This window comes from Cryobacterium sp. PH31-L1 (assembly GCF_030063145.1).
Lineage (GTDB): Bacteria > Actinomycetota > Actinomycetes > Actinomycetales > Microbacteriaceae > Cryobacterium.
Genome location: NZ_JASISM010000004.1, coordinates 172130 through 229112, shown reverse-complemented (window position 1 = coordinate 229112; position 56983 = coordinate 172130). Strand labels below are relative to the sequence as shown.

Genomic DNA, 56983 nt, shown 5'->3' with positions numbered 1-56983 from the left:
GCTCGTCGTCGTCAGGGACTGACCGGTGAGAACCTCGTCGAGATCCTCGAGACCCGTCTCGACGCCCTCCTCGTGCGTTCGGCCATCGCCCGCACCACCGCTCAGGCTCGCCAGATGATCGTGCACCGTCACATCCTCGTCGACGGAGAGCTCGTTGACCGGCCCTCCTTCCGCGTGAAGCCGGGCCAGCTCATGCACGTCAAGGCTCGCAGTGAGGGCATGGAGCCCTTCCAGGTTGCAGCAGCCGGCGGCCACGTCGACCTGCTCCCCAAGCTCCCGCCGTACCTCGAGGTAGAGCTCGACAAGCTTCAGGCCCGCCTCGTGCGCGCCCCGAAGCGCATCGAGATCCCCGTGACCTGTGAAGTTCAGCTCGTCGTGGAGTACTACGCAGCTCGCTAGTCCCATCGCCGGTCTGTGACCGGTACGCTGAAGGGCGGATCACCTCAGGGTGATCCGCCCTTTTGTATACCCGGGCTCCGCAAGAGCCCATCGAGCTGAGTGGAGTCACCGTGTCAGGTGGAGATATTGCCGGCCTCATCGCCGCTGGCGTGTTCGCAATACTGGTCGCTGTCATCGCTATTCCGTTGGTCAAACTGGGCCGAGTGTTCGATGAGACCACCGCCGCCATCCATGAACTCAGCGAGGGAATCACCCCGATGCTGACCGAGACGACGGAGACCGTCCGTTCTACCAACCAGCAACTGGCCAGGGTGGACACCATCACGAGCAACGTAGCGGATGTCACCGGTAACGTCTCGGCGCTGGTCGCGTTGTTCGCGGCCACGGTCGGCGGGCCGCTGATCAAGCTCGCCGGTTTCTCGGCCGGCGTCCGGGCGGCCTTTCGCGCCGGACGGCCGCGGCCTCGGCGTAATCGGGGTTGACCGGCTACTCTGGACACGGCGTTGATATTTTCGCGCCGGACTTATCGACAGCTACGGCTAGACCAGATTCAGGGAGAAGTGCCATGAAGAACGTCATCTGGTTGGTCATCGGCGTGGCCGCGGGCTTCGTGGTGGCCCACGAGGTCAACAAGACCCAGCAGGGCAAGCAGTTCTTCACCGAACTTGACACCAAGGCCCGCGAGTTCGGCGAGGCCATCTCCGAGGGCTATCGCCAGCGCGAGGCCGAGCTGCACGCTGCGCTCGGCGACGTCGCCACTGCTGCCGCGGGTGACGCACCGGCGACCAGCGAGCCGTAAGCATCCGCTCAACTCAGGCAGACCTTTTCACCGCACCACCACATTCATGCACGACAAAAGCTACGGACACCATGCAGACTGCTGACATTCGCGGGCGCTGGCTCGACTTCTTCGCCGATCGTGGACACACCGTTGTGCCGTCCGCCTCATTGGTGAGCGACGACCCCACCCTTCTCTTCACCGTCGCCGGCATGGTGCCGTTCGTGCCGTACCTCACCGGGCTCGTTCCGGCGCCGTACCCGCGTGCGACGAGCGTGCAGAAATGCATCCGTACCAACGACATCGAAGAGGTCGGCAAGACCCCCAGGCATGGCACGTTCTTTCAGATGAACGGCAACTTCAGCTTCGGCGACTACTTCAAGGAAGAGGCCATCGGCTTCGCCTGGGAACTGCTGACCACGCCCGAGAACCAGGGCGGCTACGGCTTTCGCGAAAGCGACCTCTGGGTGACCATCTACCTCGACGACGACGAGGCCTACCGCTACTGGCGGGCCATTGGCGTGCCGGACAACCGCATCCAGCGCCTCGGCATGGAGTCCAACTACTGGTCCACCGGCCAGCCAGGACCGGCCGGCCCCTGCTCGGAGATTTTCTTCGACCGTGGTCCCGCCTACGGCGCCGACGGTGGCCCCGCCACTGACGACGATCGTTACGTCGAAATCTGGAACCTCGTCTTTATGCAGTACCTGCGCGGCGAAAGCACCGGCAAGAGCGATTTCAAGATTCTCGGCGACCTGCCGAAGAAGAACATTGACACCGGCATGGGCCTCGAACGCGTTGCGTTCCTCAAACAGGGCGTCGAGAACATGTACGAGATCGACCAGGTTCGCCCGGTTCTCGATCGTGCCGCAGCCCTGTCTGGCCGCCGCTACGGCGCCGATCACGACGACGACGTGCGCATGCGCATCGTCGCCGACCACGTACGCTCCTCCCTCATGCTGATGAGCGACGGCGTCATGCCGTCCAATGAGGGCCGCGGCTATATCCTCCGCCGCCTGCTGCGGCGCAGCGTGCGCGCCATGCGCCTGCTCGGCGTCGACACCGTCAGCCTGCCTGAACTGCTGCCTGCCTCCCGCGACGCGATGAGCGCAGCCTACCCCGAGGTCAAGAGCGACTTTGGGCGCATCAGCCAGGCCGCATTTGCCGAGGAAGAAACCTTCCTGCGCACCCTTGCCAGCGGAAGTACCGTGCTTGACCTGGCCGTGGCGAAGACCAAGAAGGCCAACAAGACTGAGCTGGCCGGCCCGACCGCGTTCCTGCTGCACGACACTTACGGGTTCCCGATCGAGATCACCCTCGAGATCGCCGAAGAGGCCGGCCTCAGCGTCAACCGGGACGCCTTCGACGTACTCATGACCAAGCAGCGCACCATGGCTAAGGCCGACGCGAAGTCCAAGAAGACGACTCTGGCCGACCTCGGTGTGTACAGCGCCTTCCGTGCCCTCGGTGAGACGGTTTTCACCGGGTATGACGACCTGCAGAATGAGTCGAGCGTGCTCGGCCTCATCGTGGACGGTGAGTCCGTCACGAGTGCGGTCGCCGGTGAAACCGCCGAAGTCATCCTTGCCGAGACGGCCCTCTGGGCTGAGTCCGGCGGTCAGGAAGCGGATGCTGGCCTCATCGTCGGTCCCGGCTACGAGCTCAAGGTGCTCGACGTGCAAAAGCCGGTCAAGGGTCTGATCAGCCACAAGGTGCTCGTGCAGTCCGGCGAGGTCGGTGTCGGCGACAGCGCCACGAGCGTGGTCGACGAGAGTTGGCGCCGCGGAGCCCGCCAGGCGCACTCCGGAACGCACATTCTGCATGCCGCCCTGCGCCAGGTACTCGGCCCGAACGCCCACCAGTCCGGCTCGTACAACAAAGCCGGGTTCTTTCGCCTCGACTTCTCCTGGAACCAGGCGCTGTCGCCGGCGACCCGCACCGAGATAGAAGAGATCTCCAACAACGCCATCCGCGACAACCTGCCGGTGACCACGCGGGAATTGCCCCTGGCCGAGGCGAAGGCACTGGGTGCCATGGCCCTCTTCGGCGAAAAGTACGGCGACGTCGTGCGCGTTGTCGACATCGGCGGCCCCTGGTCGCGCGAACTCTGCGCCGGCACCCACGTCACCAGCAGTGCCGAGATCGGCATGATCAACCTGATCAGCGAGGCCTCGGTCGGTTCGACGAACCGCCGCGTCGAATCCCTCGTCGGACTCGAAGCGTTCCGTGATCTCGCCGCCGAACGCACCCTCGTGTCGCAGCTCACCTCGAGCCTGAAGACGCCGCGCGACCAGCTGCCCGAGCGCATTAGCGACCTCGTGACGAGCCTCAAAGCGGCCGAGAAGAAGATCGCCGCCTTCGAAGCCCGCGCGCTAACCGACCGGGTGCCCGCACTCCTGGCAACGGCTCGCCGGGCCTGCGCAGTGACCGTCGTCGCCGAAGACCTCGGTGTGCTCGGTTCTCCGGACGACGTTCGGATGCTGGCCCTCGCCACGCGGGAACGTCTCGGTACCGACGCGGTCGTCGTGGCGCTCTCCGCGATCGCCGCCGACAAGCCCGTCGTGATCGTCGCCACCAACCAGGCCGCTCGCGATGCTGGCCACAAAGCCGGCGCCCTCGCCAAGACCGTGGCCGGTATCCTCGGCGGCGGAGGTGGCGGCAAGGACGACCTCGCCCAGGGCGGTGGCCCCAACGGCGACGCCATCCCGGCCGCCCTGCAGGCCGTCGTCGCCGCGATCAGTCGCTAACGATGCGCTCCGGAGTTCGGGTCGGCGTCGACGTCGGGAAGGTGCGTATCGGGCTCGCCCGCAGCGACAACCACGGCATGCTCGCGACACCGGTCGAAACGGTCGCCCGCGATCAGGCGGGCCTGACCGATCTCGCGCGCATTCGAGCCATTGTGATCGAGCTCGATGCCGTCGAGGTCATCGTCGGCCTGCCCCTGGCCCTGTCGGGAAATGTGACGGCATCAACCGACGACGCGATCGATTTCGCCGACCGGCTCGCCCGAACGTTCGAGGTTCCGGTGCGACTGGTCGACGAACGACTCTCTACGGTGTCGGCACAGTCGGCCCTGCGGGCATCCGGTCGCTCAGCGAAAACGCAACGACCAGTGATTGATCAGGTGGCCGCGACTATCATTCTGCAACACGCGCTCGACAGCGAGCGTGCCTCGGGGCGGCCGCCAGGGTCGCCCGTCGAACCGACCGAGAGGCCGTAACCGTGCCGAGTTCCACCCCGGAAGAGCCCCTGCCAAGCCGCCGTCAGCTACGCGCGCAACAGGCCGCCGCGGACGCAGCGGCCGAACAGGCAGCCGCGGGGGAGATTCAGCCCGTGCCGCCCCGTGCCGCCGGAGCCCCGGACGCGCCGCTACTCCCGCGACTTTCCCGCGAAGCAGCCGTGCCTACGACCACTGCCACTGACTTCCTGACGGCGAACGAGAGCGCTGATTCCGGCCGCGACCGTGCCAAGCGTCGTTCGCTGCTCGCCGACGAACCGCCGCGAGAAAAGCGTAGCCATAAGGGTGCCTGGGGCTGCCTGATCGTCTTCGTCGTGCTGGCAGCCCTCGTGGCCGCCGCCTACGTCTTTCTTCAGGGTCCGATCTCGCAAATCATCGCCGCCACGCAGGGGCCTGCCGATTTCACCGCCGAGGAAGCCGCCACCGGTGAGGACATTGTCGTGATGATCCACGACGGTGACGGCGGCTCGGAGATTACCAACACCCTCGTCGACCAGGGCGTCGTGAAAAGCTTCGACGCGTTCTATGCGATTCTGCTGCAGACGACCCCGGAGCCGGTTTTCCAGCCCGGCGCCTATCAGCTCAAAACGAAAATGGTCGCGGGTACTGCCCTCGATGCCCTTCTGAATGACGGCACGCGACTGAGTCAGACCGTGGTTGTTCCGGAGGGTACTGCGGCCGTCGACGTGCTGAAGTCGATCTCGGAGGGAACCGATATTCCCCGCGCCGACCTGAACGCTGCTGCGGCCAACGTGGGCTCGTTCGGGCTCCCGCCCGAGGCAACCACCCTCGAGGGATTCCTGTTTCCCGCGACGTACACGTTCTCCCCGGGCGACACCGCACAGGTGGCCCTTCAGGCCATGGTGAACCGGCAGTTCGAGGCCCTCGACACGGCCGGGGTCGCGGTCGCAGACCGTTGGTCGACCATCGTGTTCGCCTCACTCATTCAGCGAGAGGCGGGCCTGCGCGACGACTACTACAAGGTGTCGCGGGTCTTCCTCAACCGGCTGGACCCCGCCCAGTGGGAGAGCGGCTTGCTGCAGTCCGACGCGACCGTCGCCTATGGCACCGGAAACACCCATCTCGTCACTACGACCGACGCCGAACGCGCGGATGCCGGCAATCTCTACAACACGTACGTGCATCCCGGCATGGTCGTCGGCCCCATCTCGAACCCCGGCGACCTCGCCATCGACGCCGCCCTGCACCCGGTCGACGGCCCCTGGCTGTTCTTCGTGACCGTCAACCTCGATACCGGCGAGACCGTGTTCTCCACCACCGTGGCCGAGCACGACGCAGCGGTCGTCGTGTGGCAGAACTGGATGAGGGAGCACCCCGAATATGGATAGCCTCAGCTTGAACCGCCTCGCGGTGCTTGGCTCGCCGATCAAGCACTCACGTTCGCCGCTGCTGCACCGGGCCGCCTACCGTCAGTTGGGCCTCGATTGGTCATACGATGCGGTCGAGGTGAAGTCCGGCTCCCTGGCCATGTTCCTGAGCAAAGTCGGGCCGGAATGGCGCGGTCTGTCACTTACCATGCCGCTCAAGCAGGAGGTTCTGCCGTTCATCGACGACTGCGATCGGGTCGCCCAGCTGACCGGATCGGTCAACACCGTGCTGCTGCGCCGGGTCAAGGGACGCGGCACGCTGAGCGGCTACAACACGGACGTTGCGGGGCTGGTGCGTGCCCTCGCCGAGAGTGGAGTCACCCGGGCGGCGCACGTGACCCTGCTCGGAGCCGGCGCGACGGCGGCATCCGCTCTGATGGCGGCAGCCGAACTCGGCGCTGAATTCGTCACGGTACTCATGCGGGATGCGGTCAAGGCGCAGCCGCTGATCGAGCTCGGCCGAACACTCGGCGTGGTCGTAGACCTGCAGGATTTCGGCGGCGTCACCCGGGTCGACACCGACGTCGTGATCAGCACTCTGCCCGGGGGGACCGTGCTGCCGACGCCACTGCCGCTTGAACTGCGTCAACGGGCCGTCTTGTTCGACGTCGCGTATTCACCGTGGCCGAGCGGAGTCGCCTCGTCCTGGCATGCCGCTGGCGGCACGGTGCTGAACGGGCTCGGGATGCTGCTGCATCAGGCCCTCATTCAGGTGCGCGTGTTCGTCACCGCCGATCCGTTTGAACCGTTAGCCGACGAGCAGGCAGTGCTTGCGGCCATGCGCGGCGCGCTGAGCCGCGACCCTGGTCCCAGCGACGCCGGCCCTCACGTTGCTGTGGAAAGATAGGAAGCATGCTTCGTTGGCTCACTGCCGGAGAATCTCACGGCCCCGAACTCATCGCCATTGTCGAGGGTTTGCCCGCTGGAATCCCGGTCACCCTTGATTCGATCCGTCTCGATCTGGCGCGCCGCAAGCTCGGCTACGGCCGCGGCGCCCGCATGAAGTTTGAAGAGGACGAGCTCACCCTCTCGGGTGGAGTGCGACACGGCGTCACCCTCGGCGGCCCTGTCGCGCTGCGCATCGGCAACTCGGAATGGCCCAAATGGGTCGACGTGATGAGCGCCGCACCGGTAGACCCGGCCACGCTCGCCCGCGGCCGCGGCGCGCCCCTGACCCGGCCCCGGCCCGGACACGCCGACCTGGCGGGCATGCAGAAGTACGGTTTCGACGAAGCCCGCCCGGTACTGGAGCGCGCGAGCGCCCGCGAGACCGCCGCTCGGGTGGCGCTCGGCGCCGTCGCGCGGTCGTTTCTGAACGAGCTGGGAATCCAGCTGGTCAGCCACACCATCGCCATCGGCCCGGTGCTGGTGCCCGACGGCACGCCGCTGCCGCAGCCGGGCGACGTCGATGCCCTCGACGCCGACCCGCTGCGCTGTTTCGACGCCGCGACATCCGCTCTGATGGTGGCTGAAGTGGATGCCGCCCACCACGACGGCGACACCCTCGGCGGCGTCGTCGAGGTCCTCGCCTACAACCTTCCCCCCGGCCTCGGCTCCTTCGTGCACTGGGACCGACGCCTGGACTCCCAGCTCGCCGCCGCCCTCATGGGCATCCAGGCGATCAAGGGCGTCGAGGTCGGCGACGGCTTCGATACCACCCGCCGCCGCGGCTCGGCCGCCCACGACGAACTCGTGCAGGCAGATGGCGCCATCCAGCGCGTCAGCGATAAGGCCGGCGGTACAGAGGGCGGCATGAGCACCGGCACAGTGCTGCGCGTTCGCGCCGGTATGAAGCCGATCGCCACGATTCCGCGGGCACTGCGCACGGTCGACGTGGCCACGAGCGAGCCAGCACCGGCTCATCATCAACGCTCCGACGTCTGTGCGGTTCCGGCCGCCGGCGTCGTGGCCGAGGCCATGGTGGCGCTCGTGCTCGCGAACTCGGTTCTGGAGAAGTTCGGCGGTGACTCGATCGGCGAGACCCGGCGCAACCTCGAGTCCTACCTGGCCAACATTCCGGCCAACCTGCGCACGGGCGCGTCGAGCGACGCAACGCTGTGACGACTCTTCGGCTGTTTCGATGCTAAGCCTGCGCAACTCGTTGCTGCCGATCGTTTTCATCGGGCCGATGGCCGCCGGAAAAACCAAGATCGGTCGCCGGGTTGCCCGTGGCCTGAACGTGCCCTTCATCGACACCGATAAACGCATCGTGGAGAGCTACGGTCCGATTCCGGAAATTTTCGCCCGCGAGGGCGAAGAGTATTTTCGCATCATCGAGCGGGAAGCCGTGGACTGGGCCCTCGGCGAGCCGGCCATCGTGTCGCTCGGCGGGGGAGCGGTGCTGAACGTCGACACCCAGGCCGATCTCGAAGTCGCGACTGTCGTCTACCTGAGCGTTACCCGTGCTGCCGTGCAGGCGCGTCTGGGCGGCAGCCGAAGGCCACTCCTGGCCGGTGGTATCGCCGACTGGGAACGCATCTACAACCTGCGGCGCCCCACCTATGAGGCCCTCGCGACGATTCACCTGGACACCTCCAACCGACCGATCAGCGGCATCGCCGACGAAATCGTGAATTGGGTACAAGAAAGAAATGATGACTGAAATTTCAAGCACGACCGACCCGACGCCCGCAACCACCGTGATCACCGTGACCGGCGTCGACAGCTATCCGGTCAGCGTGGGGCGGGGACTCGTCACTACCGTCGCCGAGCAGCTCGGCAGCGGCGTCAACAAGGTGCTCATCGTGCACACCTCCACCGTTGGTGCCCGCGCTGTCGAGCTCCGCGACAACCTGCTCGAAACCTACTCCGAGGTGTTGCTCGCCGAGATTCCCGACGCCGAGGCCGCCAAGCGGGTCGAGGTCGCCGCGTTCTGCTGGGGGGTCATGGGGCAATCCGACTTCAGCCGCACCGATGCCGTCATCGGACTCGGCGGCGGAGCCGTCACCGACCTCGCCGGCTTCGTCGCGGCGACCTGGCTGCGCGGCGTGAAACTCATTCAGATTCCCACGAGCGTGCTCGGTATGGTCGACGCGGCCGTCGGGGGCAAGAACGGCATCAACACCGCCGAGGGCAAGAACCTCGTCGGCACCTTCTATGCGCCCGCCGCAGTGCTCTGCGACCTCGACCTGCTCGATGCCCTGCCAAAGAACGAGATCCTCGCTGGCTTCGCCGAGATCGTGAAGGCCGGGTTCATTCAGGTTCCCGAGATTCTCGACATCATCGAAGCGGATGTCGACCGCGCCACCGACCCGACGACCCCCGAATTTCGCCGCCTGATCGAACTCTCCATTGCCATGAAGGCGCGCATCGTGGGCGAGGACTTCAAGGAGGCCGGCCTCCGCGAGATCCTCAACTACGGCCACACCCTCGGCCACGCGGTCGAGCACGCGGAACGCTACGGCTGGCGCCACGGTGCTGCCGTAGCGGTCGGAATGATGTTCGCGGCAGAACTCGCCGCCCTCAGCGGCCGGCTCTCGGTCGAGGTCGTCGACCGGCACCGCAACATCCTTGAATCACTGACCCTGCCGACTGGCTACCCGGTGGGCCGCTGGCCTACCCTGCTCGCCACCATGCAGCGCGACAAGAAGACTCGCAGCGGCATGCTGCGCTTCGTCGTGCTCGACGATGTGGGCAAGCCCACCATCCTCGAGGGCCCCGACGCGTCGCTGCTGTTCAGCGCTTACCAGGCCATCGGGCAGTAGGTACCGCGTCTCTGCGGCTCACCAGGCGTGCGCCGAGCCGTGAGTTTCGTGCGCCGAGCCGTGAGTTTTGGCCCGCAAAAGGGCCTTGAAACGTTCAAAACTCACGGCTCGGCGAGCTGGGGGAGACTTCAGGCGGGGACAGGGGCCGCGGCGGGCGGGGCTGCGGCCTCCGCTTCGACCGTGTCAGCGCCGGCCGGAGCGGCGAAAGGGGTCATCGTGGTCATGAGTTCGGAGCGGATGAGAAAGCGCACACCGCGCGGAGCTTCGGCGCTGAAGCCGCTGCCACGGCCCGGCACGACGTCGACGGTGAGAAAGGTGTGGCTCCAGTAGTTGAACTGTTCGGCCGACATCCAGAAGTCGAGCGGCTGAGCGGCCCCGCCAGCCGGAGCTAGGTCGAACTGGCCGAGCCGCACGTCCTGGTCGCTGGTGATGAACTCGCCGGCCATGAACAGCATGGGTGAACTGCCGTCGCAGCATCCGCCGGACTGGTGGAACATGAGCGGGCCGTGCTCCTCCCACAGGCTGCGGAGCAGATCGACCGCGACCGGGGTGAGCTCAACGCGGGGGGCGGTTTCGCCGGCGATCGTGACCGACGCGGTAATCGTGGGTGTCGACATTGACGGACCTTTCTACAGAAGAATCGATGAAAAAGGGGCTGCCTACGACGTTACGTCGTCGACAGCCCCCGGGCCAGACCTACAGCGAACTCTCACCGTGTGGTGAACATCCGCTGGGTGCGGTTTAGAAGAAGCCCAGCTTGTTCTCCGAGTACGACACCAGCAGGTTCTTGGTCTGCTGGTAGTGCCCGAGCGCGAGCTTGTTGTTCTCGCGGCCGATGCCGGAGCTCTTATAGCCGCCAAACGCGGCGCCGGCGGGGTAGGCGTGGTAGTTGTTGACCCAGACACGGCCGGCCTGGATGTCACGACCCGCCCGGTAGGCGACGTTGCCGTTGCGCGACCAGACGCCGGCACCGAGACCATAGATGGTGTCATTGGCGATCGATATGGCGTCGTCGTAGTCGGTGAAGCTCGTCACGGCGAGCACCGGTCCGAAGATCTCCTCCTGGAACAGGCGCATCTTGTTGTGGCCCTCGAAGATGGTCGGCTGCACGTAGTAGCCGTCGGTGAGGTCGCCGCCAAGGTCGGCACGTTCGCCGCCGAGGGCGAGCTTGGCGCCCTCCTTGGTGCCGATGTCGATGTAGGAGAGGATCTTCTCGAGCTGGTCGTTGCTCGCCTGCGCGCCCATCTGGGTGTCGGTGTCGAGCGGGTTGCCCTGGATGATCTTCTTGGCGCGGGTGACGGCGTCGCCGAGGAAGCTGTCGTAGATGGGCTTCTGCAGCAGCGCCCGGCTCGGGGCCGTGCAAACCTCGCCCTGGTTGAAGGCGAAGAGCACGAAGCCTTCCTGCGCCTTGTCGTAGAACGCGTCCTTCTCCTGCGCGACGTCGCTGAAGAAGATGTTCGGGCTCTTGCCGCCGAGCTCAACGGTCGAGGGGATGATGTTGGCCGAGGCGTACTGCAAAATGAGCCGGCCGGTGGTGGTTTCACCGGTGAAGGCGATCTTGCGGATGCGGTTGCTCGAGGCGAGCGGCTTACCGGCTTCGAGGCCGAAGCCGTTGACGACGTTGACCACGCCCGGAGGGAGGATGTCGCCGATGAGTTCCATCAGCACCAGAATCGAGACCGGGGTCTGCTCGGCGGGCTTCAGCACGATGGCGTTGCCGGCGGCGAGGGCCGGGGCCAGCTTCCAGACGGCCATCAAAATGGGGAAGTTCCACGGAATAATTTGGCCGACGACGCCGAGCGGCTCGTGGAATTGGTACGAGACGGTGTCGCCGTCGAGCTGGGCGTGGTCGCCGTCCTGGGCGCGGATCGCCGAGGCGAAGTAGCGGAAGTGGTCAGCCGCGAGGGGAATGTCGGCGTTGATCGTCTCGCGCACGGCCTTGCCGTTGTCCCAGGTCTCGGCGACGGCGAGCATTTCGGTGTTGGCGTCGATCAGGTCGGCGATCTTGTTGAGCACAGCGGCACGTTCCGTGGGGCTGGTCTTGCCCCAGGCCGGTGCGGCCTTGTGGGCGGCGTTGAGGGCCAGTTCGATGTCTTCGGCGGTGCCGCGAGCGACTTCGGCGAACGGCTTGCCGGTGACGGGGGTGATGTCTTCGAAGTACTGGCCCTTGACCGGGGCGACCCATTCGCCGCCGATCCAGTTCTCGTACCGGGACTTGAAGGTAACTTTGGAGCCGGGTGTTCCTGGGACTGCGTAGACGGTCATATCACTCCTATTTCGACGACGATGTCGGTCCGCGTTCTGCGGTGTCCTCAGAGTAGGAGACCAAAGGTTGCAAAAGGTTGCGAGGCTCCGCCGGTCGCCGCCACGCGCGCAACGCGCGCAGCAGCGATCAGCGGATGCCCGGCATGCGCTCTAGAAGAAGCCCAGTGCGTTCTCGGAGTATGACACGAGCAGGTTCTTGGTCTGCTGGTAGTGGCCGAGGGCGAGCTTGTTGTTCTCGCGGCCGATGCCGGAGTTCTTGTACCCACCGAACGCGGCGCCGGCCGGATAGGTGTGGTAATTGTTCACCCAGACCCGGCCGGCTTCGAGATCGCGCCCGGCACGGTAGGCCACGTTGCCATTACGCGACCAGACGCCGGCCGCGAGACCGAACTCGGAGTCGTTGGCGATGGAGATGGCATCGGCGTAGTCCTCGAAGCTGGTCACGGCGAGCACCGGTCCGAAGATCTCTTCCTGGAAGATGCGCATCGAGTTGTCGCCCTCGAAGATGGTGGGCTCAATGTAGAACCCGCCGCTGAGGTCGCCGCCGAGGTCGATACCGCTGCCGCCAGTGAGCAGTGTCGCGCCCTCCTTCTTTCCGATCTCGATGTAGCCGAGTACCTTGTCGTATTGAGCCTTGCTGGCCTGCGCGCCCACCTGGGTCTCTGTGTCGAGCGGGTTGCCCTGCTTGATCAGCTTGGTGCGGGCGACGGCGTCGTCGACGAATCCGGCGTAAATCGACTTCTGCACGAGGGCACGGGTCGGCGCGGCGCAGATCTCGCCCTGGTTGAGCGCGAACAGCACGAAGCCTTCGAGCGCCTTGTCGTAGAAGGCGTCGTCGCGGGCCTGGGCCACATCGGCGAAGAAGATGTTCGGGCTCTTGCCGCCGAGCTCCACGGTGGAGGGAATGATGTTGTCGCTCGCGGCCTTGAGGATCGTGCGGCCAACCGGGGTGGAGCCGGTGAAGGCGATCTTGCTGATGCGCGGCGACGAGGCGAGGTGGGCACCGGCATCCGCACCGTAACCGTTGACGATATTGAGCACCCCATTCGGCAGAATGTCTCCGATGAGTTCGATCAGTACGAGGATCGAAACCGGGGTCTGCGAGGCCGGCTTGAGCACGATAGCGTTGCCGGCGGCGAGGGCCGGCGCAAGCTTCCACGAGGCCATCAGAATGGGAAAGTTCCAGGGTATGATCTGGCCGACGACGCCGAGCGGCTCGTGGAATTGGTAGGAGACGTTGTCGCCGTCGAGCTCAGCGTGGTCGCCGTCCTGCGCGCGAATGGCGGCGGCGAAGTAGCGGAAGTGGTCGGCGGCGAGGGGAATATCGGCGGCGAGGTTCTCGCGCACCGGCTTGCCGTTGTCCCAGGTCTCCGCGACGGCAAGAACTTCGAGGTTGGCGTCGATGACGTCGGCGATCTTGTTCAGCACGGCTGCGCGCTCGGCGGAGCTGGTCTTGCCCCAGGCCGGTGCGGCGCGGTGGGCGGCGTCGAGGGCGAGCTCGATGTCGGCCGGAGTTCCGAGGGCAACCTCGGTGAAGACCTTGCCGTTGACCGGAGAAATGTCGTCGAAATATTCGCCCGCAACGGGCGGCGTCCATGCTCCGCCGATCCAGTTCTCATAGCGAGGCTTGAAGGTGACGTGGCTTCCGGGTGTTCCGGGCACTGCGTAAATGGTCATGTGACTCCTTGGGCGATAGCTCTGGCGACTGCGTCGTCGACTGCTGTGCGACGACCGTGTCAGATGAGGCCGCGTGAGCACGTCAGAGTGACGGGCCGCGACTCGTACCTTCAACGCTAAACGCGCGCTCGTTGCGCTACCGTTGCGAACTATTGCGCCGGGCGCTCAGCTCGTCGTCGATGCGCTTCAACCGGGCGACCACCGTGGCGCGTTTGGGGGAGCGAGGCGGGAGCAACTCCAAGCAGGCCCGCCAGACCTCGGAATCGTAGGTCGCTTCCTCCGACCGGGCATATTCGAGGAGCAGGTCGACCGAGGCATCGGTCAGCATCGCCTCGCGCAGCCGGGCGCTGACCTCCGTGCGAATGTCAATGATTCCGGGGGAGAGCGAGTTGGGTAGGACCGGTCCGCGGTAGGCGGCGAGGGCCACCCGGTGGGCGCCGCGTTCCAGGAATGCCAACACCCGTTGGGCGTCGAGCTCCAGCGGGGACTGCAGTCGGTAGGGACGAGATCCGATCACGACCGGCGGACTGACCTGCTCCAAGACCTTGCGTACCCGAACCATCTCGGCGCGCAGGGTATCGACGCTGTTGTTCTGACCGTTGCCGGTTTGGTCGCTCAGCAGAAGGGCCAGTCGGTCGGCGGAGAGACCTTCGCGGTGCCAGGCGAGCAGGGTGAGAATTTCCGCGTGGCGCGGGCTTACATCGATGGCCATTCCACCGCACTCGAGGTGCCCGTAGTCGCTGCCCAGCACGCCGAACCCCACGGGCACCACGTTGCGGCCCGGGGCCGGGAGCAGGGCGATGCTGGAGCCTCGGGGGGCGCGGGCATCCGTTCGGTCTGACGCAATCGTGCGGTGGCCGTCGAGGCGTTGGATGCGTAGTTCCGCCTCCATGGCGGCAACGGCCGCTTCCACGAGGGGGAGCGTTTGGGGCGCGACGGCCTGGTCGCCGCCGGTGATGTCGATCACGCCGAGGATCTTGCCGGTGTCCGGATCGTGAATGGGTACCGCGGTGCAGCTCCACGGGTGGGCGAGGGCGTTGAAGTGTTCGGCCCGGCGAATCTGAATTCCCCGGTCGAGGGCGAGGGCGGTACCCGGCGCGCTCGTTCCGACCCGCTTCTCCGACCAGTCGGCCCCCTCGACGAACAGCATCTCCTCGACCTGGCGGCGCAGCACCCGGTCGCCGTCGATCCACAGCAGGCGACCCGACTCATCGCCGATAGCCACCAACAACTCGGCGTCGAAGGCGTGGCGAATCAGCAGATTGTGCACGACGGGCAACACCGCGGCAAGCGGATGCTGGTTGCGGAGGTCCCGTAATTCTGTGTCGGTCAGCGCCCGCTCGGGTGCCACGCTGCCGGGGTCGAGGCTGAGCGAGAGCGAACGTTGCCAGGAATCCTGCACGAACTTGCGCACGCCGGTCTGGAAGACCCGGTCTGTGACGGCGGATTCGTGTGCTCGTTCCAGCGCGACCAGGCTTTCCCGTGCGGTGCCGGAAGGCACCGACGACGTACTCTTCAAGCCGTGTCCCATCAAAGTGCCTTCCGATCAGCATTGGTCGGGCGACGGTGGCCGCGGCCAGGTCGGAGTTTCATTCTAGGGGCACCGCCCGGGCGATCGGCCAGAGTACGCGGCATCCCCGCACTATTCGCGGCGCCCAGGGGCGTCGCCGCCAACACCGCCGCCGCCGGAAGATATCCACAGCGGAGTGAGTTCAGGAAATTTCTGGGGATAACCTTTCACCCGGGCGACTCTGATTTATTCTGGGCACATGACACTGTCCATGAAAATTGAAGACTCCCCGCCCGTATTCACGCTGGAACAGGCGAGAAATCGGGTCTACGACCTGATCGGCCACGCGATCCAGCCGCAGATCTGGCTGATGGTGCTCGACGTCCACGGGCAGCAGCTCTCGCTACTGATCCCGATCGACGGAATACCGGTGCGTCCGGAACCGGGCTCCGTGCGGCCCTTCGCCGTGCGGATCAACGAGATCGTGGCACGGGACGCCCCCGGAGGCAGCCTGATCGTGACCTTGGAGCGGCCAGGCTCAGCGGCCCTCACCGCCCCCGACCAGGCCTGGGCGATCGAACTGACCGAGTCGTTCGGCAAGCTCATGCGCATCTCCGGCCTGTTCGTGGCACACGATGACGGCATCGCAGTTCTCGCTCCCTGAGCCTGCTGCCCGCTCGCATTAGCCCTACGCCCTAGGCTGAGTGGATGAGTACAGTGCTGGTTCTGAACGGTCCGAACCTCGGGCGCCTCGGCAGTCGCGAGCCCGACGTCTACGGGTCTGCGAACCTCGCCGACCTGCAGGAGCTGCTTGTCGCATCCGCTCGCGAAGGCGTGAGCATCGACCTGCGGCAGACCGACGATGAGGCAGAACTCATTCACTGGCTGTACGAAGCCGTCGACGAGCGGATGCCGGTGATCCTGAATCCGGCAGCGTTCACGCACTACAGCTATGCGCTGCGGGATGCTGCTGCCCTGGTAACCAAGGCCGGACTGATGCTGATCGAGGTGCACATCTCCAACCCGCACGCTCGTGAGACGTTTCGCCACACGAGCGTGGTGAGCGCCATCGCGACCGGTGTCATCGCCGGTCTCGGCTTCGATTCCTACCGGCTGGCACTGGACTTCGTCACGGCACCGTGACGCTCCGGCATCGGATTGCCTTTGGAGCCTGAGGCTGAGGCACGTAGACTCGAGAAGGTGCCATTTGCACCCGCGCACCTTATCAATTGAACGGAACACCCCTCCCATGGCTTCTACCGCTGATATCAGAAACGGCGTCGTACTCAACATGGATGGCCAGCTTTGGGCCGTCGTCGAGTTTCAGCACGTCAAGCCGGGCAAGGGTGGCGCCTTCGTTCGCACGAAGATGAAGAACGTCGTCTCCGGTAAAACCGTTGACCGCACCTTCAACGCCGGCGCCAAGATCGAGACCGAAAACGTCGATCGCCGCGACTTTCAGTACCTGTACAACGACGGCGACGCCTACGTCTTCATGGACGTCGCCGACTACGACCAGATCACCGTGTCCGCCGCTGTTGTCGGCGATGCGAGCAACTTCATGCTCGAAAACCAGGCGGTGACCGTGGCGCTGCACAACGGCAATCCACTGTATGTCGAGCTGCCGGCATCCGTCACCTTGGAAATCACCTACACCGAGCCGGGCCTGCAGGGCGACCGCTCGACCGGCGGCACCAAGCCCGCCACCGTCGAGACCGGCTACCAGATTCAGGTTCCGCTGTTCCTCGAACAGGGCACCAAGGTCAAGGTCGACACCCGCACCGGCGACTACCTCGGTCGCGTCAACGAATGAGCGCACGTACCAAGGCTCGCAAACGCGCCATCGACATTCTGTACGCCGCCGATGTGCGTCAGATCAGCATTCCGGAGTCGCTGGCAACCGAGGCCGAGCGCGCAGCGAGCGAGCCGGCTCGACTGGCCTCGTGGCTCTACGCCCGTGAGCTCGTTGACGGCGTCGTCGACCACCGGGAAGAGATCGACGAACTGATCGAGACCTACTCGCAGGGCTGGTCGCTTGCGCGCATGCCCAACATCGATCGTGCCATTCTGCGCATCGGCATCTGGGAGATTCTGTACAACGACGCCGTACCGCACGCCGTCGCCATCGATGAAGCCGTCGAAGCCGCCAAGATTCTCTCCACGGATGACTCGGCCGGCTTTGTGAACGGACTGCTCGGCAAGATCGCCCAGACCGCGCCGTCGGCCTGATCCCCGTCGGCCTGACGACCCGACAGACTCGGCTCCTACCGGGTTCGATTCGAAGCCACCGAAGGACACGCACATGGATAACACCGGACCAGACGCTCCCCGCGATCAGCAGCTTCCGCCGAATCCATATCAACCCGTACCCGGACCTGTGCCGCCGCCGGGCGGGCCAGCCGGGCCGTTCGTGCCCCCGCCGTTCGTGAGTGCACCGAAGACCAACACCCTGGCCATCGTGTCGTTCGTGTCGTCGTTCTTCATCGGCCTTGTGGCCATCATCACGGGACACATTGCGCTCGGGCAGATTCGCGCACGGGGAGAGCTGGGGCGTGGCTTCGCCCTGGCCGGTCTCATCATCGGATACTTCATGGTCGCCGTGACGAGCGTTCTGGTGGTGTTGCTGATCGTCTTCGCCTCCGCTATCGGGGCGTTTCTGGTCGCCATAGATTCCAATTCCAGCTCCTTGGACGGTGGCTCGCCCACGTCGTCGCCGTCGTCCGCGCCGACCCCGGAATCGACCGCGCCGCTGCCCACCGGGCAGCTCGGTGCCGCCGACTTCGATGGCGGCTATCTCGAATTCGGCACCGGCGCGGTCATCGTCGACGAGTACGTCGACCCGATGTGCCCATTCTGCGCCCAGTTCGAGACGACCAACGGCGAACTGCTGGCTGCCGGTGTGGAGAGCGGTGTCATCACCCTGCGAGTACATGCGCTCACCTTCCTCGACCGCCTGTCTGAAGGCACCAACTACTCCAGTCGTGCCTCCGCGGCGCTGACCTGCCAGGCCACCCTGAACCCCGATCACACGCTCGAATTTCTGTCGTCACTGTTCGCAAACCAGCCGTCTGAACAGACGGCCGGGCTCAGCAACGGCGCGCTTTCCGCCCTTGCGACCGGCGGCGCCAGCATCGCCGACTGTGTCGAATCCGGAGACTACGAGGGTTGGTCGCAGCAGAACACCGAGACTGCCCTCGCTGGGCCGATCGACGGGGCCGAGATCCCGGCGGTCTCCGGCACCCCGACCGTACTGGTCGACGGCGTGCTCTACACCGGCAGCCTCACCGACACGGCCGAATTCTCCGCCTTCGTCGCGGGCGCCTTCTAACCGAGCGCCCGCGACCAGCGCCGGTCAGGCCTGAATAAGCGGCCCGCGATCGGATTGGCTGACCGAGACGGTGCGCAGGCGTAACCCGAGGGTGACCATGCCAGCGGCATAGACCAGGCAGACGGCCGGCAGGGCGATCGCTTGGATCAGGTCCTGAAGCTCCGGCGTGAACACTCCGCTCACGGTCGAGATCACGAAGGCCGCGACAACGACAACGATGGTCAGGATCGGCCACACAGTGCCGAGCAGAATGCTCGGTGATCCGTTCCCCAGCGGGGTTGGCTTCGCCCGATTCAGGGTGATCGAAGTCGCCGCGAGAATCAGGCCCAGCCAGGCCGGCAGAAACCACGGGGCCAGCACTGTGCTGGCCACGGCGAGCACCATGAGGGCGGCCACAATGGTCGTGACCGAGTCGAAACTGCCGGCCAGCCGCACATTCACCGCCAGCAGGGTGAGCCCGGCTAGCAGACCGGCGAACGCGAGCATCACCACCATCGTGACGTAGGCCGTTTCTGTGACGCCGGGAAAGAGCGCTTCCTGCAGGAACGGAAAGCCGGCGGCCGCCAGAACCCACAGGGCGGCGGCGGCGAAGGCGAAGTAGCTCGCCCCGCGGTTGAAGAACGTATACATGGGAGAACCTTTCGGAGGGACAGCGGCAAGGAGCTGCGCCACGAGGGCGGGCTCGCCGAAATTACGAAGGGCCGTGCGCTGGGCCTCGACGCTGTCGAGTCCGCCGGCGCAGAGTCGATCTACAGCGGAGTGCAGGTGGTCGCTCAGCTCGTCGCGAAGATCGGCGGCGTCGGCTCTGCCCTGCACGCCGAGATCGATGGCGAGCAGATAGTCGCGAATCAGGGTGTATTCGGCCACGGCTTCCTCACCAGGACGGCGTTCATGCTGGATGCGAAGACCTGCCAGGTGGCGCGCTGCTGGTCGAGCTGCGCCGACCCGGAACGGGTCAGGACGTAGGAGCGGCGTCGCCGACCGGCGACCTCACTCCACTCGCTGGTGAGATGGCCGGCGAGTTCGAGGCGATGCAGAACCGGGTAGACGGTGCCCTCGGCCAAATCGAAGACGTCAAGGCTGCGGATGCGCAGCTGCTCGATCACGGCGTAGCCATGCAACGGTCCGTCGGCGAGCACGGACAAGACGAGCAGGTCGAGGTGGCCTTTGAGCGCTTCCCGGTTCATACTTCGGGATACTACGCCTAGCAGCACTAAGTGTCTAGGGCTGGTTTTGGGTTCTGGCGCGGGAATTTATGCCCCGGCCACCGGCTATGCTGGAACAATTCAGACATCCTTTAATGATCCGTCCTGTGAGACGGGGAAGGAGGTCGGCATTTGGCGCACATTGTGCTCACTCAGGCTGACATCACGCGCGCATTGACTCGAATTTCCCACGAGATTCTGGAGTCCAATCGGGGCCCGGACAACCTCGTCATTCTCGGAATTCCGACGCGCGGGGTCATCCTTGCCCGCCGTATCGCCGAGATCATCCAGAGCATCGAACCGGCGGCAACGGCCGTGCGGGTCGGATCGCTCGATGTCACGCTCTACCGCGACGACCTCGCCCACGGCCGCACCCGCACACCGTCCCGCACCGAAGTGCCCGGCAGCATCAACGATGCCACCGTCGTCCTCGTCGACGATGTGCTGTACTCGGGCCGCACCATCCGCAGCGCCCTCGACGCGATCGGCGATCACGGGCGCCCGACCATCGTGCGTCTGGCGGTTCTCGTCGATCGTGGCCACCGCGAGCTGCCGATTCGCGCCGACTTCGTGGGTCGCAACCTGCCGACGGCCACCGACGAGCGCATCAACGTGCACCTCGAAGAGATCGACGGCGACGAATTCGTCTCGATCGACGGCGGGAGCAACCGATGAGGCACCTGCTGTCTACCAAGGACCTTTCTCGGGTCGAAGCGATCAACCTGCTCGACATTGCCGAAGACATGGCGGATGTCGCCCAGCGGGAGGTTAAGAAACTCCCGACCCTGCGCGGCAAGACCGTCGTCAACCTGTTCTTCGAGGACTCCACTCGCACCCGCATCTCCTTTGAAGCCGCCGCCAAGCGCCTGAGCGCCGACGTGATCAACTTCAGCGCCAAGGGATCGAGCGTGTCGAAGGGCGAGAGCCTGAAAGACACCGCGCAGACCCTCGCCGCGATCGGCGCTGACGGAGTCGTCATCCGTCACCCGGCATCCGGCGCCCCGGCGGTACTGGCCGCGAGCGGCTGGATCGACGCCGGTATCATCAACGCCGGCGACGGCACCCACGAGCATCCCACCCAGGCCCTGCTCGACGCGTTCACCGTTCGACGCCGCATTCATGGCCCGGCCTCACGCGGAAAGGGCCTCGACGGGGTCACGGTCACCATCGTCGGCGACGTGCTGCACTCCCGGGTCGCCCGCTCCAACCTGTGGCTGCTGACCACCCTCGGCGCCGAGGTCACCTTCGTGGCCCCGCCCACCCTGCTGCCGAGCGACACCTCGCTCTGGCCGGCCCGGTTCAGCTTCGACCTCGACGACGCGATCGACGCCGGCCCCGACGTGGTCATGATGCTACGCATCCAGACCGAACGGATGAGCGCGGCCTTCTTTCCGAGCACCCGCGAGTATTCGAGGGTGTGGGGCCTCGACGACGCGCGATTCGGTCGGCTGGGTCCGGCTAGCATTGTTATGCACCCGGGCCCGATGAATCGTGGCCTGGAGATCTCCTCGGCCGCGGCCGACTCCGCTAACTCCACCGTGCTCGAACAGGTCACGAACGGTGTCTCCGTGCGAATGGCCGCACTCTACTTGCTCTTATCCGGTGACCGGAAGGAATCAAAGAATGTCGATTGACGGTTTGCAACAGCGCTGGCTGATTCGCGGGGCGGCCCTTCCGGACGGCACCCGCTCGGACATCCGTCTTGATGCTGCCCGCATCGTCGAGCTGGGGACCGACCTCTCCCCGAGCGGCGCGAGCGTGATCGACGCCAACGGGCTCATCGCCCTCCCCGGTCTGGTCGACCTGCACGCCCACCTGCGCGAACCCGGCTACGAGCACAGCGAGACCGTGCTGAGCGGCAGCCGTGCCGCCGCCCGCGGCGGCTTCACGAGTGTGTTCGCCATGGCCAACACCCTTCCGGCCCAGGACACAGCCGGGGTGGTCGAGCAGGTGCTCGCCCTCGGCGAAAGCGCCGGCTACGTCGACGTGCAGCCGATCGGCGCCGTCACCGTAGGCCTCGCCGGCAAACAACTGGCCGAACTCGGCGCCATGGCTTCAAGCCGTGCCCGGGTGCGGGTGTTCTCCGACGACGGCTTCTGCGTCTCTGACCCGCTACTCATGCGCCGCGCCCTTGAATACGTGAAGGCGTTCGACGGCGTCATCGCCCAACACTCGCAGGAACCGCGCCTCACCGAAAGAGCCCAGATGAACGAGGGCACCCTCTCCGGCGAACTCGGCCTGGTCGGGTGGCCGGCCGTCGCCGAAGAGTCGATCATCGCCCGTGACGTTCTGCTGGCCGAACACGTCGGGTCGCGCCTGCACGTCTGTCACGTCTCCACGGCCGGTTCGGTCGACGTGATCCGCTGGGCCAAGGCCCGCGGCATCAACGTGACGGCTGAGGTCACGCCGCACCACCTGTTGCTCACCGAGGACCTCGTGCGTGGCTACGACGCCCGCTTCAAGGTGAACCCTCCGCTGCGCAGCCGCGAAGACGTCGAAGCCCTGCGCTCCGGTCTCGCCGACGGCACCATCGATATCGTCGCCACGGACCACGCCCCGCACCCGGCAGAAAGCAAGGATTGCGAGTGGGACGCTGCTGCCAACGGCATGATTGGGCTGGAATCAGCGCTGTCGGTCGTGCACGCCGCGGTCGTCGCGACCGGGCTGCTCGACTGGGTCGATATCGAACGCGTGCTCTCCCGTGCGCCCGCTCACATCGGGCGCGTCACCGGTCAGGGCAACCCGATCGCGGTCGGTTCGCCGGCGGAACTGACCTTGTACGACCCTGCGGCCACCCGTGTGTTCGGCCGCGCCGATCTGGCCGGCACGAGCACGAACTCCCCATACCTGTCGATGGCCCTGCCGGGCGAGGTGCGCGCAACGTTCCACCGCGGCTACGCCACGGTGCTCGATGGAAAAGTGCGCAGCAGCCTGGAGATAGCCGGTCACGCCAGCGGAGTGCTCACTCATGGATAGGTCCATCCCCGCCATCATCACTGGCCTCGTTCTGCTCCTCGTTCTGGTGCTCATGTGGCGCAGTTGGCGCAAGCGCAGCAAACGGGATGCCGGGCTCAGCGCCGGCTACCCGATGCCGGGCAGCACCGCGGTCGAACTGGCCAGGGCCGAGGCCTACTACGTGGCGACCACGCCCCGCGACGCACCGCTCGAGCGCCTCGCCATCCGTGGCCTCGGCTTTCGCGCCCGCGCTGCCCTGACCGTGTCCGAGACCGGTGTCGTGCTGGATCTCGACGGCAACCAGCCGGTGTTCGTTCCCGCCGTCGCCATCGACGCGGTCGGCGCCGCCCGGGTCGCCATCGACCGTGTCGTCGAAACCGACGGACTCGTTCGCCTGAGCTGGCGCCTCAACTCGCCCGCCAGCACCGATGACCGCCGTGCCGTCGACAGCTTCTTTCGCATCATCGATCCGAACGATCGTGCTCGCCTCGTCGACTCGATCCGAACCCTTACCGCCGCGCGCACAGATCCGGCCCATCAAGACGAAAGTGAGGCCTGACGTGCCCGACTCCACCGCACCAGACCAGGCAGATTCCACAGAATCAGCAGAACAGGTAACCCCCGAGCAGTCGGTTTCGGGCCAGCCCGCAACATCCGTTCCGCTGAACTCCACCTTCTCCGTGACGGACAAGCCCGGCCCGGCCGTACTCGTACTCGAAGACGGTCGCCGCTTCGTCGGCCGCAGCTACGGCAGCGAGGGGCAAACCCTCGGCGAGATCGTCTTCGCGACCGGTATGACCGGCTACCAGGAGACCCTGACCGACCCCTCCTACGCCGGGCAGATCGTGCTCATGACCGCCCCGCACATCGGTAACACCGGCATGAACGATGAGGACATGGAGTCCCGTCAGATCTGGGTGGCCGGCTTCATCGTGCGGGAACCCGCGCGAATCGCCTCCAATTTTCGCGCCACCCGCACCCTCGACGATGATCTCGAAGAGCAAGGCGTAGTCGGGATCAGCGGTATCGACACCCGGGCGATCACGCGTCACATCCGCTCCGCCGGTGCCATGAAGAGTGGAATCTTCTCCGGTGATCTGTTCGGCCTGTCCGAGAGTGAACAGCTCGAACGGGTGCGGTCGGGCGCGGCCATGCGCGGCCGCAACCTGTCGCTCGAGGTCTCCACGGTCGAACCCTTCTCCGTTCCCGCCGTCGGAGACCGCATCGGCTCCGTCGCCGTGCTCGACCTCGGCGTGAAGACCAGCACGCTCACCTACCTGGCCGAGCGGGGCTTCGAAGTGCTCGTGCTGCCGCAGTCGGTCACCGCCGAGCACGTTTTGTCGCTGAAGCCCTCAGCCCTGTTCTTCTCGAACGGACCCGGCGACCCGGCCGCCTCTGACGCCCACGTCACCCTGCTGCAGGAGGTACTGCGCGCGGGCATCCCTTACTTCGGCATCTGCTTCGGCAACCAGCTGCTCGGCCGGGCGCTCGGTTTTCGCACCTACAAGCTGCCGTTCGGCCACCGGGGCATCAACCAGCCGGTGCTCGACAAGACCACCGGGCGGGTCGAGATCACCTCGCAGAACCACGGTTTCGCCGTCGACATGCCTATCGAGGGCATCCACGACTCGCGCGCCGGCTTCGGACGCGTCGAGGTGAGCCACTACAGCCTCAACGACCAGGTCGTGGAAGGCATCCGCTGCCTCGACATCAACGCCTTCTCGGTGCAGTACCACCCGGAGGCCGCCGCTGGCCCGCACGACGCCAACCACCTTTTCGATCGATTCAGAGACGTTGTGCTGGCTGCGCAGAGCGCCACTGCAGGAGAAACCAAATAATGCCTAAGCGCGACGATATCAACAGCGTTCTTGTCATCGGCAGCGGCCCGATCGTCATCGGCCAGGCCTGCGAGTTCGACTACTCCGGCACCCAGGCCTGCCGCGTTCTGCGCGAGGAGGGCGTACGCGTCATCCTGGTCAACTCGAACCCGGCCACCATCATGACCGACCCCGACTTCGCCGACGCCACTTACATCGAACCGATCACCGCCGAGATTCTTGAGACGATCATCGCCAAGGAACGACCGGATGCGATTCTGCCCACCCTGGGTGGGCAGACCGCCCTCAACGCGGCCATCCAGCTGCACGAGCGCGGAATCCTTGAGAAGTACAACGTGGAGCTGATCGGCGCGAGCTTCGACGCCATCAACAAGGGCGAAGACCGCATGATCTTCAAGCAGCTCGTGCTCGACGCCGGCGCCGACGTGGCCCGCTCGTACATCGCCCGCACCGTCGAAGAAGCGATCGGCTACGCCGACGACCTCGGCTACCCGCTCGTCGTACGCCCCTCCTTCACCATGGGCGGCCTCGGAAGCGGCTTCGCCTACACCGAGGTGGAACTGCGCCGCATCGTCACCGACGGCCTGCACCACAGCCCGACCACCGAGGTTCTGCTCGAAGAATCCATCCTCGGCTGGAAAGAATACGAGCTCGAAATGATGCGCGACACGGCCGACAACACCGTCGTCGTCTGCTCCATCGAAAATGTCGACCCGGTCGGAGTGCACACCGGCGACTCCATCACCGTGGCCCCGGCCCTGACCCTGACCGACCGCGAGTTCCAGCACCTGCGCGACATCTCGATCGACATCATCCGTGCCGTCGGCGTCGACACCGGTGGCTGCAACATCCAGTTCGCGATCAACCCGGTCGACGGCCGCGTCATCGTGATCGAGATGAACCCGAGGGTCTCGCGTTCGTCCGCCCTGGCCAGCAAGGCCACCGGCTTTCCGATCGCCAAGATCGCCGCGAAGCTTAGCCTCGGCTACCGCCTCGACGAGATCCCCAACGACATCACCGGGGTCACCCCGGCGAGCTTCGAGCCCACGCTCGACTACGTCGTGGTGAAGGTTCCGCGGTTCGCATTCGAGAAGTTCCCAGCCGCCGACCAGCGGCTGACGACGACCATGAAGTCGGTCGGTGAGGCGATGGCCATCGGTCGCAGCTTCGCGTCCGCTCTGCAGAAGGCCCTGCGCTCGCTCGAAAAGCGCGGCTCGAGCTTTCACTGGGGTGCGGAAGCCCGCTCTGTCGACGAACTGCTCGCCGCCGCCGAGATTCCCACTGACGGCCGCATCGTCACCGTGCAGCAGGCCCTGCGCCGCGGCGCGACAATCGACCAGGTCTTTGCCGCGACCAAGATCGACCCCTGGTTCATCGACCAGATCGTACTGATCAACGAGATCGCCGAGCAGGTCAAGGCCGCCGACCGACTTGACCGCGACGTCATGATCCTCGCCAAGGACCACGGCTTCTCCGACGCCCAGATCGGCGAACTGCGCGGCTTCGGCGAAGCGGATGTGCGCACCGTGCGGCACATTCTCGGTGTGCGCCCCGTGTTCAAGACCGTCGACACCTGCGCGGGGGAGTTCCCGGCACTCACGCCGTACCACTACTCGAGCTACGACACCGAGACCGAGGTCGTCGCCAGCGACCGCCGCAAGGTCGTCATCCTCGGCTCCGGACCGAACCGAATCGGCCAGGGCGTCGAATTCGACTACTCCTGCGTGCACGCCTCCTTCGCCCTCTCGGAGGCGGGCTACGAGACCATCATGATCAACTGCAACCCGGAAACGGTTTCCACCGACTACGACACGAGCGACCGGCTGTACTTCGAGCCGCTCACCCTCGAAGACGTGCTCGAGGTCATCCACGCCGAGAGCCAGAGCGGCGAACTCGTCGGCGTGGTCGTGCAGCTCGGCGGCCAGACCGCACTCAGCCTGGCCCGCGGCCTCGAAGCGGCCGGCATCCCCATTCTCGGCACCACCCCCGACGCGATCGACCTCGCCGAAGAGCGCGGCCTGTTCTCGAAGATCCTCGACGACGCCGGCCTGCTCGCCCCGCGCAACGGAACGGCAATCGACTTCGCCGGCGCCGTTGTGGTCGCCGAAGAGATCGGCTACCCCGTGCTCGTTCGCCCGAGCTATGTGCTCGGCGGACGCGGCATGGAGATTGTCTACGATTCCCCGTCGCTCGCGGACTACTTCCAACGCATGGCCGGGCAGGGAATCATCGGGGCGGGGCATCCGCTTCTGGTGGACCGTTTTCTCGACGACGCGATCGAGATCGACGTCGACGCCATCTACGATGGCCACGAACTGTACATCGGCGGCGTCATGGAGCACATCGAAGAGGCCGGCATCCACTCCGGCGACTCGAGCTGCACCCTGCCGCCGGTCACCCTCGGGCGCGCCGAAATCGACCGGGTGCGCGAAGCGACCCTCGGCATCGCCCGCGGGATCGGCGTGAAAGGCCTGCTCAACGTACAGTTCGCCATCGGAGCCGGAGTGCTCTACGTTCTCGAAGCCAACCCGCGCGCCTCACGCACGGTGCCGTTCGTCGCAAAGGCACTCGGCATCACCCTGGCCAAAGCAGCCGCGCTCATCATGGTCGGTACGACCATCGCCGAGCTGAAGGCGGAGGGCAAGCTGCCCCTCATCGACGGCTCCCGCGTGCCGATCGAAGCGCCGGTCGCCGTGAAGGAAGCCGTGCTCCCGTTCAACCGGTTCCGCACGCCCGAGGGCCTCGTGGTCGACTCGATCCTCGGCCCGGAGATGCGTTCCACCGGAGAGGTCATGGGCGTCGACCGCGACTTCCCTCGAGCCTTCGCCAAGAGCCAGCTCGCCGCCTACGGCGGAATCCCTCTCTCCGGCACCGTCTTCGTGTCGGTCTCCGACCGCGACAAGCGCGCGATCATTCTGCCGATGCTGCGCCTGCAGCAGCTCGGTTACACCATAACCGCAACCATCGGCACCGCCGAGGTTCTGCAGCGCAACGGCATTCACGCCCGCGTCGTGACCAAGTTCAGTGAGAAGGCGGGGGAGGACGATGTCTCCATCGTCGAGCTCATTCGCCGCGAAGAGATCCAAATCGTCATCAACACTCCCGGCGGCAGCACGGCCCGGGCCGACGGTTACGAGATTCGTGCCGCCGCAGTGGCCGGCGACCTGCCGCTGTTCACCACGATCGCCGAACTCAGCGCCGCAGTAGCCTCGATCGACTCGATTCGCGACGGGTTCGAGGTGACCTCGCTCCAGGAATACGCCACGGCCCGTACGGCACTGCTGTGAACGGCGGGACTGCCGTAGCCGGCGGCCCTGCCGCGCCGCCGGTCGCTTCCTTCGGCGACCGGCTTGCGCGCGTGTTCGCGAACCAAGGCCAGCTGTGCGTCGGCATCGATCCGCATTCCTGGTTGCTCGGCGAGTGGAACCTGCCCGACACTGCCGCCGGCGTTGAATCCTTTGGTCGTGCCGTCGTCGCCGCCGCGGCCGGGCGGGTCGGCATCGTCAAACCGCAGGTCGCCTTCTACGAACGATTCGGTTCGGCCGGCTTTGTCGCGCTGGAACGCGTGCTGGCCGACGCCCGTCAGGCCGGCCTGCTCGTGATCGCTGACGCCAAGCGCGGCGATCTCGGCACGAGCGTCGAAGCCTACGCTCAGGCGTGGTTCTCGACCGGGTCCCCGCTCGAAGCGGATGCCCTCACCCTTGCCGCGTACATGGGTGTCGGATCACTCAACGCACCGCTCGAACTCGCAGCAGCGAACGGCAAGGGGGTCTTCCTGCTCGCCGCGACCTCCAACCCCGAGGCGGCGGACATCCAGCGGGCCATTGTGGCCGACGGGCCCCATACCGGATCGAGTGTGGCCCGGGCCATTCTCGACGACGTCGGAGCGCGAAACGCGCATGCCGGTGCGAGTGCGGCATCCGTTGGTTTGGCGCCCGGTCTCGGGTCGATTGGCGTCGTGCTCGGAGCCACTCTCGACCTGGCCGCCTTCGGCATCGACGTGCAGCAGGCGCCGACCGAATGCCGAACTCCCGTGCTCGCACCCGGTTTTGGACACCAGGGAGGCAATATCATAAATCTTCCCGGGATATACGGTGAATACGCCGGAGGGGTTATCGTGAGTGAATCGCGCAGTGTGCTCTCGGCCGGACCCCACCGGATCGAAGAAGCCATTGAGCGCCGAGTAACCGAAGTAGGTGCCGTTCGTGGCTGAAAACCGTCCAATCCCGCCCGAAGTCGACCGGGTGGCCGCGTCGCGCGCCGCCGTCGCTGCCAGGCGAGCCCGCGCCAAGGTCAAAGCCGAGGTTGCTTCGGGCGCACGAACAGCTCTCGAGGTGCTCGCCGCCGCGATCAAGGACCCGATCGGGGTCGAGGGACGGCTGCGAGTGACCGAGCTGCTCGTGAGCATTCCGGCCATCGGTGTAACCAAGATGCAGCGCATCATTCACCGCCTCGAAATCTCGCCGTCCAAACGGCTCGGCGGACTGGGGCGGCACCAGCGCGACCGGCTGCGGGACTTTCTCTCTGAACGGCCCACGCTGCGGCACGGCGTAGCCGACTCCAAACTGATCGTTCTCGCCGGCCCGACCGCGGTCGGCAAGGGCACCGTCGCCGGCTACATTCGGGAGAATTACCCCGACGTGTTGCTCTCTGTCTCGGCGACGACGCGCGCACCGCGCCGGGGGGAGACCGAGGGGGTCAGCTATTACTTCGTCTCGGACGACGAATTCGACCGCATGGTCGAGGCCGGCGAACTGCTCGAGTGGGCCAAGGTGCACAACGCCTACCGCTACGGCACCCCCCGTGGCCCGGTTGACGCGGCTATCGCGGCCGGTCACAGCGTGCTGCTCGAGATCGACCTTCAGGGTGCTCGCGCCGTGCGCCGGGCCATGCCGGAGGCTCTGCTGGTGTTCCTACTGCCGCCGAGCTGGGACGAACTGGTACGCCGCTTGATCGGCCGCGGCACCGAAAATGCTGCCGAACAGGCCCGTCGACTCGAGACAGCCAAGCTGGAATTGGCGGCCCAGGGCGAGTTCGATTACCGCGTGATCAACCACGATGTCGGCGACGCCGCCCGTGAGGTCGTAGACTTGATGGAGATCCGCGCTGCATCCAGCATGTCGTAGCGCCTGTTTCTGCTGAATTCTTAGGTGTCTCCGGGCACGTATTTAGATATTTTCGTTTAACTACAGATTCGCACAGGCCCCAGGCCGTGCTCTATTAGGAGTGTGACACCAATGGCGAACAAGCCCACTGGCATCATTGACCCGCCCATCGATGACCTGCTCTCCAAGGTCGACTCGAAGTACGCCCTCGTGATTTTCGCGTCCAAGCGTGCGCGTCAAATCAACGACTACTACGCCGACCTGCACGAAGGCAGCCTGTTCGACAACGTCGGCCCGCTCGTCGACTCGACCGTCGAAGACAAGCCGCTCTCGGTCGCCCTGCGCGAGATCAACGACGACAAGCTCGTTTCCCGCCCGATCGTCGAGGCCTGATACTCGATACCCTTAGCGCGCAGGATGAAGACACCTCGCACGATCGTCGTCGGTATCACCGGCGGAATCGCAGCGTACAAGGCCGTCAACATCGTGCGCGCTTTTGTGTTGAACGGCGACTCGGTGCACGTGGTCGCCACCCCGGCGGCACTGCGCTTCGTCGGCAAACCCACCCTCGAGGCCATCTCGCGCAACCCGGTGCACACCGACCTCTATGAGGGTGTCGCCGAGGTACGCCACGTGGCTATCGGCCAGGGCGCCGACCTCATCGTCGTCGCCCCGGCAACGGCCAACAGCATCGCCAAACTCGCCGCCGGCCTCGCCGATGACCTGCTCGGCAACACCATTCTGGCCAGCACCGCGCCGCTCGTGATTGCGCCGGCGATGCACACCGAGATGTGGAACAATCCCGCCACCGTCGCAAACATTGCCGTGCTGCGCTCGCGCGGCATCACCATCGTGGGCCCCGGCGTCGGTCGCCTGACCGGCACGGACTCCGGCGCCGGCCGCATGGAAGAGCCGGACACCATCGTTGCGGTGGCGTTGGCCGTGCTCGACCGGGCGACGCCTGCTGGCGAGGCTGCGGCATCCGCTGTACCGGATCTCGCCGGTCGCCGAGTACTGATCAGCGCCGGCGGCACGCGGGAACCGCTCGACCCGGTGCGGTTCCTCGGCAACCGCTCGAGCGGTATGCAGGGCGTCGCGCTCGCCCAGGCGGCCCTGGCCCGCGGGGCGCGGGTCACCTTCGTCGCCGCCAACCTCGAGGTGCCCGTTCCGACCAGCATCACGACCGTTCTCGTGGGCAGCGCCCTCGAGATGCACGAGGCCATGACGCGCGCCGCCGAAACGGCCGAGGTCATCATCATGGCCGCCGCGGTCGCCGATTATCGGCCCCGGTCCGTGCAGGTCGGCAAGATCAAAAAGGAAGATGTGGGGGACACCCTCATGCTGGAGCTGGTCAAGAACCCCGACATTCTGGCCGACCTCGCTGCTGAGCGCAGGCCGGGCCAGCTGATCATCGGCTTTGCCGCCGAGACCGAAACGGATGCCGACCGGCTGCTGGCCCTCGGTCGCGCCAAAATCACCCGCAAGGGCTGCGATTTTCTGGTCGTGAACCGGGTCGGGAAGGACGCCGGATTCGGCACGGAACGTAACACCGTGACGGTGCTCGATCGCCGCGGAGTTATAGTGAATGAGGTCTCCGGCAGCAAGATGTCGGTGGCCAATTGCATACTTGACCTGATCGGTTAGCCGCAGCTGCGACCGGCATTCAACTTCTACAGAGACGGGCCAGATGAGCGATCTTCGCCTCTTCACTTCGGAATCAGTCACCGAGGGTCACCCTGACAAGATCTGCGACCAGATCTCCGACAGCATCCTCGATGCCCTCCTCACCGACGACCCGCACAGCCGCGTTGCCGTTGAGACCCTCGTCACCACCGGCCTCGTGCACGTAGCCGGCGAAGTCACCACGGAGGCGTACGTTGAGATTCCGTCGATCGTGCGCAAGTGCATCACCGACATCGGCTATGACTCGTCCGACGTCTGGTTCGACGGCCGTTCCTGCGGCGTCGAGATCTCCATCGGCGGCCAGTCACCCGACATCGCCCAGGGCGTCGACAATGCTTTCGAAACCCGCGAGCAGTCCAGCATCGACGACTTCGACCGGCAGGGCGCGGGCGACCAGGGCATCATGTTCGGGTACGCGACCCGCGAAACGCCCGAACTCATGCCGATCCCGATCTGGATCGCGCACCGCCTGGCCGAGCGCCTCGCCTTCGTGCGCAAGAGCGGCGAACTCGACTACCTGCGTCCCGACGGCAAGACCCAGGTCACCATCGGCTACGACGGAATCATTCCCCGCACCGTCGAAACCGTCGTGGTATCGACGCAGCACGCCCCGTCCGTGACCACGGAGCGGCTGCGCGCCGAGGTCGAAGAACTCGTCATCCGCCCGGTGCTCGAGCGCATCGATCTTGACTCCTCCTCGCTGGCAACGCTCATCAACCCCACCGGCCGCTTTGAAATCGGTGGGCCCCAGGGCGACGCCGGCCTCACCGGGCGCAAGATCATCATCGACACTTACGGCGGATCCAGTCGCCACGGCGGTGGCGCGTTCAGCGGCAAGGACCCGTCCAAGGTCGACCGTTCTGCTGCCTACGCCATGCGCTGGGTCGCCAAGAACGCCGTCGCGGCCGGCCTGGCCGAACGCCTCGAGGTGCAGGTCGCCTACGCGATCGGCAAGGCCTCCCCGGTCGGTCTGTACGTGGAGACCTTCGGCACCGGCGTGCTGCCCGACAAAGACATCACCGCGGCGATTCGCGAAGTGTTCGACCTGCGTCCGGCAGCGATCATCCACTCCCTCGACCTGCTGCGCCCCATCTACGCGCAGACGGCCACCTACGGCCACTTCGGCCGCGAACTGCCCGACTTCACCTGGGAACGGCTCGACAAGGTCGACGACCTGATCCGCGCTGCCGGCCTCTGAAACCGGCACGGTCATGACGCACACCGGCCTCGTCGCACGGGTGCTGATCGATTCCCCCCTGCCGCAACTGGACCACCTGTTCGACTACGGCGTACCCGCCGAACTGGTGGGCCAGATTGCGGCCGGCATGCGCGTCAAGGTGCCGTTTCGCTCCGGCGGACGGGTTGTGGACGCGTATGTGATCGAGGTATTCGATCCCCGCGCGCCGCGTACGGCGTCCGATTCCGAAGCGGATGGCGCCTTCCGCGGCGCCCTGAGTCCGCTCGATTCAGTCGTGTCCACGGCCGTCGTGCTCACGCCCCAGGTCTGGAAACTGGCCCGCCGACTGGCGGATCGGGCGGCCGGGAACGCGAGCGACATCATCCGCCTCGCTGTTCCGCCCCGCCAGGTGCGGGTCGAAAAGGCTTGGCTGACCGCACAAGAGGCGCCCGTCGAGACCGCCGGCCCGGAACCGTCACCCGTCGCTATCGCCCTGGCCACCCCGGCTTTCGTCGGCTACCCGACCGGCCGCCTCGACACCGCTATCGTGGAGCACCAGCGGGTTGCCGTGGCGGCAATCCCCGAACTCACCCAGCTCGACGACGGCAGCACCATCGGACGCTGGGCGAAAACTCTGGCCGAACTGGCCGTCGCCACCCTCGGCACCGGGCGGAGCGCCATCCTCTGCGTTCCCGACTTTCGCGATCAGGATCAGGTGCGGGCCGCACTGGCCCAGCTTGCCTCCGGTCTTCCGCTGAGCCGGGTCGACGCCCGCCAACCGAACCCCGACCGGTACCGCGCCTTCCTGGCCTGCCTCGAGCCCGCGCCTCGAATCATTCTCGGCAACCGGTCGGCCGTCTACGCCCCGGCGCACAACCTCGGCCTGATCGCCGTCTGGGACGACGGCGACCCGCTTTACATCGAGCCGCTCAGCCCCTACGTCAACACCCGCGACGCGGCCCTAGTACGCCAGCAGGACTCCGACTGCGCCCTCGTGCTGCTCGGCCACTCCCGCAGCGTCGAAACCCAGCGCCTGGTCGAGCTGGGCTACCTCAGCGAAGTGAGTCCGGCCGCCGACCGGCACCCACGCGTCATCCCGACCGATTTTCAGTCGGAACCCGACCAACAGGCTCGTGCGGCCCGCATCCCTTCGGCCGCCTGGCAGACCGCCCGCGAAGCGCTCGCCCACGGCCCCGTGCTGGTGCAGGTCGCCAGTCCCGGGTACGCGCCCATGCTCGCCTGCCAGAGCTGCAAGAAGGCGGCCCGCTGCACGCACTGCCAGGGGCCACTCGGCCTTAAATCGGCCTCCGCCGTGCCGTCCTGCCGGTGGTGCGGCGCCCTCGCGGCCGGCTGGACCTGCCTGCATTGTGAGGGCACCAAACTGCGCGTAGTGACGCTCGGCACCGGGCGTACCGCCGAAGAACTCGGCCGCGCCTTTCCCGGAGCCCGCGTCATCGTCGCCGACGGCGAGCACACCGTGCAGACCCTTGGACCGCAGCCGGCCCTCGTCATCGCCACCCGCGGCGCCGAACCGGTGCCGACCGGCGGCTACCGGGCCATTCTCATTCTCGATGGTGAACGCATGCTCGCCCGCGAATCCCTCCGGGTCGGTGAGGACTGCCTGCGCTGGTGGTCCAACGCCGCAGCCCTCGCCGCCCCGGGCGCTCCCGTGCTGCTGACCGGAGTCGGCGGAGCCCTGGCTCGGGCGCTCAACTCCTGGCGCCCCGACATTTTCGCCGCGAGTGAGCTTGCTGACCGTCGTCAGCTGCGCTTTCCGCCGGCCGTGCGGGTGGCGTCCGTGACGGGAACTGCCACTGACGTCGACGCTGCCCTGGCCGATCTGGCTGCGGTCGCCGGCCTCGACGTGCTCGGTCCGGTGGACACCGAGGCGCCCCTGGTGCGTGCGGTCGTGCGGTTCGGCTACGCCCGTGGCGATGAGGTCGCCCGCGCGCTCAAAGCGGCGGTCGTGCGCAACGCGGCCAGGCGCCGCAAGCCGAAGTCCGGTTCGTTCCAACCGGCACCTACACTTAAAGTTCGATTCGACGACCCGGAGCTGCTCTAAATGAAACTCGTCTTTGCCGGCACGCCCGAGGTCGCCGTCCCCAGCCTCACCGCCCTGGCCGGCACCGATCATGAGATCGTCACCGTGATCACCCGAGCGGATGCCCCCCTCGGCCGCAAGCGCACCCTCACCCCCTCGCCGGTCGCGCAGGCCGCGGCCGAACGGGAATACCCGGTGCTGAAGACCAACCGGTTACATACCGAAGCGACCGACACCATCCGCGCCCTGCGGCCCGACCTCGGTGTCATCGTCGCCTACGGCGGAATCGTGCGCGAGCCCCTGCTCTCTGTTCCCCGCCTCGGCTGGATCAACCTGCACTTCTCCCTGCTGCCGCGCTGGCGCGGCGCTTCCCCGGTGCAGCGTGCCGTCCTGGCCGGCGATGAACTCACCGGCGCTGCCGTGTTCCAGTTGGTGCCCGAACTCGACGCCGGCGCCGTGTTCGGCAGCTTCTCCCGCCCAGTCGGAGCACATTCCACATCGGGAATACTTCTCGAGGAACTGAGCCACAGCGGAGCGGACCTGCTGCTGCGGGTCGTCGATGAGCTCGCCGCCGGCACCGCCGTTGCCGTCCCGCAGACCGGGGAGGTGACCCTCGCGCCCAAACTGGTGCGGGAGGACGCGCGTATCGATTTCGGCCGGCCGGCAGCATCCGTCTACAGCCACATTCGTGGCGTGACGCCCGAACCGGGCGCGTTCACCACCGTGAACGGCGCCGTTTTGAAACTTCTCGAGGTCGCCCCGAGCGCCCTCGATTCCAATCTGCCTGCCGGAACCATTCTGCAGCGCGACAATGTAGTGCTCGTGGGCACGCAGACCGAACCGCTGGTTCTGCTGCGCGTGCAACCGGCCGGAAAGACAGCAATGACAGGAAACGACTGGTGGCGCGGAGTGGGAGCAGAGTCGGTGACGGCCTCATGAGTGACGAGCGCCCGCGTACGGATCGTGCCGGCACGACGTCGGCTCGTCCTCGCCAGACCCCGACCGACTACGTGCAGCCGGCGCGCCGCATCGCCTACGAGGTGATCGCCGCCGTGCGCGAATCCGATGCCTACGCCAACCTGCTACTGCCGACCCGCATCCAGCGTGCCGCCCTGGGCACAGCGGATGCCGCCCTCGCGACCGAGCTCACCTACGGCACCCTGCGCATGCAGGGCTTCTACGATCGCGTGATCGCACTCGCGGCCAACCGGCCGGTCAGTGCCATCGACCCGGCCATCCTCGATGTGCTGCGTCTTGGAGCCCACCAGCTGCTCGCCACCCGCGTCGCCACCCACGCCGCGGTCAACGAATCGGTCTCGCTGGCCAAACAGGTGGGTTCACGTTCCGCGACCGGCTTCACCAACGGGGTGTTGCGCACGATTTCCCGGTCGAGCGCCGAGGAGTGGCGCGATCTGGTGCTTCAGGGCGCGGTCAACGCCGACGACCGGCTCGCCGCCGAGTTCTCCCACCCCGCCTGGATCGTGCGGGCCTTTCGCCAGGCCCTCCGCGCCGAGGGGCACGAGAGTGAACTCGCCGATCTGCTCGCCGCCGACAATATGGCGGCCAAGGTCAACATGGTCGCGCTTCCCGGTCTCGCGACCGACGCCGACCGTGAACGCCTGGGCCTCGTAGATGAATTCTCGCCGGTCGGTTTCGTGCTGGATTCCGGAGACCCGTACCACCTCGTGACCGCTACGGATGGCCGGGTTCGGGTGCAGGACGAAGGCTCCCAGATTGCTGCACTGGCGCTCAGCCGGGCGCGTCCAATTGTTGCGGGGGAGCGGTGGCTCGACCTCTGCGCCGGCCCCGGTGGCAAGGCCGCCCTGCTCGCCTCCGAAGCTCGCGCCGGGGGAGCCGAACTCGTGGCGAACGAACTCGTTCCCGCTCGGGCGACTCTCGTGCGCACGGCCCTCGCGGCGCTCCCCGAAACGGTGCCGGTCTGGGAAGTCGACGGCACCACCATCGGCCAAACGCATCCGGATACCTTCGATCGCATCCTGCTCGACGCACCCTGCACCGGCCTCGGCGCCCTGCGTCGCCGGCCGGAGGCGCGCTGGCGCAAGCAGCCCAAGGACGTCGCCGACCTTGCGGGTCTGCAGTCCGGGCTCATCGACGCGGCCCTGCTCGCGCTGAAGCCCGGCGGAATCCTCGCCTATGTGACCTGTTCGCCGCACACCGCCGAGACCCGCGCGATCGTCGCCCTCGCCGTGCGCAAGGCCGACGGCCAGGTGACGGCGCTCGACACGGCATCCGTCGTGCAGTCGTTCAGCGCTGCAAACCTTGACCTGCCCGCGGGCACCGGCAGCGTGCAGCTGTGGCCGCACCGCCACGGCACCGACGCCATGTTCATTACCCTGCTGCAGCGCTCTCTCTAGCCTCGCGCGTCGCTCGTGCCCCTGCCCAGCAAGCGGATGCGCGCGCCCGCTTTGGGTGGCCTGGTCCCCACACCCATCGAACACGCGGATGAGCGCGCCCGATATTGGTGGTCGCTACGCGCGTTCGGTAGTTGTCAACCTGTCTGAGACAGGAGGTGGGTGTTAATGCCTGTGGGTTGGGGTAGTTCTGGTGCCGTGGGAGGCCGGCGGAAGCGTTCCGGGTGCTGGTCGTAGTAAACGTCGAGTGCCCGTTGCCGCTGTGCTTGGACGAGGTGGGCGGTGCCGTCGAAAACGGATGCTGGGGTGTGTCGGCTGAGACCGCTGTGGCGGTGCTCGGTGGCATACAGGTCCAGGAAATCTTGAGTCCATTGGCGGGCGTGATCGCGATGGTCGAACCGGTCCGGGGAGCTCGGGTCGTACTTGATCGTCTTGAACAGCGATTCCGAAAAGGGGTTGTCGTCGCTGACCCGGGGGCGAGAATACGAGGTGATGATGCCGTTGCCCTCGAGGGCGTCGATGAGGTCTTTGGAGCGCATGGAGGATCCGTTGTCAGAGTGCACGACCGTCGGGGCGCCGTGGGTGGCGATCGCATCGGTGAACAGCGTCACGGCTCGTTTTCTGGAGATGTAGGTCTCGATGCACCAGCCGATTGGGTATCGCGAGAAGACGTCGATGATCAGGTAGAGGTAGTACCGATCGTGGTAACTGGGTCCGTTCAGCTCGGAGATGTCCCACGACCATAAATCCCCGGGCTTGGCAGTGGCCACGGCCGGAGTTCGCGGCGAGGCGGAGCGCGGGGCTCGGGTGCGTCGACGATCCCCGACCAGACGGTGAGCGTTGGCGACTCGATAGAACGTGCGCTGCGAACACGCCACAGTCCCCGCGTCGAAGGCGTGCCAATACGTTTGCACCACCGATTTGTCTACATATTTCGGCTCGCAGAGCACGGTAAGGATCCCGGCGCGTTCCTCCGCGTCGAGCGCTGCTGGTTGCCGGCGGTCTCGGTGCGGGATCGGCTCAGCGACGGGCCGGTAATGCTGGTAGCCGCGGCTGATGCGGTAATACGTGGACCGGGCCATTCCGACCAGATGGCACGCGTCCACGATCGGCATCGCCGTTTCCTCGGCCAGCGCCGTGACCGTGAGAGTCAGGACAGCTTGCGTCGTTTCAGCCAGGCCGCGTACTCGTCTGCACTCATCAACGCCGGCGGGATCGTTGTTTGTTCCTCGTTCGAGCTCGTGGTGATCCCTTCCAAGAGCTCGAATGCTTTTCCCAAGATCTGTTGTGCTGCCTCGGACTGCGCGACCTTTTTCTTCAAGGCCTCGTTCTCCACCCGCAGCCGCGCCAACTCGGCGCGATCACGATTTCCCATTCTTCGCGGCGACCTCTCTGACGTTGCGACCATCGATGCCGTCCAGTCTCCCTCGTCGCGGGCCCTCAGCCACCGATCCACCGTGCCCTTCGCCAGGTCGAACTCGCGCAGCAGCCGCACCTTCGCGCCCCACTCCACGCATTCATCCCAGCGGCGCAGGTACTCAATCCGAAACGCCAAAGGAAACGATCGCCCGCCACTGCTCGTTCGACCTATCACCATGTCATTCATGATTTGCTCCGATTCAGCGTTCGTCACCACGATGTCTCACGACCATCATGACAACTACCGCGTTACCGTAGCGACTACCCAGATCGGGCGCGCTCACGTCGGCGGCTGTACCGCACTCCACCCCGCCCCGCCCCACGTTCCGGGCCCGGGCCAGGCAAGCGGGCCCACGATAGATCATGGGCCTACCTCGCGATCACGGCCCAGGCCGGTGTCCTCGGGCGCTGACTGCGGCGGCATCCGTCAGCTGCGTGAACTTATGCCCAGAAGATCGCCCACATCGCAGTCGAGCGCATCGCAGATCGCTCGCAGCGTTGAATAGCGGATGGCCTTCGCTCGATCGTTCTTCAGAACGGACAGACTGACGATGCTGACGCCGACAAGGACGCTCAGTCGTGTCAGCGTCATGCCGCGCTGCTCGAGCAACTCCTCCAGCTGGCAGTGAATGCCGAAGTCGTCCTCCGGAGCGGCGGGCACTAAATGAGTCCCTGAGGGTCCTCGACTGGCCTGACTGTGACGGAGTCGAGCCATCGTGCTGATGCTCGATTCTAAGAAAGAGAGCGCAATTCAAAGACCTATTCGACAGCCGCGGGCCGGATTCCAGCGGTGAAATGTACTGGTCTTACCAGCATTACTGGCCGGGCGTCACCTCCAATCCCACAGAAAACGTCGATTTCTGCGCTGAATTCTATTTGAGTTTCTCTCGCGTTTGTGTTCGATTCGGGGTAGAATCGGTGTGAAGGAGGCACTGGCGCCCATGTTCATGGAAAACCCGAGTGAGGCTAGTTCGAACCCCGTCATTGCGGTGGGGCAGGCTCGGGAGATTCTGTTGGCGGCGTTGGGTGGGGTGTCGTTCGGGTCGCTGGGCGACGAGGAATCGTTGAGCATGCTGCTCGCCCTGGAGAGTGTTGGCCGGGTTGTTGATGGTGCCCTGGTGCTGTCCACGACTGATGTTCTCCGCCGCTCCGAATATCTGGACAAGTCCGTTGCCACGACCGCCGCAGAGATGACGGCCGATCAGACCGAGCTGGCCGCCGCGGGGGCAGTATCCCTGGCGCGCCGGCTCGGCTGCCGCAGCGGCCTCGTGCTCGTCTCCACCCTCGCCCGCCTGTCGCGCGGCGAGGTGCGGCAGCGTGCGTCGCTGGGCAAGACTGCCGGTGAGCGGATGCTGCTGGGCCGGCCCCTCGCACCGACCTACCCCGCGGTCGGGGAGGCGTTGCAGGGCGGGGAGCTCGGCGTCGAGCAGGCCCGGGTGATCGTGAACGTTCTCGACGAACTGCGCCCCTCCGTCTTGGTGGATGACCTCGACCGTGTCGAGCGTTCCCTGGTGGCGAGTGGGTCCGGGGCGATCACGCCGGAGACCGAGGGTCTGCCGGGTGCTGGGATCGCGTTTGCGCCGGAGTCGCTGCGGCTGCAGGGCATTGCCTGGCAGGCGCGACTGTCCCCCGAGGGGTCGGCGCCCGGCGAGACCGCGGCGGAGCGGCGCAGCTGGTTGGCCTTTGGTGGGCTGGCGAACGGTGGCTACAGCCTGAACGGTTGGCTGACCACCCTCGACCGTGCCATTATCAGCACCGTTTTCGACGCGTACCTCTCGAGCGCGGCGGCGAACCCGGTTCCCGGGGCTGCGCCCCGCGCGAGGGTCGCGTTCAGTGAGACCGAACCCTGTGCAGACGGCACTGCGAGTGGCGGCTCGTCACGTGGCAGCGACGAAAGTGACAGCAACACCATCGATCTTGACGGCGACGCAGGCCTTACCGAAAGCGGAGCCTCCGGCGAGCACGGCGAGCACGGCGAGCACGGCGGCGCGGCCGAGCAGGCCGAGCAGGGCGAGCAGGCCGAGCAGGGCGGCGCGGCCGAGCAGGCCGAGCAGGGCGAGCAGGCCGAGCAGGGTCACCAAGCCGTGCAGGGCGCCGCGAGTGAACAGACCGAGCCGAGCCACAGCCGCGGTCACGACGAGGACGCGCCGACCGAGCAGAACGGCCAGAACGGCCAGAACGGCCAGAACGGCCAGAACGGCCAGAACGGCCAGAACGGCCAGAACGACGACTACGACGAGGCGGCGAGGGGCGAGAACGGCCACCTGCACGGCTCCGACCGGCCCGCCACGCTCAGCCCCTGCCCGCAGGAACCCGCCGCCCCCCGCTCGATCGGGGAGAAGCAGGCCGGGATCCTCCGCGCGGTGTTCGAAGCGGCCGCCCGACAGCCCGGCACACCAACGATGGGCGGCGCGGCACCGACGGTGCTCGTGCACATCAATATCTACGACCTCCTCGCCGGGCGCGGTGCCGGCTGGATCGATGGTGTCGATGGTCCCCTCACCGTGAAGCAGGTCGATGAGCTGGTCTGTGCCGGTGGGTATCAGCCCGTGCTGTTCGGCCACACAGGTCAGGTATTGCACCTCGGCGACAGCAACCGGTTCTTCACCGCCAGTCAACGCCGCGCGTTGGCCGCCCGTGATGGCGGCTGTGTGATCCCCGGCTGCACCGTGCCACCGCACCTGGCACAGGTTCACCACGTCATCCCCTGGCGCAAGGGCGGACCCACCGACATCGACAACGCCGTCCTGCTCTGCAACGCCGGGCACGCCAGCATCGAAACCTCCGGCTGGGACATCGATATGAGAGACGGCCGCCCCTGGGTACGCGGCCCCCTCATCTTCGACCCCACCCAAACCTGGCGGCCCGGCGGCCAAAACCGCGCCGCCACCCCGGCGGAGAAACCCAACGGGGAAAAGTAACCCCACCCCGATCTGGCGGGTCTCGATGGCTCGTTCCTCGCGCCTCGACCGGCAGGTGGGTGGGGCTGGATCGCTCGTTCCTCGCGCCTCGACCGGCGGGTTCGGGCTCGACCCGGGGAATCGCTGATCGAGGCGCGAGCTTGCGAGCGATCGAGATCCCCTGGGTCCGCTGGTCTCGATCGCTCGTTCCTCGCGCCTCGACCGGCGGAGTGGCGGGTCTCGATGGCTCGTTCCTCGCGCCTCGACCGGCGGGTGGGTGGTCACCGGGCGTATCGTGGAACGGATGAACGCAACATTCACTCAACGTGACGGACGCCCCGCAGTACGACTGGAACGAACGCTCCCGTACACTGCGGAGCGCGTCTGGCGGGCCCTCACAGTGCCGGACGAGTCGGCGCGTTGGTTTCCGAGCACGCTGACCATCGAACCTCGCGTCGGCGGAACGGTCACCTTTGCCGGGGATCCCAATACCCCCGACAGCGCGGGAACGGTACTCGCCTTCACTCCGCTGCAGCTCGTGGCCTTTTCGTGGGGCAGCAACGTGTTGCGGTTCGACCTGACCGCGATAAATTCGAGCGAATGCGTCTTAACGCTCGTCGACACCCTCACCGCCGAGAACGAGGCAGCCCGCAACGCCGCAGGCTGGGACGTCTGCCTGGCCCAACTCGACGTGCACCTCGCCGGTCACGAAAGTGACGGTCCCCACGGGGCATCCGCTTCGAGCTGGCAGGAACGCTACGAGCACTACGTGGAACTGGGCCTGCCATCGGGCGCCATGATCCCGGGCACATCCTGACGGCCTGCCGGTGGGCAGCTCGATCCGTGGCACATCCTGACGGTCTGCATCGACGCTGCCCCATACGTTCCGAGATTGTGGCGGTTCGACCAAGGTGACTGCTGCTCGCCCGAGCGCATTCCGGGGGAGCTACGTGGCGGTTGGCGAAATTGGTCGCCTGCGCCGTCGGGGAATGAGCCGGTCGCAGACCAGGGCGACCGCCACGCCCACGGCATAGGCGAGGAGGTCAACGGGCGCAAACGTCGTGCCGAGCACGAGCCGGGCCGGCGGAAAGACCTCGGCCAGGGCAGCCGGCCCGGGGGAGAGTTGGGCTGCCTCGATCGCAACGCAGATCACATAGGCAACTGCTGCACTGCCCTCAGGTCGAAGGCGTCGAGCGATGAATGACACGGTCAGGTAGGCCAGCACCGCGTACAGAGCGTCCGCAGCGAAATCGCCGACCGGCCCAGTGACGGTGAAATGAACCGCTAACCCGGTGCCGATGACGACCGCGCCGGCAGCGATGAGGGTCAGCCGGATTCGCGACGGAGGTCTCGTTCCCGACGTCCCCGGCGATCCCGATGTCCCCCACGATCCCGACGATCCCGACGAATTCGGCGAATCCAGCGAATTCGGCGATTCCGGCGATTCCGGGGATTCCGGGGATTCCGGGGATTCCGATCGTTCCATCTCTTGAGGATAGGTGACCGCCCCGCAAGCTTGGCGACCCGCCACCGCTCAGCCCCGCGCTCAGCTGCGGCTCGATAGGCTGAGCGGATGGCTACCCGCATCAATCCGAGCATCCTTGCTGCCGACTTCGCCAATTTCGAGAGCGAGCTGGGTCGCATCAGCTCGGCCGATCTCGTGCACGTCGACATCATGGACAACCACTTCGTACCGAACCTCACCTTCGGGCTCGGCATGGTGCAACGGCTGCAGCAGGTGTCGCCGCTGCCACTGGACGTCCACCTGATGATCGACGACCCCGAGCGTTGGGCGCCAGGCTACGCGGAGGCCGGCGCCTACTCGGTCACCTTTCATGCCGAGGCCACGACGGAACCGGTCGCGCTGGCGAGAAAATTGCGGCAGATCGGCGCCCGCGCCGGCATTGCCCTGAAGCCCGGCACCGATGTGACGCCCTACCTCGGGCTGCTCCCCGAATTCGACCAGGTGCTCGTCATGACCGTCGAGCCCGGTTTCGGTGGCCAAAGCTTCATGGAATCAACCATGCCGAAGCTTGCCCAGCTACGAACAGTGGTGCAGAACAGCGGCCTCGACGTCTGGCTACAGGTCGACGGCGGCATCACCGCGCAGACTATTGAGATAGCAGCGGCGGCCGGCGCGGACACGTTCGTGGCCGGTTCCAGCGTGTTCGGGGCAGATAATCCGGCCGCCCAGATCGCCCTGCTGCGCCAGAGCGCGGCCAGCCACCGTCACGGGGCGGGTAACCTAGAGTCGTGAAAACATTCGATGACCTTTTCGTAGAACTGAGCGACAAGGCCGCCACCCGCCCAGAGGGTTCCGGTACCGTACGCGAACTCGACGCCGGCGTGCACGCCATCGGCAAGAAAATTGTTGAGGAAGCCGCCGAAGTCTGGATGGCCGCCGAGTTTCAGAGCGACGACGAAACCTCCGCTGAGATCTCCCAATTGCTGTACCACCTGCAGGTCATGATGATCGCCAAAGGCCTCTCTCCGGCTGACATCTACCGACATCTGTGACCCTCGCCCGTCGGCGAAAAATCACAAATCAGTCGTGCTACAAAACCGAGAGAGTACCCCCATGCTGAGAATTGCCGTGCCCAACAAGGGCTCGTTGTCTGAAACCGCCGCGCAGATGCTCGCCGAAGCCGGCTACACCGGCCGCCGCGACCCGCGAGACCTCGTTACCGCCGACCCGCGCAACGGGGTCGAATTCTTCTACCTGCGCCCCCGCGATATCGCGACCTACGTGGGATCGGGCGCACTCGACGTCGGTATCACTGGCCGCGACCTGCTGCTCGACTCGCACTCCAAAGCCGTGGAGATCGCCAGCCTCGACTTCGGCGATTCCACTTTTCGTTTCGCCGGTCCGGCCGGCCGCTTCACCGAGCTGAAGGACCTCGACGGCCTGCGCGTCGCCACGAGCTACCCCGGCCTGGTCGAACGCTTCCTCGCCACCCACTCGGTGACCGTCGACCTCGTCGAACTCGATGGCGCCGTCGAATCCGCCGTCCAGCTTGGCGTAGCGGATGCCGTCGCCGACGTCGTCTCCACTGGTACGACCCTGCGTAAGGCTGGCCTCGAAATCTTCGGACCGGTCATTCTCGAGTCGACCGCCGTGTTGATCAGCTCAACCAACGACAAGGCCGGCATCGACACCCTGCTGCGCCGCCTGCAGGGCGTGCTGGTAGCCCGCCAATACGTGTTGCTGGACTACGACATTCCGGTCGCCCTGCTCGACGCGGCCGCCGCGCTTGCCCCCGGCATCGAATCGCCGACAGTGTCTTCGCTGCACGATCCCGAGTGGGCTGCCGTGCGGGTCATGATCGCCCGCCTCGATATGAACAATGTGATGGACGCCCTCTACGCCCTCGGCGCTCGGGCGATTCTGGTCACCACAATTCACAACGCCCGCCTCTAAGAACCCCGCGAGAGGAGAACCGCATGAGCCTGAGTGTGCGCGTCATTCCCTGCCTCGACGTGGCCAACGGTCGTGTCGTCAAGGGCGTCAACTTTCAGAACCTGCGCGATGCCGGCGACCCGGTCGAACTCGCGCGCCGGTACTACGAGCAGGGCGCTGACGAGCTCACCTTTCTCGACGTCACCGCCACGGTCGACAACCGTGCAACCACCTACGACGTCGTGCGAGCCACGGCTGAGCAGGTCTTCATCCCGCTCACGGTTGGCGGCGGCATTCGCAGCGTCGAAGATGTCTCGCGCCTGCAGGCGAGCGGTGCCGACAAGGTCGGCGTCAACAGCGCCGCGATCGCGCGACCGGCCCTGATCAATGAGATCGCCAACCGGTTCGGCGCCCAGGTGCTGGTGTTGAGCCTCGATGTGAAGCGCTCCAATCGCACCGAGAGCGGCTTCGTCGTCACCACTCACGGTGGCCGGACCGAGACCGACCTGGACGCCGTGACCTGGGCTAGGCAGGCGATCGAACTGGGCGCGGGGGAGCTTCTGGTCAACTCGATCGACGCCGACGGTACCAAGGCCGGCTTCGATACCGAGCTCATCGCCCTTATGCGGGCCAACAGCCGCGTTCCGGTGATCGCGTCCGGCGGAGCCGGCCGCGCCGCAGACTTTCCACCGGCGATCAGGGCGGGCGCGGACGCAGTGCTGGCGGCATCCGTGTTCCACTCTGCACAACTGACCATAGGCGACGTGAAGCGTGAGCTCGCCGACGCCGGAATGCTGGTGCGCTGATGTCGCTTCCCGACGAACGCACAGAACTCGACGACCAACTCGATGCTGCCGTCTTCAACGACGCCGGGCTGCTGCCCGCCGTCATTCAACAGTGGGACACCCAGGAGGTGCTCATGCTCGGCTGGATGAACCGGGAAGCGCTGCGCCGCACCCTCACGGAGGGGCGCGTCACATTCTGGTCGCGCAGCCGGCAGGAATTCTGGCGCAAGGGCGACACCTCCGGCCACGCCCAGTACGTGCACTCGGCCGCGTTCGACTGCGACAATGACACCCTGCTCGTGCAGGTCGACCAGATCGGAGCAGCCTGCCACACCGGCACGCGAACCTGCTTCGACGGGCGCGACCTCGGCGCGACCACCATGGAAAGGCCCACGGAATGAGCGAGAGCACCCCGGCCGCCACCGGCGCCCGCACCGCAGGTTCGACATCGCGCACCCAGTTCGACGCGCTCATCGAGGAACACCGGGTCATTCCGGTCATCCGTGAGCTCTTCGCCGACGGCGAGACCCCGGTGGGGATCTACCGCAAACTCGCCAACGGGCTTCCCGGCAGTTTTCTGCTCGAATCCGCCGAGCAGGGCGGCATTTGGTCGCGGTTCTCTTTCGTCGGGGTCTCCTCCTTCGGAGTACTCACCCAGCAGGGCGATGACACCCGGTGGATCGACTATGGCCTGTCAGCGGAACGCGCTCTCGGCTCCGCGGCAGACCGTGCCCCCCTGGCAGCCCTGGCCTACCTGTTCGACCGCTGGCAGACGCCGCGGCTGCCGGAGCATCCGCCCCTGACCGGCGGACTGGTCGGCTTCATCGGCTGGGAGGCGATTCGCCAGATCGAACGCTTGCCGCACCAGCCGCCGGCCGACTACGACGTTCCCGGCCAGTCGTTCAGCTTTGTCGCCGACCTCGTCGTGCTCGATCACAAGTACGGCACCGTGCAGCTCATCGCCAATGTGCTCAACGACGGCTTCGCCACGCCAGACACACTGTGGGCGGATGCGACGGCTCGCCTGGATTCCCTGCAAAAGCGCCTCGCCGCGCCCGGCGAAGCATGGCTCGCCGAGGTCGACCTGCAGGCGCCGAGCGCGCCGAGCAATCGCACCACCCGGGATGATTTTCTCGCCGCCGTGAACATCGGCAAGCAGCACATCGTTGACGGCGATGTGTTTCAGGTCGTCATCTCGCAGCGTTTCGACCAGGTCTGCACCGCGCATCCGATCGACGTCTACCGGGTGCTGCGCAGCCTAAATCCGAGCCCGTACATGTACCTGCTGAGCCTCGAAACACCGAGCGGAGACCCGTACTGGATCGTGGGGTCCTCACCCGAAGCCCTCGTCAAGGTTCAAGACCAACGTGTCTTCACCCATCCGATCGCCGGCTCGAAACCACGCGGCACCACACCGGATGCCGACGCCGACTACGCGATCGAACTCGCCGACGACCCCAAGGAACGTGCAGAGCACCTCATGCTCGTCGACCTGGCCCGCAACGACCTGCTCAAGGTCTGCACGGCCGGATCCGTTGAAGTGACCGAGTTCATGCGCATCGAACGCTTCAGTCACATTATGCACCTGGTCTCTTCGGTCGAGGGCAACCTGGTGCCGGGCCAGACCGCGATCGACGTCTTCCGCGCCACGTTCCCGGCCGGAACTTTGTCGGGCGCACCGAAACCGCGGGCTCTGGAGATCATCGACGCCCTCGAACCGGCCCAGCGCGGCGTCTATGGGGGAGTGGTCGGCTACTTCGGCTTCGCCGGCGACGCCGACCTCGCCATCGCCATCCGCACCGCGACGATCAAGGACGGCATCGCCCGCGTGCAGGCCGGTGGCGGCGTCGTCACCGATTCCGACCCGGCCTCGGAGTACCAGGAGTCGCAGAACAAGGCCGCAGCACCGCTGCGTGCGGTGGCCGTGGCCAACGCGATGCGGCGGGTGTTCTAATGGCGCCTCGCCGGCTCAAACTCATTCTCATACTCGCTATTCTGGGTGCGAGCGCACTGGCATTGTTGGCCTGGACCCAGGTCTGGGTCCACGCGGAAGTCGGACTTCCCGACGCCGGCACCCAGGTGCTGCAGATCGACGGAGCCATCGCCGCGCCGGCGCTGACGGCACTCGCGCTCTGCGGTTTCGCCCTGGCCGGTGCCCTCACCATCGCCGGTCGACTCATTCGTATCGTGCTCGGCGCGCTCGAGGTATTGCTCGGGGTGTCGGTGTTTCTCGCCGCGTTCCTCGCGGTCGATGACCCATCAAATGCCAGTGCCGCTGCGGTCACGGCAGCGACGGGCATCGCCGGTCATGAATCCATTCAGCTGAGCGTGCTCGGCACAATTGTCACGCCGTGGCCATACGTCGCCATGGCGGCGGCCGTACTCATGGCCGCCGCCGGGGTCATGGTGATCCTGACCAGCGCACGCTGGCCTGGCCCGACCCGTAAGTACCAGGCCGTGCGTTTTGAATCGGTCACCTCAGCCGACGATTCAGTGTCGGCTGCGCCCTTCTCTGGCAACTCGCCGCCCGCGAAGGTCGCCCCGAGCGACTCCGTCGGCGACTGGGACGATCTCAGTCGCGGTGAAGACCCGACCGCTCGCTGAAGGCGGGCCGTCGCTCCGCTAGACTTAACCCGCTGGTCAACGCACACAGTGTTTACGTATTTACGAGGAGAACCATGAGCATCGATCTGTCAGATCCCGGACACGGCCACTCCGCGGCGGCCTGGACCGCTGTCATCATCATGCTGGCCGCTTTCGCCATCGGCACCACGGCCTTCTTCTTCGAGCTGGTCTGGCTCGTCTGGGCGTCCTTTGGACTGCTCATCGCCGGCGTTATCGTCGGTTACATACTCAGCAAGGTCGGCTACGGCGTCAGTGCCACGTCGCCTGGCCACTGACCGGCAGCAAAGAGACCTGGTGCTTCAAGAACTTCTCGCTGGCTCGGTGTCCGATGCCGAACAACGCCTCCTGACTCGCCCACTGGCGACGGTCGAGGCGGCGGCGCGCGCCCACGCGCCCGCACTCGACGCGCTGGCGGCGCTGGCCCCGGCCGATGGCGTCAAGATTCTCGCGGAAATCAAGCGGGCCAGCCCCAGCCGCGGTTCCCTCGCGGCCATCACCGACCCGGCCGCGTTGGCTGTTTCCTATGAAACCGGCGGCGCGAGCGCGATCAGCGTGCTCACCGAGGGGCGTCGCTTTCACGGCTCATTGACCGACCTCGAACAGGTGCGGGCCGCGGTGAGCATTCCTATCCTCCGCAAGGACTTCATCGGCACGCCGTACCAGGTGTTCGAAGCCCGCGCCGCCGGTGCCGACCTCGTGCTGCTGATCGTGGCCGCGCTCGATCAGGCCACCCTCGTCTCCCTGCACGATCTCATTCGCGAGCTCGGCATGACCGCACTGGTCGAAACCCACAGCGGCGACGAAGTGAGCCGCGCACTTGACATCGGCGCAAGCCTGATCGGGGTCAACGCCCGGAATTTGTCCACTTTTGAACTCGACCAGAACCTTTTCGGTACTCTGGCCGACAGAATTCCGTCCGGCGTCACCCGAGTCGCCGAATCCGCCGTCAAGACGGCCGCCGACGTCGCGCACTACCGTGCCGCCGGCGCCGACGTCGTCCTGGTCGGCGAAGCGCTCGTCACGAGCGATCCCATCCGAACCCTTTCCGAGTTTTTGGCGGTTTAAATGTCTGTGCGAAAAGAATCCTTGCGTGTGCAGTCCGGCCCGTATTTTGGCGGCTTCGGCGGCAGGTTCGTGCCCGAGTCCCTCGTAGCGGCGCTCGATGAACTCACGGCGGAATACGAACTCGCCAAGAATGATCCCGCCTTCGCCGCGGCCTTGATGGAGTTGCACGTCAACTACACCGGTCGCCCCTCGATCATCACCGAGGTTCCGCGCTTCGCCGAGTACGCCGGCGGCGCCCGCATCATCCTCAAGCGCGAAGATCTCAATCACACAGGCTCGCACAAGATTAACAACGCCCTGGGCCAGGCCCTGCTCACCAAGCGCATCGGCAAGACCCGCGTCATTGCTGAAACCGGGGCCGGCCAGCACGGCGTGGCCACGGCGACGGTCGCCGCCCTTTTCGGGCTGGAGTGCGTCGTGTATATGGGCGAGGTTGACACCGAACGCCAAGCCCTCAACGTGGCCCGGATGCGCCTGCTCGGCGCCGAGGTCGTTCCGGTCAAGACCGGCTCGCGCACCCTCAAGGATGCCATCAACGACGCCATGCGCGACTGGGTCACCAACGTTGAGACTACGAACTATATTTTTGGAACCGTTGCCGGCCCGCATCCGTTCCCCGCCATGGTGCGGGACTTTCAGAAGATCATCGGCGAGGAAGCCCGTCAGCAGGTGCTCGACCTGACCGGCAGCCTGCCGGATGCTGTCACAGCCTGTGTCGGCGGCGGGTCCAACGCCATGGGCATCTTTCATGCCTTCCTCGACGACCCGGATGTCGCCCTGTTCGGCTATGAGGCAGCTGGCGACGGCATTGACACGCCGCGGCACGCTGCCACCATTACCAAGGGGCGTCCGGGAGTGCTGCACGGCGCCCGCAGCATGCTGCTGCAGGACGAAGACGGCCAGACCGTCGAATCCCACTCCATCTCGGCCGGCCTCGACTATCCGGGCGTCGGACCGGAGCACGCCTGGCTGTCGAGCATCGGCCGGGCCACCTACCTGCCGATCAGCGACGACGAGGCGATGAGCGCCCTGCGCCTGCTCAGCCGCACCGAGGGCATCATCCCCGCGATCGAGTCGTCGCACGCCCTCGCCGGCACCCTCGAACTCGGCCGTGCGCTCGGCCCTGAAGCGACCATTCTGGTCAACCTCAGCGGTCGCGGCGACAAAGACATGGAAACAGCGGGACGGTACTTTGACCTGCTCGACGAAGGCGCTGAACAGTCATGACCACCCCAATTCTTGCCGATGAAGCAATGAGTGGCACCGTGAGCACGGTCGAACAGACCATTGCCCGGCGCCGAGCCGAGGGCGGCGGAGCCCTCATCGGCTACCTGCCGGTTGGTTTCCCCACCCTGAACGACAGCATCGATGCGGCGGTGGCCCTCGTCGCCAACGGCGTCGACATCATCGAACTCGGCCTGCCCTACTCCGACCCGGTGATGGACGGTCCGGTCATTCAGGCGGCAACCCAGCAGGCACTGGCCAACGGGTTCAAACTCCGCCACGGTTTTGAAGCGATCAAAGCCATCACCGCGCAGGTCGACGCGCCCATTCTGGTGATGACCTATTGGAACCCGGTCGTTCAGTATGGAGTTGAGCGTTTCGCCGATGACCTCCGGGCCGCCGGTGGTGCCGGTCTGATCACGCCCGACCTCATTCCCGATGAAGCCGCCGACTGGATGGCCGCGAGCGAGCGCATCGGCCTAGACCGGGTTTTCCTGGCCGCGCCCTCCTCGTCCGATGCCCGCCTGGTGCAGGCGATCGAAGCCAGCCGCGGATTTGTCTATACCGTCTCAACAATGGGCACCACCGGTGCTCGCGCGGGCGTCGATGCCGCCGCTCGGATCCTGGTGGAACGCCTGCGCTCCGCCGGCTGCACCAGCGCCTGCGTCGGCCTCGGTATCTCCACCCCCGAGCAGGTCCGCGAAGTCCTCGGCTACGCCGACGGCGCCATCGTCGGTTCCGCGCTCGTGAAGGCGCTCACCGACGGGGGAGTGCCCGCCGTCGCCCGACTGGCGCTCGAACTCGCCGCCGGTGCGAACGAACTTCGCCCGCCGTCGCCGCCCCGGTGAATTGTCACTTCGGAAGTTCCAGGCCCGTTCTACGCTAAATTGTTCGAGGCGATCGATTCGCCCCAGGTGACGTGAGTCACGATGAAAGGTAGTACCCAGGTGTCTTTGAGTCTTCTGAGCACGAGCATCCCGAGCCCCGCGTGGAGTTTCTTCGACCTCGGTCCGTTCCGCATTCACGCCTACGCGCTGTGCATCCTCGCCGGAATCATCCTCGCGACGATCATCACGTCGCGCCGGCTCACTAAGCGCGGTGCTGAGCCGGGAGTCGTACTCGACATCATCCTCTGGGCCGTGCCGCTCGGCATCGTCGGTGCGCGTATCTACCACGTGCTGACCCACCCGGGCGACTACTTCTTCGAGGGAGCCGATCTGCTCCGTACCCTGTATATCTGGGAGGGTGGAAACGCCATTTTCGGCTCCCTGATCGGTGGTGCAGTGGGTGCCTGGATCGGCTGCCGCCTGGCCGGTATCCGCTTTTGGACCTTTGCCGACGCCGTCGCCCCCGCCCTGCTCGTCGCCCAGGCCACCGGCCGACTCGGCAACTGGTTCAACCACGAACTGTTCGGGTTGCCGACGACCCTGCCGTGGGGCCTGGAAATCGACCCGAGCAACCCGGCATTCCCGGTGGGGCTGCCGGACGGCACGCTGTTCCACCCGACTTTTCTGTACGAAATCATCTGGAACCTGCTCGGTGTTGCCGTCATTCTCTATCTGGAGCGCAAGTTCCGCCTGCGGTTCGGGCAGACTCTGGGCGTCTACCTCATCTGGTATGGACTGGGTCGGAGCTTTTTTGAGTCGATTCGCATTGACCCGAGCGAGATTTACTTCGGAATCCGCACTAACGTCTGGGCGGCCCTCGCCGCCATTGCGGTCGGTCTGATCATCATTCTGGTGCAGCGTCACCGTCACCCGGGCCTCGAACCCAGCCCCTATGTGCCGGGCCGGGAATGGATTGGACCGGACGCTGGGGTAGAATTTGAAGACAGCGATTCGGATGATCTTGATCAAAGCTCCGCGGATCAGAGCGATGACGCCGATGAACGCACCGAATCACCCGAGGCTCCAGCCACAAGCACGAGCGCTTCGCGTCTGTAGAGTTCGTTCGCTGACATCCAGCCAACACACACGTAGCGCCGCCCGAATGTGGGCCTGACCCGAACCGGGCACGCGTTATGGTTTTCCGCACACATCTCCTTCGGGCCAGCGTCGTCCCTTACTGCCAGTCATTTCGTGAGGACGGTCTCAATGGCTCAGAAACCTCTCTACACCCGCTTCAGCAGCATTCCTGAAGCATCCGGTTTGTACGATCCGGCGGCCGAACGCGACGCGTGCGGCCTGGCAATGGTGGCGACCCTGCGAGGAATCGCCGGGCACGACATCATCACGCAAGCCCTCGACGCCCTACGTAACCTGGAACACCGCGGGGCCGTCGGCTCTGACGCCGGAACCGGTGACGGTGCCGGCATCATCACCCAGATACCGGATGCCTTCCTGCGTGCCGTCACGGATTTCGCGCTTCCCCCGGTGGGCCAGTACGCGGTCGGCAACGTCTTTCTGCCAACCGATCCAACCGCTCGCACCGCCATCAAGCGTGCCATCAGCCTGATCGCAGACGAGGAAAGCCTCAGCATCCTCGGCTGGCGTGAGGTTCCGGTGCACCCGGAGGACCTCGGCAACCAGGCCCGCGCGAACATGCCTGCCATCCAGCAGCTGTTCGTGCAGAGCACCCGCACCACCGAAGCCGGCACCGCGTTCTCAGACATCGCGCTCGATCGGCAGACCTTCCGGCTGCGCAAGCGCGCAGAACGCGAGCTCGAGATCTACTTCGTGTCATTGTCCTGCCGCACCCTGGTCTACAAGGGCATGGTCACGACCCTGCAGCTCGAACCGTTCTACCCGGACCTGTCCGACGAACGTTTCGTCTCAACGCTCGCCCTCGTACACTCCCGGTACTCCACCAATACGTTCCCGTCCTGGCCGCTCGCCCAGCCGTTCCGCATGATCGCCCACAACGGCGAGATCAACACGGTGCAGGGCAACCGCAACTGGATGCGCGCGCGCCAGTCCCAGCTCGAGTCCGAGCTGCTCGGCGACGTCGCGCCCCTGCTGCCGATCGTTACCCCAGGTGCCAGCGACTCGGCCTCGTTCGATGAGGTGGTCGAACTGCTCAGCCTGTCCGGGCGGTCGCTGCCGCACGCCATCATGATGATGGTGCCGGAGGCCTGGGAGAACCAGACCGACCTCGACGACGAACGTCGCGATTTCTACGAATACCACTCCATGCTCATGGAACCGTGGGACGGTCCGGCCGCGATCGTCTTCACCGACGGGTCCCTCGTCGGCGCAACGCTCGACCGGAACGGCCTGCGTCCCGGCCGCTACCTCATCACCGACGACGGCCTGGTCGTGCTCGCGAGCGAGATCGGCGTGCTCGGCATTGACCCGGCCCGGGTCGTGCGCAAGGGCCGACTGCGTCCAGGCCAGATGTTCCTGGTCGATACCAAGGCCGGCCGCATCATCGACGACCGTGAGATCAAGGCCGACCTGGCCGCGAGCCAACCGTGGGGTCAGTGGCTGCACCAGGGCCGCATCAACCTCAAGGATCTGCCGGAGCGGGAGCACATCGTGCACCCGCCGGCATCCGTCGTGCGCCGCCAGCGCACCTTCGGCTACACCGAAGAAGAAGTACGCATCCTGCTCACCCCGATGGCCCGCACCGGCGCCGAACCACTCGGTGCCATGGGCAGCGACACACCCATCGCCGTACTCAGCGACCGCCCGCGGCTCATGTTCGACTACTTCACCCAGCAGTTCGCGCAGGTCACCAACCCGCCGCTGGACTCCATTCGTGAAGAGGTCGTCACGAGTCTCAAGCTCGGTCTCGGCCCGGAACGCAACCTGCTCACTGCAGGCCCCGAGCATGCCCGCCAGGTCATTTTGGACTTCCCGGTCATCGACAACGACGAACTGGCCAAGATCCAGCACATCGACCCTGTCATCGGCAGCCGCACCACAACGACCATTCGGGGCCTATACCGCTTCGAAGAAGGCCCCGACGCGCTGTCCAAGCGACTCGCCGCCGTCTGCGTCGAGGTCGACGAAGCCATCGAGGCCGGCGCCCTGTTCATCGTGTTGAGCGACCGCGATTCCAACAAGGATCTCGCACCGATCCCGTCGCTGCTTATGATCGCTGCGGTGCATCACCACCTGATCCGTACCGAGAACCGCATGAAGGTCGGCATCGTGGTCGAGGCCGGCGACGTGCGTGAGGTGCACCACGTGGCCCTGCTCATGGGTTATGGCGCCTCCGCAGTCAACCCCTACCTCGCCATGGAAACCTGCGAAGACCTTGTACGCAGCGGCATCATCACCAACGTCACGCCCGAGAAGGCGGTACGCAACGTCATCAAGGCGCTCGGCAAGGGCGTGCTCAAGATCATGTCCAAGATGGGCATCTCCACCGTGTCGTCCTACGCCGGTGCGCAGACCTTCGAAGCGGTCGGCCTCGCCCAGTCGTTCGTCGACCAGTACTTCACCGGCACGACAAGCAAGCTCGGCGGCGTCGGCATTGACGTGATCGGTGTCGAAAATCTGTCGCGGCACGCATCCGCTTACCCCATGGATGCTGCGGTGACCGCGCACGAGCGCCTTGCAACCGGCGGCGAATACCAGTGGCGTCGCGACGGCGCCCCGCACCTCTTCAACCCGGAGACCATCTTTCGGCTGCAGCACGCCACCCGCACCAAGCGCTACGACATCTTCCGCGAGTACACGAAGATGGTCGACGACCAGGCCGAATCGCTCATGACCCTGCGCGGCATGTTCACTCTCAGCCCCGGCCAGCGCACCCCGGTGCCGCTCGACGAGGTCGAATCGGTGTCGCAGATCGTCAAACGGTTCTCGACCGGTGCAATGAGCTACGGCTCCATCTCGCAGGAGGCGCACGAAACCCTCGCGATCGCGATGAACCGACTCGGCGGCAAGTCCAACACCGGCGAGGGCGGCGAAGACCTCGACCGTCTGCTCGACCCGACCCGGCGCAGCGCGGTGAAGCAGGTCGCCTCCGGCCGCTTCGGTGTGACGAGCATGTACCTGACCCACGCTGACGATATCCAGATCAAACTCGCCCAGGGTGCCAAGCCCGGCGAGGGCGGTCAGCTGCCCCCCACCAAGGTGTACCCGTGGATCGCCCGTACTCGGCACGCCACGGCCGGTGTCGGCCTCATCTCGCCGCCGCCGCACCACGACATCTACTCGATCGAAGACCTCAAGCAGCTCATCTTCGACCTGAAACGCGCCAACCCCAAGGCCCGCATCCATACCAAACTGGTCAGCCAGTCGGGTATCGGTGCCGTTGCGGCCGGTGTCGCCAAAGCCCTCTCCGACGTGATCCTGATCAGCGGCCACGACGGCGGAACCGGCGCCAGCCCGGTCAACTCGCTCAAGCACGCCGGAACCCCGTGGGAACTCGGCCTCGCCGAAACCCAACAGACACTCATGCTCAACGGCATGCGTGACCGCGTGGTCGTGCAGGTCGACGGCCAGCTGAAAACCGGTCGTGACGTGCTGATCGGTGCCCTGCTCGGGGCCGAAGAATTCGGCTTCGCCTCCGCCCCGCTCGTTGTGTCGGGCTGCATCATGATGCGCGTCTGCCACCTCGATACCTGCCCGGTCGGCGTTGCCACCCAGAACCCGGAACTTCGCAAACGTTTCGCCGGCCAAGCCGACCACGTCGTGAACTTCTTCGAGTTCATCGCTCAGGAAGTACGCGAGTACCTCGCCGAGCTCGGTTTCCGCAGCCTCGACGAGGCCATCGGGCACCGCGAGGTGCTGAACGTGAACCGCGCGCTCACGCACTGGAAGGCGCAGGGGCTGGACCTCTCGCCCATTCTGAGCGGCCCGGACTTTTCTGAGGCAGAACCGCGCAAGTGGGCTCGGGCCCAGGAACACGAACTCGACAAGCACTTCGACAATGAACTTATTCGTCGAAGCCAGAGCGTTCTCGAACACGGCGGAACGGTCAGGATCGACCTGCCGATCCGCAACACCGAACGTGCCGTCGGCACCATGCTCGGCAACCAGGTCACCCTGCGCCACGGCGAAAACGGTTTGCCGGCCGGTTCGATCGAGGTCACCCTCACCGGTTCAGCCGGACAGTCCTTCGGGGCATTCTTGCCGAGCGGAATCACCCTGCGACTCGAGGGCGAATCCAACGACTACGTCGGCAAGGGCCTGTCGGGCGGGCAGATCATCGTGCGCCCCGACCGGGCCAGCCAGTTCCCGGCCGAAGACAACGTCATCGCCGGAAACGTCATCGGTTACGGCGCCACCCAGGGCAGCATGTTCATTCGCGGCATTGTCGGCGAACGATTCCTCGTGCGCAACTCCGGAGCGATCGCCGTCGTCGAGGGCGTGGGCGACCACGCGCTCGAATACATGACCGGCGGACTCGCCCTCATCCTCGGCGAGACCGGGCGCAACCTCGGCGCCGGGATGAGTGGCGGCACGGCCTACGTCTACGGTCTGACCGCCGAACGGGTCAACCGTGACGCGCTGACCTCGGGGGAGCTCAGGTTGCTCGCCCTCGAGAGCGTCGATCGCGAGATCGTGCGCGACCTGCTCGAACAACACCGGGACCAGACCGATTCAGCACTCGCCAAGCGCATGCTGGAGAACCTGGAAGAAACCATGAACGCATTTATCAAGGTGCTGCCGCGCGACTACGCGGCAGTACTGGAGACTAGGCAGACGGCCGTCGATGAGGGACTCGATCCCGACGGACTCGTTGTCTGGAATCGAATTCTGGAGGTAACCAATGGCTGATCCGAAGGGATTCCTGAAGACCACCGACCGCGAGCTGCCTGCTCGCCGTCCGGTGGCCATCCGTTTGATGGACTGGAAAGAGGTCTACGAGCAGGGTGACGCCGCCGTACTCAAACGTCAGGCCGGCCGCTGCATGGACTGCGGCGTGCCGTTCTGTCACCAGGGCTGCCCGCTCGGCAACCTCATTCCGGAGTGGAACGACCTGGTCTGGCGCGATGAGGGCCGGGCCGCCAT

The 56983-nt window shown here is 65.9% G+C and carries 54 protein-coding genes and 1 pseudogene (2 of these 55 cut by a window edge); 45 read left to right on the top strand and 10 right to left on the bottom strand.

Features of this window, described 5'->3' with window-relative positions; all coding sequences use genetic code 11:
- The 10 genes from rpsD to aroB all read left to right on the top strand — a co-directional run.
- Positions 1–399, top strand: the 3' portion of a protein-coding gene (rpsD, locus tag QMF22_RS10060) for a 30S ribosomal protein S4 (protein ID WP_092107727.1). The gene continues 231 nt to the left of window position 1, outside the view; 399 of the gene's 630 nt are visible here — the last part of the coding sequence; its start codon lies off the left edge, out of view; the stop codon is at positions 397–399.
- 110 nt (positions 400–509) lie between these two features.
- Positions 510–881, top strand: a complete 372-nt coding sequence (locus QMF22_RS10055) for a DUF948 domain-containing protein (protein WP_283453100.1) — start codon at positions 510–512, stop codon at positions 879–881.
- Positions 882–964: 83 nt separating this feature from the next.
- Positions 965–1198, top strand: coding sequence for a hypothetical protein (locus QMF22_RS10050; protein ID WP_283453098.1), 234 nt, complete (start codon positions 965–967; stop codon positions 1196–1198).
- A 71-nt stretch (positions 1199–1269) separates the two neighbouring features.
- Entirely contained in the window at positions 1270–3924 is a 2655-nt protein-coding gene (gene alaS, locus QMF22_RS10045; protein WP_283453096.1) for an alanine--tRNA ligase, read from the top strand.
- A 2-nt stretch (positions 3925–3926) separates the two neighbouring features.
- On the top strand, positions 3927–4397 hold the full coding sequence (gene ruvX / locus QMF22_RS10040; protein ID WP_283453094.1) for a Holliday junction resolvase RuvX: 471 nt from the start codon (positions 3927–3929) through the stop codon (positions 4395–4397).
- Between the two features lie 179 nt (positions 4398–4576).
- The gene (gene mltG / locus QMF22_RS10035) at positions 4577–5764 is read left to right on the top strand and encodes an endolytic transglycosylase MltG (protein ID WP_283453091.1); all 1188 of its coding nucleotides are present in this window, start codon (positions 4577–4579) and stop codon (positions 5762–5764) included.
- Positions 5757–6650, top strand: coding sequence for a shikimate dehydrogenase (locus QMF22_RS10030; RefSeq protein ID WP_283453089.1), 894 nt, complete (start codon positions 5757–5759; stop codon positions 6648–6650). Before mltG ends, QMF22_RS10030 begins: the two co-directional genes overlap by 8 nt.
- Before the next feature lie 5 nt (positions 6651–6655).
- Positions 6656–7864, top strand: coding sequence for a chorismate synthase (aroC, locus tag QMF22_RS10025; RefSeq protein ID WP_283453087.1), 1209 nt, complete (start codon positions 6656–6658; stop codon positions 7862–7864).
- A 19-nt stretch (positions 7865–7883) separates the two neighbouring features.
- A complete protein-coding gene (locus tag QMF22_RS10020; RefSeq protein WP_283453084.1) occupies positions 7884–8405 on the top strand; it encodes a shikimate kinase in 522 nt (173 codons plus the stop codon).
- Complete coding sequence (aroB, locus tag QMF22_RS10015; RefSeq protein WP_283453082.1) at positions 8398–9507, top strand: 3-dehydroquinate synthase; 1110 nt, start codon at positions 8398–8400, stop codon at positions 9505–9507. The genes QMF22_RS10020 and aroB overlap by 8 nt, the downstream gene beginning before the upstream one ends.
- 221 nt (positions 9508–9728) lie before the next feature.
- Here the strand turns inward: aroB and QMF22_RS10010 are convergent.
- The 4 genes and pseudogenes from QMF22_RS10010 to QMF22_RS09995 all read right to left on the bottom strand — a co-directional run.
- Positions 9729–10124 (bottom strand): annotated as a pseudogene (locus QMF22_RS10010) (DUF779 domain-containing protein); the annotation flags it as partial.
- Positions 10125–10248: 124 nt separating this feature from the next.
- Complete coding sequence (gene exaC, locus QMF22_RS10005) at positions 10249–11772, bottom strand: acetaldehyde dehydrogenase ExaC (protein ID WP_283453080.1); 1524 nt, start codon at positions 11770–11772, stop codon at positions 10249–10251.
- 150 nt (positions 11773–11922) lie between these two features.
- Positions 11923–13449, bottom strand: a complete 1527-nt coding sequence (locus QMF22_RS10000; RefSeq protein ID WP_283453078.1) for an aldehyde dehydrogenase family protein — start codon at positions 13447–13449, stop codon at positions 11923–11925.
- A gap of 136 nt (positions 13450–13585) precedes the next feature.
- Positions 13586–14950 (bottom strand): helix-turn-helix domain-containing protein, encoded by a 1365-nt coding sequence (locus QMF22_RS09995; RefSeq protein ID WP_283453076.1) that lies wholly within the window; start codon positions 14948–14950, stop codon positions 13586–13588.
- Positions 14951–15218: 268 nt separating this feature from the next.
- Between QMF22_RS09995 and QMF22_RS09990 the strand changes: the two genes are divergently transcribed.
- The 5 genes from QMF22_RS09990 (at position 15219) to QMF22_RS09970 (ending at position 18287) form a co-directional block, all read left to right on the top strand.
- Positions 15219–15623, top strand: a complete 405-nt coding sequence (locus tag QMF22_RS09990) for a hypothetical protein (RefSeq protein ID WP_283453074.1) — start codon at positions 15219–15221, stop codon at positions 15621–15623.
- A 44-nt stretch (positions 15624–15667) separates the two neighbouring features.
- Entirely contained in the window at positions 15668–16102 is a 435-nt protein-coding gene (locus QMF22_RS09985) for a type II 3-dehydroquinate dehydratase (RefSeq protein WP_283453071.1), read from the top strand.
- Between the two features lie 106 nt (positions 16103–16208).
- Positions 16209–16772 (top strand): elongation factor P, encoded by a 564-nt coding sequence (efp, locus tag QMF22_RS09980; protein ID WP_092107753.1) that lies wholly within the window; start codon positions 16209–16211, stop codon positions 16770–16772.
- Positions 16769–17188, top strand: coding sequence for a transcription antitermination factor NusB (gene nusB / locus QMF22_RS09975; protein ID WP_092107754.1), 420 nt, complete (start codon positions 16769–16771; stop codon positions 17186–17188). The genes efp and nusB overlap by 4 nt, the downstream gene beginning before the upstream one ends.
- A 73-nt stretch (positions 17189–17261) precedes the next feature.
- Positions 17262–18287: a thioredoxin domain-containing protein gene (locus QMF22_RS09970; protein WP_283453066.1), complete on the top strand. Its 1026-nt coding sequence runs from the start codon at positions 17262–17264 to the stop codon at positions 18285–18287.
- Between the two features lie 24 nt (positions 18288–18311).
- On the opposite strand, the gene QMF22_RS09965 is transcribed toward QMF22_RS09970, so the two are convergent.
- Both QMF22_RS09965 and QMF22_RS09960 read right to left on the bottom strand, forming a co-directional pair.
- Positions 18312–19154: a permease prefix domain 1-containing protein gene (locus QMF22_RS09965; protein ID WP_283453064.1), complete on the bottom strand. Its 843-nt coding sequence runs from the start codon at positions 19152–19154 to the stop codon at positions 18312–18314.
- Entirely contained in the window at positions 19136–19474 is a 339-nt protein-coding gene (locus tag QMF22_RS09960) for a PadR family transcriptional regulator (RefSeq protein ID WP_283453062.1), read from the bottom strand. Before QMF22_RS09960 ends, QMF22_RS09965 begins: the two co-directional genes overlap by 19 nt.
- A gap of 150 nt (positions 19475–19624) precedes the next feature.
- Between QMF22_RS09960 and pyrR the strand changes: the two genes are divergently transcribed.
- From pyrR to QMF22_RS09890, 14 genes are all read left to right on the top strand, one after another.
- A complete protein-coding gene (pyrR, locus tag QMF22_RS09955) occupies positions 19625–20167 on the top strand; it encodes a bifunctional pyr operon transcriptional regulator/uracil phosphoribosyltransferase PyrR (protein ID WP_283453060.1) in 543 nt (180 codons plus the stop codon).
- On the top strand, positions 20164–21126 hold the full coding sequence (locus QMF22_RS09950) for an aspartate carbamoyltransferase catalytic subunit (protein WP_283453058.1): 963 nt from the start codon (positions 20164–20166) through the stop codon (positions 21124–21126). Before pyrR ends, QMF22_RS09950 begins: the two co-directional genes overlap by 4 nt.
- Positions 21116–22468 carry a dihydroorotase gene (locus tag QMF22_RS09945; RefSeq protein WP_283453056.1) on the top strand — a complete coding sequence of 451 codons (1353 nt, stop codon included), beginning with the start codon at positions 21116–21118 and terminating at the stop codon, positions 22466–22468. The genes QMF22_RS09950 and QMF22_RS09945 overlap by 11 nt, the downstream gene beginning before the upstream one ends.
- The gene (locus tag QMF22_RS09940) at positions 22461–23006 is read left to right on the top strand and encodes a PH-like domain-containing protein (protein WP_283453054.1); all 546 of its coding nucleotides are present in this window, start codon (positions 22461–22463) and stop codon (positions 23004–23006) included. The genes QMF22_RS09945 and QMF22_RS09940 overlap by 8 nt, the downstream gene beginning before the upstream one ends.
- Positions 23007–23127: 121 nt before the next feature.
- Positions 23128–24285, top strand: a complete 1158-nt coding sequence (gene carA, locus QMF22_RS09935) for a glutamine-hydrolyzing carbamoyl-phosphate synthase small subunit (RefSeq protein ID WP_283453432.1) — start codon at positions 23128–23130, stop codon at positions 24283–24285.
- Positions 24285–27572, top strand: coding sequence for a carbamoyl-phosphate synthase large subunit (carB, locus tag QMF22_RS09930; RefSeq protein ID WP_283453051.1), 3288 nt, complete (start codon positions 24285–24287; stop codon positions 27570–27572). Before carA ends, carB begins: the two co-directional genes overlap by 1 nt.
- Positions 27569–28498, top strand: a complete 930-nt coding sequence (pyrF, locus tag QMF22_RS09925) for an orotidine-5'-phosphate decarboxylase (RefSeq protein ID WP_283453049.1) — start codon at positions 27569–27571, stop codon at positions 28496–28498. Before carB ends, pyrF begins: the two co-directional genes overlap by 4 nt.
- The gene (gene gmk, locus QMF22_RS09920) at positions 28491–29411 is read left to right on the top strand and encodes a guanylate kinase (RefSeq protein ID WP_283453047.1); all 921 of its coding nucleotides are present in this window, start codon (positions 28491–28493) and stop codon (positions 29409–29411) included. The genes pyrF and gmk overlap by 8 nt, the downstream gene beginning before the upstream one ends.
- A 111-nt stretch (positions 29412–29522) precedes the next feature.
- On the top strand, positions 29523–29783 hold the full coding sequence (gene rpoZ, locus QMF22_RS09915; RefSeq protein WP_092107764.1) for a DNA-directed RNA polymerase subunit omega: 261 nt from the start codon (positions 29523–29525) through the stop codon (positions 29781–29783).
- A gap of 24 nt (positions 29784–29807) precedes the next feature.
- The gene (gene coaBC / locus QMF22_RS09910; RefSeq protein ID WP_283453041.1) at positions 29808–31034 is read left to right on the top strand and encodes a bifunctional phosphopantothenoylcysteine decarboxylase/phosphopantothenate--cysteine ligase CoaBC; all 1227 of its coding nucleotides are present in this window, start codon (positions 29808–29810) and stop codon (positions 31032–31034) included.
- Between the two features lie 43 nt (positions 31035–31077).
- Positions 31078–32271: a methionine adenosyltransferase gene (metK, locus tag QMF22_RS09905; RefSeq protein WP_283453039.1), complete on the top strand. Its 1194-nt coding sequence runs from the start codon at positions 31078–31080 to the stop codon at positions 32269–32271.
- 13 nt (positions 32272–32284) lie between these two features.
- Positions 32285–34312, top strand: a complete 2028-nt coding sequence (locus QMF22_RS09900; protein WP_283453037.1) for a primosomal protein N' family DNA-binding protein — start codon at positions 32285–32287, stop codon at positions 34310–34312.
- Positions 34313–35230, top strand: a complete 918-nt coding sequence (gene fmt / locus QMF22_RS09895) for a methionyl-tRNA formyltransferase (RefSeq protein WP_283453035.1) — start codon at positions 34313–34315, stop codon at positions 35228–35230. It abuts the gene before it with no gap.
- Positions 35227–36666, top strand: a complete 1440-nt coding sequence (locus tag QMF22_RS09890; RefSeq protein WP_283453033.1) for an RsmB/NOP family class I SAM-dependent RNA methyltransferase — start codon at positions 35227–35229, stop codon at positions 36664–36666. Before fmt ends, QMF22_RS09890 begins: the two co-directional genes overlap by 4 nt.
- Before the next feature lie 134 nt (positions 36667–36800).
- Here QMF22_RS09890 and QMF22_RS09885 read toward each other — a convergent pair whose 3' ends face one another.
- The 3 genes from QMF22_RS09885 to QMF22_RS09875 all read right to left on the bottom strand — a co-directional run bounded on the left by QMF22_RS09885 (position 36801) and on the right by QMF22_RS09875 (position 38743).
- Positions 36801–37796: an IS3 family transposase gene (locus QMF22_RS09885; RefSeq protein WP_283453430.1), complete on the bottom strand. Its 996-nt coding sequence runs from the start codon at positions 37794–37796 to the stop codon at positions 36801–36803.
- A gap of 17 nt (positions 37797–37813) precedes the next feature.
- Positions 37814–38269 (bottom strand): hypothetical protein, encoded by a 456-nt coding sequence (locus tag QMF22_RS09880; RefSeq protein ID WP_283453030.1) that lies wholly within the window; start codon positions 38267–38269, stop codon positions 37814–37816.
- A 240-nt stretch (positions 38270–38509) separates the two neighbouring features.
- A complete protein-coding gene (locus QMF22_RS09875; RefSeq protein ID WP_283453028.1) occupies positions 38510–38743 on the bottom strand; it encodes a helix-turn-helix domain-containing protein in 234 nt (77 codons plus the stop codon).
- Positions 38744–39002: 259 nt separating this feature from the next.
- On the opposite strand from QMF22_RS09875, the gene QMF22_RS09870 reads away from it, so the two are divergent.
- Together QMF22_RS09870 and QMF22_RS09865 are read left to right on the top strand one after the other, a co-directional pair.
- On the top strand, positions 39003–41003 hold the full coding sequence (locus QMF22_RS09870; protein WP_283453026.1) for an HNH endonuclease signature motif containing protein: 2001 nt from the start codon (positions 39003–39005) through the stop codon (positions 41001–41003).
- Between the two features lie 283 nt (positions 41004–41286).
- Positions 41287–41799, top strand: coding sequence for an SRPBCC family protein (locus tag QMF22_RS09865; protein WP_283453024.1), 513 nt, complete (start codon positions 41287–41289; stop codon positions 41797–41799).
- Positions 41800–41928: 129 nt separating this feature from the next.
- On the opposite strand, the gene QMF22_RS09860 is transcribed toward QMF22_RS09865, so the two are convergent.
- Entirely contained in the window at positions 41929–42468 is a 540-nt protein-coding gene (locus QMF22_RS09860) for a ribosomal maturation YjgA family protein (protein ID WP_283453022.1), read from the bottom strand.
- Positions 42469–42555: 87 nt separating this feature from the next.
- Here QMF22_RS09860 and rpe point away from each other — a divergent pair, with 87 nt between their 5' ends.
- From rpe to QMF22_RS09790, 14 genes are all read left to right on the top strand, one after another.
- Positions 42556–43239: a ribulose-phosphate 3-epimerase gene (gene rpe / locus QMF22_RS09855; RefSeq protein ID WP_283453020.1), complete on the top strand. Its 684-nt coding sequence runs from the start codon at positions 42556–42558 to the stop codon at positions 43237–43239.
- Positions 43236–43499 carry a phosphoribosyl-ATP diphosphatase gene (locus QMF22_RS09850; protein ID WP_092340073.1) on the top strand — a complete coding sequence of 88 codons (264 nt, stop codon included), beginning with the start codon at positions 43236–43238 and terminating at the stop codon, positions 43497–43499. The genes rpe and QMF22_RS09850 overlap by 4 nt, the downstream gene beginning before the upstream one ends.
- A gap of 61 nt (positions 43500–43560) precedes the next feature.
- A complete protein-coding gene (gene hisG / locus QMF22_RS09845) occupies positions 43561–44400 on the top strand; it encodes an ATP phosphoribosyltransferase (protein ID WP_134459200.1) in 840 nt (279 codons plus the stop codon).
- 23 nt (positions 44401–44423) lie between these two features.
- Positions 44424–45185, top strand: coding sequence for an imidazole glycerol phosphate synthase subunit HisF (gene hisF, locus QMF22_RS09840; RefSeq protein WP_283453014.1), 762 nt, complete (start codon positions 44424–44426; stop codon positions 45183–45185).
- Positions 45185–45565 carry a phosphoribosyl-AMP cyclohydrolase gene (hisI, locus tag QMF22_RS09835; protein WP_283453012.1) on the top strand — a complete coding sequence of 127 codons (381 nt, stop codon included), beginning with the start codon at positions 45185–45187 and terminating at the stop codon, positions 45563–45565. Before hisF ends, hisI begins: the two co-directional genes overlap by 1 nt.
- Positions 45562–47118 (top strand): anthranilate synthase component I, encoded by a 1557-nt coding sequence (locus tag QMF22_RS09830; protein ID WP_283453010.1) that lies wholly within the window; start codon positions 45562–45564, stop codon positions 47116–47118. Before hisI ends, QMF22_RS09830 begins: the two co-directional genes overlap by 4 nt.
- Positions 47118–47768, top strand: coding sequence for a Trp biosynthesis-associated membrane protein (locus QMF22_RS09825; RefSeq protein ID WP_283453008.1), 651 nt, complete (start codon positions 47118–47120; stop codon positions 47766–47768). The genes QMF22_RS09830 and QMF22_RS09825 overlap by 1 nt, the downstream gene beginning before the upstream one ends.
- A 74-nt stretch (positions 47769–47842) precedes the next feature.
- A complete protein-coding gene (locus QMF22_RS09820; protein ID WP_283453006.1) occupies positions 47843–48064 on the top strand; it encodes a DUF6704 family protein in 222 nt (73 codons plus the stop codon).
- A 19-nt stretch (positions 48065–48083) separates the two neighbouring features.
- Positions 48084–48854, top strand: a complete 771-nt coding sequence (gene trpC / locus QMF22_RS09815) for an indole-3-glycerol phosphate synthase TrpC (protein WP_283453004.1) — start codon at positions 48084–48086, stop codon at positions 48852–48854.
- Positions 48855–50081 carry a tryptophan synthase subunit beta gene (gene trpB, locus QMF22_RS09810; RefSeq protein WP_283453003.1) on the top strand — a complete coding sequence of 409 codons (1227 nt, stop codon included), beginning with the start codon at positions 48855–48857 and terminating at the stop codon, positions 50079–50081. It abuts the gene before it with no gap.
- Between the two features lie 26 nt (positions 50082–50107).
- On the top strand, positions 50108–50926 hold the full coding sequence (gene trpA / locus QMF22_RS09805; protein ID WP_283453428.1) for a tryptophan synthase subunit alpha: 819 nt from the start codon (positions 50108–50110) through the stop codon (positions 50924–50926).
- A gap of 105 nt (positions 50927–51031) precedes the next feature.
- Positions 51032–52021, top strand: a complete 990-nt coding sequence (gene lgt / locus QMF22_RS09800) for a prolipoprotein diacylglyceryl transferase (protein ID WP_283453426.1) — start codon at positions 51032–51034, stop codon at positions 52019–52021.
- A 150-nt stretch (positions 52022–52171) separates the two neighbouring features.
- A complete protein-coding gene (gene gltB, locus QMF22_RS09795) occupies positions 52172–56749 on the top strand; it encodes a glutamate synthase large subunit (protein WP_283453000.1) in 4578 nt (1525 codons plus the stop codon).
- Positions 56742–56983 carry the 5' end (the start) of a glutamate synthase subunit beta gene (locus QMF22_RS09790; RefSeq protein ID WP_283452998.1) on the top strand. It continues 1216 nt past the right edge of the window, so only the first 242 of its 1458 coding nucleotides appear in the window; its start codon is at positions 56742–56744; the stop codon falls past the right edge of the window. Before gltB ends, QMF22_RS09790 begins: the two co-directional genes overlap by 8 nt.

Excerpts from the sequence above, each read along its gene's own strand:
- QMF22_RS10050 (WP_283453098.1), top strand. The coding sequence starts at position 965 with ATGAAGAACGTCATCTGGTTGGTCATCGGCGTGGCCGCGGGCTTCGTG.
- alaS (WP_283453096.1), top strand. The coding sequence starts at position 1,270 with ATGCAGACTGCTGACATTCGCGGGCGCTGGCTCGACTTCTTCGCCGAT.
- ruvX (WP_283453094.1), top strand. The coding sequence starts at position 3,927 with ATGCGCTCCGGAGTTCGGGTCGGCGTCGACGTCGGGAAGGTGCGTATC.
- QMF22_RS10030 (WP_283453089.1), top strand. The coding sequence starts at position 5,757 with ATGGATAGCCTCAGCTTGAACCGCCTCGCGGTGCTTGGCTCGCCGATC.
- aroC (WP_283453087.1), top strand. The coding sequence starts at position 6,656 with ATGCTTCGTTGGCTCACTGCCGGAGAATCTCACGGCCCCGAACTCATC.
- QMF22_RS10020 (WP_283453084.1), top strand. The coding sequence starts at position 7,884 with ATGCTAAGCCTGCGCAACTCGTTGCTGCCGATCGTTTTCATCGGGCCG.
- aroB (WP_283453082.1), top strand. The coding sequence starts at position 8,398 with ATGACTGAAATTTCAAGCACGACCGACCCGACGCCCGCAACCACCGTG.
- exaC (WP_283453080.1), bottom strand. The coding sequence starts at position 11,772 with ATGACCGTCTACGCAGTCCCAGGAACACCCGGCTCCAAAGTTACCTTC.
- QMF22_RS10000 (WP_283453078.1), bottom strand. The coding sequence starts at position 13,449 with ATGACCATTTACGCAGTGCCCGGAACACCCGGAAGCCACGTCACCTTC.
- QMF22_RS09990 (WP_283453074.1), top strand. The coding sequence starts at position 15,219 with ATGACACTGTCCATGAAAATTGAAGACTCCCCGCCCGTATTCACGCTG.
- QMF22_RS09985 (WP_283453071.1), top strand. The coding sequence starts at position 15,668 with ATGAGTACAGTGCTGGTTCTGAACGGTCCGAACCTCGGGCGCCTCGGC.
- efp (WP_092107753.1), top strand. The coding sequence starts at position 16,209 with ATGGCTTCTACCGCTGATATCAGAAACGGCGTCGTACTCAACATGGAT.
- nusB (WP_092107754.1), top strand. The coding sequence starts at position 16,769 with ATGAGCGCACGTACCAAGGCTCGCAAACGCGCCATCGACATTCTGTAC.
- QMF22_RS09970 (WP_283453066.1), top strand. The coding sequence starts at position 17,262 with ATGGATAACACCGGACCAGACGCTCCCCGCGATCAGCAGCTTCCGCCG.
- QMF22_RS09960 (WP_283453062.1), bottom strand. The coding sequence starts at position 19,474 with ATGAACCGGGAAGCGCTCAAAGGCCACCTCGACCTGCTCGTCTTGTCC.
- QMF22_RS09950 (WP_283453058.1), top strand. The coding sequence starts at position 20,164 with ATGAGGCACCTGCTGTCTACCAAGGACCTTTCTCGGGTCGAAGCGATC.
- QMF22_RS09945 (WP_283453056.1), top strand. The coding sequence starts at position 21,116 with ATGTCGATTGACGGTTTGCAACAGCGCTGGCTGATTCGCGGGGCGGCC.
- QMF22_RS09940 (WP_283453054.1), top strand. The coding sequence starts at position 22,461 with ATGGATAGGTCCATCCCCGCCATCATCACTGGCCTCGTTCTGCTCCTC.
- carB (WP_283453051.1), top strand. The coding sequence starts at position 24,285 with ATGCCTAAGCGCGACGATATCAACAGCGTTCTTGTCATCGGCAGCGGC.
- rpoZ (WP_092107764.1), top strand. The coding sequence starts at position 29,523 with ATGGCGAACAAGCCCACTGGCATCATTGACCCGCCCATCGATGACCTG.
- coaBC (WP_283453041.1), top strand. The coding sequence starts at position 29,808 with ATGAAGACACCTCGCACGATCGTCGTCGGTATCACCGGCGGAATCGCA.
- metK (WP_283453039.1), top strand. The coding sequence starts at position 31,078 with ATGAGCGATCTTCGCCTCTTCACTTCGGAATCAGTCACCGAGGGTCAC.
- QMF22_RS09900 (WP_283453037.1), top strand. The coding sequence starts at position 32,285 with ATGACGCACACCGGCCTCGTCGCACGGGTGCTGATCGATTCCCCCCTG.
- fmt (WP_283453035.1), top strand. The coding sequence starts at position 34,313 with ATGAAACTCGTCTTTGCCGGCACGCCCGAGGTCGCCGTCCCCAGCCTC.
- QMF22_RS09890 (WP_283453033.1), top strand. The coding sequence starts at position 35,227 with ATGAGTGACGAGCGCCCGCGTACGGATCGTGCCGGCACGACGTCGGCT.
- QMF22_RS09880 (WP_283453030.1), bottom strand. The coding sequence starts at position 38,269 with ATGAATGACATGGTGATAGGTCGAACGAGCAGTGGCGGGCGATCGTTT.
- QMF22_RS09865 (WP_283453024.1), top strand. The coding sequence starts at position 41,287 with ATGAACGCAACATTCACTCAACGTGACGGACGCCCCGCAGTACGACTG.
- QMF22_RS09860 (WP_283453022.1), bottom strand. The coding sequence starts at position 42,468 with ATGGAACGATCGGAATCCCCGGAATCCCCGGAATCCCCGGAATCGCCG.
- rpe (WP_283453020.1), top strand. The coding sequence starts at position 42,556 with ATGGCTACCCGCATCAATCCGAGCATCCTTGCTGCCGACTTCGCCAAT.
- hisG (WP_134459200.1), top strand. The coding sequence starts at position 43,561 with ATGCTGAGAATTGCCGTGCCCAACAAGGGCTCGTTGTCTGAAACCGCC.
- hisF (WP_283453014.1), top strand. The coding sequence starts at position 44,424 with ATGAGCCTGAGTGTGCGCGTCATTCCCTGCCTCGACGTGGCCAACGGT.
- hisI (WP_283453012.1), top strand. The coding sequence starts at position 45,185 with ATGTCGCTTCCCGACGAACGCACAGAACTCGACGACCAACTCGATGCT.
- QMF22_RS09830 (WP_283453010.1), top strand. The coding sequence starts at position 45,562 with ATGAGCGAGAGCACCCCGGCCGCCACCGGCGCCCGCACCGCAGGTTCG.
- QMF22_RS09825 (WP_283453008.1), top strand. The coding sequence starts at position 47,118 with ATGGCGCCTCGCCGGCTCAAACTCATTCTCATACTCGCTATTCTGGGT.
- QMF22_RS09820 (WP_283453006.1), top strand. The coding sequence starts at position 47,843 with ATGAGCATCGATCTGTCAGATCCCGGACACGGCCACTCCGCGGCGGCC.
- trpB (WP_283453003.1), top strand. The coding sequence starts at position 48,855 with ATGTCTGTGCGAAAAGAATCCTTGCGTGTGCAGTCCGGCCCGTATTTT.
- trpA (WP_283453428.1), top strand. The coding sequence starts at position 50,108 with ATGAGTGGCACCGTGAGCACGGTCGAACAGACCATTGCCCGGCGCCGA.
- gltB (WP_283453000.1), top strand. The coding sequence starts at position 52,172 with ATGGCTCAGAAACCTCTCTACACCCGCTTCAGCAGCATTCCTGAAGCA.